Genomic DNA, 56,549 nt, shown 5'->3' with positions numbered 1-56,549 from the left:
GACTCGGTGCATCCCAACGACCGGGGGCACCGGGTCGTCGCCGAGCGGCTGGCACCGGTCATCGCGGCGCGGATCGGGGCGTGACCCGGCCCGGGGCGGGCCTCACATCGGTCCGGGGCCCGCTCCTCCCCCTTTGAGGCGTTCCAGGTCGGACGAGCGGACCTGGATGGCGAACAGGGCGATCAGGGCGGCGATGGCGGTGAAGATCGCCGCCATGATGAAGGCGGCTGAGACGCCGGCGGCGAGGACTTCGTCGGACCAGGGCTTGGGCAGTTGCCCGGTGCGTTCGAACCGGAGACGTTCGGCCGGGGTGGCCTGCTGGAGGAAGGCCGGGATCTGTTTCTCCGCCTCGTTGGTGCTGGCCGTGCCGAACATCGTGACCAGGATGGACAGGCCGAGGGAGCCGCCGACCTGCTGGGTGGCGTTGAGGAGCCCGGAGGCCGCGCCGGTCTCCGGGGTGGGCACGTTGGACAGCGCCATGAGGGTCAGCGACACGAACTCCATGCCCATGCCCAGGCTGAAGACGAGCATCGGACCGAGGACGCTGCCCGCGTAGGTGGAGTGGACGTCGGTCAGGGTGAGCCAGGAGAGACCGGCGGCGGCCAGGATCGCGCCCACCACCATGAACGGTTTGGGTCCGTAGACGGGCAGGAACCGCGAGGCCAGTCCGGCGCCGACGGCGATGACGGCGGTGACCGGAAGGAAGGCCAGTCCGGCCTGCAGCGGACTGAACCCCAGCACGTCCTGCACGAAGAGCGTCAGGAAGAAGAACATGCCGAAGATCGCCGCGGCCAGGCAGAGCATGATGCCGTACGTGCCCGCGCGGTTGCGGTCGGCGAACATGTGCAGGGGCGTGATGGGCTGTCTGGAGCGCCGCTCGATCAGGACGAAGGTCGCCAGGACGAGCACCGCCCCGCCGAACGAGGCCAGCGTGAGCGCGTCCCGCCAGCCTTCCTGGGCGGCTCTGATGAACCCGTAGACGAGCAGCACCATGCCCGCGGTGGAGGTGAGCGCGCCGGCGAGGTCGAAGCGCCCTGGATGGCGTTCGGACTCCTTGATCCAGCGTGGGGTGGCGAGCGCGATGAGCAGGCCGATGGGCACGTTGACGAACAGCACCCACCGCCAGTTCAGGTACTCCACCAGGATCCCGCCGGCGAGCAGGCCGATCGCGCCGCCGCCGGCCGAGACCGCGGCGAAGACGCCGAAGGCGCGGTTGCGTTCCGGCCCCTCGCGGAAGGTCGTGCTGATCAGGGCGAGGGCCGTCGGGGAGGCGATGGCGCCGCCGACGCCCTGCAGGGAGCGCGCGCCGAGGAGTTGACCGGAGTTCTGGGCGAGCCCGCCGAGCAGGGAGGCCAGTACGAAGAGCAGCACGCCGAAGATGAACATGCGCCGACGGCCCAGGATGTCGCCCGTCCGGCCGCCGAGCAGCAGCAGGCCGCCGAAGGTGAGGGTGTAGGCGTTGACCACCCAGGACAGGCTGGTGGTGGAGAAGTTCAGAGCGCTCTGGATGTGCGGCAGGGCGATGTTCACGATGGTGATGTCCAGGACCACCATCAGCTGACACGAGGCGATGACCAGCAGCGCTATCGCGCTTCCGCCACCACCGGATTCCCTGGTGGTGGTCCCCTGTGGTGAGGCCGGCTGCGGGCTGCTGCCTGCGGTGTCCACCTGTTCGACGCTACGCCCGCCACCTGGACCTCACCACTGGATCACGGTCGTCCGTCGCCGGTTCCTGCTCCGGCGGGGAGAACGAGCAGGTGTGGCTGCTCCACCCGACGTCGAACGGGGGCTCGCCCACGGGGAGTTCGACCACGCCGGTGGTGGCGCCCTGGTCACCCGGTACAGCCACCCACCCGGAACGCGATCTCGGGCGCCCCGCCAAGCGACCGCTCCGGAGGCGGGAGCGAATCCCGGCGGGCGCGACCGGAACTCCGAGGAGTCCGGCCGGGTGTGAACCGGGCAGGTCATCGAGGTGTACCTGCCCGGCCCCCGGCGGGCCCTCGTGCCCTGTCCCGGGATTCACCACCGGCATCCCGGAGCCGGCGCCCGCACGACAGCGCCCTCAGCGCCCGCCGCGGATCAGGCCGGTCAGATAGCGCCAGAGCGACGACCGCTGCCGGGCGGACGGGTCCGGGATGACCTCCGCGGCCGCCCCGGGCGCGGGGCCGCCCGCCGGCGGGCCCGCGGGCGCCTCCGCGAGTTCGTACCGCACCGGCAGCGAGCGCAGACCGCGCATGAACGGCGAGGAGCGCCAGGGCAGTTGGTCGGCGGGCAGGGCCAGGTCGAGGTAGTCGAACCGCTCGAACAGACGCCCCACTCCGGCCGCCGCGACGGTGGAGGCGAGCTCACGCGCCGGGCACTGGCGCGGACCGGCGCCCCAGGACAGGTGGGCCCGGGTGCTGATGGTGGTGCCGGAGGCGACGTGGTCGGCGAAGAGCGGGTCGGCGTGCGCGGCGCCCGGGGAGACCCACACGGGGTCGCCGGCCCGGATCGTGTAGTTGCCGAGCTGAGTGTCCTGGGCGGCGAACCTCGGGACGAAGTTGACCAGCGGCGGCTTGCGCATGACCACCCGGTTCATGGACTCCCTGACCATCCCCGCTGACAGGCTGGCACGTACGCTGCCCTCGCCCGAGATGACCTCCACGACGGTGTTGGAGATGAGGATGCCGACGTGGTCGGAGGTCATGCCCAGCAGCATGAACAGCTCGCGGGCCAGGTGGTCGAGCGACAGGTCGGGGTGCGCCGCCAGCAGGTACGAGGGGAAGTCGTCGCCGGGCTTCTCCAGTTTCAGCGCGGCCAGTTCCGCCAGGGTCGCGAGCAGGCGTTCCAGCGCGGCCTCGGCGTCCGGGCCGGCGTCCAGCACGCGCCACATGTCCATGAGCGCGTCGTCGCCCTGCGAGCCGGGGAAACCGAGCAGATGGCTGGCCACCATCAGCGGCAGCGGCCGGGAGAACTGCGCGGACAGGTCCGCCACACCCGTCCTGCCACCCTGGCCGACCAGGGTGATCAGCTCGTCGGCGTAGGCGGTGACGGCGGCCTTCAGGCGCTTGGCCTGGGGGTGTCGCGGGTCCTGGAACGGCTTGAGGGCGACGTCCCACGCCGTCCGCAGCGGCCGGTACCCGGGGCCGCCCTGGATCAGGATGTGGTTGACCTCCAGGGACGGTCCGAGCGGCCAGTCGGCGGGCACCCTCCCCTCGGCGCGGGCCCGCCAGTTCTCCAGCCCCTTGGGCCAGCCGTCGTCGTCCTGGAGCACCTGGAGGGACTCGCGGTAGCCGAGGACCAGCCAGGCGGGCACTCCGAGCAGGTCGACCGGCGCGACCGGGCCGTGCTGCTGCCGCAGCCGCTCGTACACGAGCGCGGGACGCGTCTCGTAGTCCCGGGTCAGCAGCGGTTCAGGGCTCAGCATCTCCAGCCGTGTGTCGTCCAGGTCCACGGATCCGCCGTCACCCCAATGGGTTTCCATCGTCTTGCCACCCTCCGGCACGCACCGTACCGGCACACCATCAGCCGGTAGCCGGAAACGGTGGGGACCCTACCCCAGACCGAACCGCCGGGTAACGACCGGGGGGTGGATCACGTACGGGACTCCGTCCGTGCCGGGTGTCAGGCCGCCGTGTAACCGAGCTGGCGCCGCATGTAGGGCGTCATGAGGGTCTTCGCCTTGGCCAGGGTGGTGGTGCGACTGCCGAGGACCGCGGACTCGCCGCCCGGTACGGGCACCACCGTCAGGCCGTCGGCCGGGCCGAACGGCACGATGAGCGGGGTGCGCTGGGTCGGCCGGTAGAGGCGCGGCTCCTTGCGGTGCCTGCCGGAACTCTGGAGGTAGGCACGGATGTTGTGGGCCGCGATGTCCGCCTGGGCGAGGGCGGCGGGGGTGATCTTGAGTTCGGTGACGTCGTTCACGTCGCCGACGGCGAACACGTCGGTCTTCCCCTCGACCCGGAGCGTGCGGTCGACCTTCACGTGCCCGGTCCGGTTCAGCCAGTCGCCGAGCCCGGCCAGGCGGAGCCAGAGCGTGTTCGGCGTGGTGCCGGTCGCCCAGAAGGACAGGTCGGCCTCGATGACGGTGCCGCGGGCGTCGCGGTAGGTGCCGAACTCGGTGCCGGGCGACATGAACGAGTCGAGCCGTACGTCGACGTCATGGGCCTCCAGCCAGGCGAGGGCCTTGCGCCCCGGCCGCTCGCTGCCCGTGGAGTCGAGCAGCGCGGATCCGGAGTGGGCGAGCGTGACACGGGCGTCGGGCCGGGCGAGGCGGATCTCGGCGCTGAGTTCGACGCCGCCGGGGCCGCCACCGACGACGAGGACGTGTCCGGCGGTGGCGATGTTGCGCTGGTGTTCGGCGAAGGACTTGGCCGCTTCCTCGGTGGTGGTACCGGAGAAGCGGGCCGGCTCGGGGTAGTCGGCGCCGGTGGCGATGACGGCCACGTCGTACGGCAGCCGCTCACCCGTGGCGAGGACGATCCGCCGTTCGGCGGTGTCGATGCGGACGACCTTGCCGGCGATCACCCGGCCGTGGTGCAGCAGCCGGTCGTACGGGATGAAGGAGGTGTGCGTCCACTCGGGGCGCACCCCGGCGCGCAGGGAGGCGACGCGGTGGAAGAAGACCTCCTTGCGGTCCACCAGCGTGACCCGGGCCGTGCCGTCCAGCCGCTTCGCCAGCCGGACGCCGGCGTAACCGCCGCCGATCACCACTACGTCACGGTCGTACACACCGAGTCTCCTGTGCCTGGTGGGGGGGTGCGAGTGCCGCCGTGGACGGGCCCCGCTCGGTTCGACCCCCGGCGGCCACTCGACTGACGCGAGACTAGCGTTTGAAACTTAAAGAGATCCTGAGGTTCCGTGCATGTTCCGTGAAGGGATCGGCACCCTGACCGGTCGTCACTTCCCCCAGATCTTGCGGTACGCCTCCCGGTAGCCGGCCGGGTCCCAGGCGGTGGCGCCCTCGCTGTTGCCGGCCGTGGCGATATGGACGGGCGCGACGTAACCGCTGGCGGGGCGTCCGGAGAAGGCACGGTTGAACTCGTCGACGATCTGCCAGCCCTGGAGGGACAGCGGCTCGGGCACCGTGGCGGCCTGGTACTGCCTGCTGTTGATGCGCTGGAAGGCGGACGGGTCGCCGTCGCCCGCGCCGATGTTGAAGGGCGGCCCGGACCCCTGCTCGCCGGCCGCGCGGAAGGCCGGGGCGGCGTCGGCGAAGTACAGGTCGTTGATGGCGACGGAGTGCGTCCACCGGTCCTGGAACCGGGAGAGCAGGGAGGAGACCTCCCGCGGGGTGCGGCTGCTGGCGTCCGGGATCGGGATGTTCTGCACCGAGAGCACGTCGACGCCCTCGCAGTCCGTCAGCTCCTTCCTGATCAGGTCGGACTTGTTCCGGGCGAAGGGGATCGACGCGTCGGTGATGACCACGGCCCCGGCGTGGCCCCGCGAGTCGGAGATGATCCACTGCGCGCTGATCCGCGCCACGTCCTGGACCCGGGTGGTGACGTTGGTGAAGAGGTCGGGCCGCCGGCTGGGGCCGGGGTCGGGGACCGCGTGCCAGCCGATGAGCGGGATGCCCTGGGCGTTGGCGCGGGCGGCCTGTGACGCCGTCGAGTCGGGGTCGAACCCGCCGATGACGATGCCCGAGGGCCTGAGGGCCACAGCCTCGCTCATGGCCGCCTGGATGCCGGCCGGGGTGCCGCCGCCGTCGATCACGCGGACTGTCCAGCCGATGGTCCGGGCGGCTTCGCGCACCCCTTTCGCGGCGCCCGCGACGCCGGGATTGGTCATGGTCTGGGCGACGTAGACGAGGGTCTTGCCCGAAACCGCCTCCGGGCCGCCGGTGGGGCCGCCCCAGGGGATGTCGCCGCGCTCGGCCCCGGCGACGGCCTTCCGGGCCCGGTCCTGGACGGCGGGGCACCCGCTCGGGCCCGTCGTCGACTCGTCCGCGCCGCCCGAGGAGCCGCGTTCGCAGCCGGCGAGGGCGGTCGCCGTGGCCAGCAGGGCGCAGGAGGCGAGCCGCGCGACGCGGATGCGTGGGGCGGCCTTACGGATGCGGTGCACGGAAGCTCCTGTTGGGGGGATCGACGCGGCGGGTCCTGTCGAAGCGGTTCAGGGGGGCGTGCCCGTCGTGCCGTCCTCCGGCGCCGGGGAGGACGGGGGCGGGGGCGGTGCTGCGGGCGAGTCGCGGGCGGCGCCGCCGCGCATCCTGCGGCGGGCGGCGTATCCGGCGAGGCCCACGGCGATGAGCAGGGTTCCGCCGTTGAACAGCGGAACCGTCCAGAAGTCGGCGCCCAGTTGGGCGATGCCGGTGAGGCCCACGGCGAGCACGGCGACGGCGACGAGGGTGCCGAGGGCGTTCGGCCGGCCGGGCTTGATCGCCGTGGAACCGAGCAGGGCGCCGACGAAGGCGGGCAGCAGGTAGTCGAGTCCGACGCTCGGGTTGCCGATCTGCTGCTGGGCGGCGAGCAGCACTCCGGCGAATCCGACGATCAGGCCCGAGGCGGCGAACGCGTAGACGGTGTAGGTGCGGGTGGGGATGCCGACCAGGTCCGCCGCGCGCGGGTTCGATCCGACGACGTACAGGTACCGGCCGATCGGCAGCCGCTCCAGCACCAGCCAGAGGATGCCCGCGAGGGCGAGCACGTAGAAGGCGGGGACCGGCAGGCCGAGGAACGAGGAGTCGTAGAGGTCGGTGAAGGCGGGCGGCAGGCCCTGCGGGCCGGGGACGATCCGGCCGCCGTCGGTGACCCAGCCGGTCACGGCGTACATCATGCTGCCGGTGCCGAGGGTGGCGATGAAGGAGTCGATCCGGCCGAACTCCACGATGACGCCGTTGAGGACACCCACGGCCAGGCCTCCGGCGATCACGGTGAGGCAGGCGAGCGGCCAGGGCCAGCCCTCGTTGACGACGAGCTGCATCACCATCACGTGGGCGAGGCCCAGGGCGTAGCCGATGGAGAGGTCGAAGGCTCCGGTCACGATCGGCACCGTGGCGGCCAGTGCGAGGACGGCCGGGATCGACTGGTTGGACAGGATCGAGTCGACGGTGGCCAGCGTGGGGAAGGTGTCCGGCAGGGCGAGGGAGAAGACCAGGTAGAGCAGTGCGGTGAGGACGAGCAGGCCGTAGGCGCCGATGTGGTGACCGCCGGGACGGCGAAGACGTCCGGAGCGGCGCCGGGGCGGGGCGGGAGGGGGCGGCGGCGTCATGGGTTCCCGGCGGCGGACGGGGGCATGGCCGAGGCCGCCCGGGTGAGCCCGGCGACGGTGAGGGCGCCGCCGCTCAGCTCGGCCGTCACCGAGCCGCGCACGAAGACCAGGGTGCGCCGGCACACGCCCGCGACCTCCTCGAAGTCGGTGGACAGCAGCAGGACCGCGAGGCCGGCGGAGAGCGCCTCGTCGAGCAGGCGGTGGATGGCGGCCTTGGCGCCGACGTCCACGCTCGCGGTCGGCTCCTCGAGGATCAGCAGCCGCAGCCCCGTCCGCAGCCAGCGGCCGATCATGACTTTCTGCTGGTTGCCGCCGGAGAGCGTGGTGATGGGGGCCTCGCTGTCGCGGGGGCGTACCGAGAACCGGTCGATCAGGGCGGCGGCCTGGGCGCGTTCGCGTCGGGGGCCGATCCAGCGCGGTGCCCGCCGGTCTCCCGCGCGGGGATTGGCCAGGAAGTTCTCCCGTACGGTCAGCTCGGCGAGGCAGCCCTCCCGCAGCCGGTCGCCCGGCACGAAGCCGACCCCGCGGGCGACGGCCTCGGCGACCGTGCGGGGACGGTAGGGCCGCCCGTCGAGCAGCGCCAGCCCGCCCAGGAGGGGCTGGACCCCGGCGAGGGCGCGGCCCAGGTCCATGTGCCCGGCGTCCGAGAGGCCCACCAGCCCGAGGACCTCCCCGGCGGCGAGTCCCAGGGTGACCGGTCCGGTCCGGGCGGTCCGCGCGCCGTCGAGGGTGAGGACGGGCGCGGTGCCGGCCCGGGCTCCGGCGGGACGGTGGACGGCCGGTTCCTCCTCCTCGCCGACGATGTCGTGGACCAGGCGGGCGGGGCTGTGGCCCGCGAGCCGGCCGTGGCTGACGAGCCGGCCGTCGCGCAGTACGGCGAAGGTGTCGGCGACCTGGTACACCTCGTCCAGGCGGTGGCTGACGTAGAGGATGGCGTGCCCCCGGTCGCGCAGATCGTGCAGCACGCGGAAGAGCCGGGCGCTGTCCGCGGCCGGGAGCCGGGCGGTCGGTTCGTCGAGGACGATGAGCCTCGCGCGGGCCGCGAGCGCCCTGGCGATCGCCACCAGCGAGCGGTCGGCCGGCGCGAGTCCGGAGACGGGTGCGTCGGGGTCGAGGTGCGCGGCGACGATCCGCAGCGCGTCGACGCAGCGCTCACGGGTGCGCCGCCAGGAGATCAGCCCGGTGCGGCGCGCGTACCCGGTGGTCAGGGCGATGTTCTCGGTGACCGTCATCCACTCCACGAGACCGAGGTCCTGGTGGATGAACGACATGCTCCGGGACGCGGCGGGGCTGCCGAGGGGCTGTCCGTCCACCGTGATCCGGCCCGTGTCGGCGTGGTGGACACCGGCGAGCACCTTGATGAGCGTGGACTTCCCGGCGCCGTTGGGCCCGAGGAGGGCGAGCACGCTGCCGGCGTGGACGTCGAGGTCGACCCCGGCCAGCGCGACGGTCCCGCCGAACCGCTTGCTGAGCCCGCGGATTCGGACCAGGGGTTCGGGCCCGAAGGGCGAAGGCGCCTTCGCTGGCGTGTCGGGAGCGTCGCGCACCCGATCAAATTACAGCATTTCGGGCATTTCTCGGCCCCCTTGACGCACACGGGGCGGCGGTCGCCTCACGCCGCTTCGAGCCCGCATTCGGCCCAGATGACCTTGCCCTCCGGAAGGTAGCGCGTGCCCCAGCTCTGCGAGAGCTGTGCGACGAGGAACAGGCCGCGTCCGCCCTCGTCGGTGCTGGTCGCCCGGCGCAGGTGAGGGGCGGTGTTGCTGGTGTCGGAGACCTCGCAGACGAGGGTGTTCCCGAACAGCAGCCGCACCCGGATGGGTCCGGCGCCGTGCCGGATGGCGTTGGTGACCAGCTCGCTGAGGATGAGCTCCACCGCGAACGCGGTCTCGTCGAGCCTCCGGTCGGCCAGCCACCGCAGCGCGGACGCCCGGACGTCACCGACGACCGCCGGGTCGGCGGGCAGCTCCCAGGCGGCGATCCGGCCGGGGTCCAGGGCGTGGACGCGGGCGACGAGCAGGGCGATGTCGTCGTTCGGGTGCACGGGCGCCACGGTGTCCAGGATCGCCTGGCAGGTCTCCTCGGGTGCGCGCTCCGGGTGGGCCAGGGCCCTGCGCAACTGCTCCAGCACCACGTCGACGTCGCGGTGCCGGTCCTCGATGAGACCGTCCGTGTAGAGGACCAGCTGGCTGTTCTCGGGGAGGTCGATCTCGGCGGCGTCGAAGGGCAGGCCTCCGAGGCCGAGCGGGGGCCCGGCCGGCAGGTCGGGATAGGACACGGTGCCGTCGGGGTGGACGAGCGCGGGCGGCGGGTGGCCGGCGCGGGCCATGAGGCACCGTTGCACGGTCGGGTCGTAGATGGCGTACAGGCAGGTCGCGCCGATCACGCCGGCGCCCTTGCCGTCGGGATCCTCGCGGTCCAGACGGCCCACGAGGTTGTCCAGGTGCGTGAGGACCTCGTCCGGGGGGAAGTCGAGCTCGGCGAAGCTGCGGGCGGCGGTGCGCAGCCGGCCCATGGTGGCCGCGGAGAGCATGCCGTGGCCGACGACGTCGCCGACGAGGAGCCCGACCCGGGCACCGGGGAGCGGGATGACGTCGTACCAGTCCCCGCCCACGTCGGACTCGGCGGGCAGGTAGCGGTGGGCGACCTCGACGGCGTCCTGGTCGGGCAGTCCGTGCGGGAGGAGTCTGCGCTGGAGTGCCAGGACCATGGCGCGTTCGTGGGTGTACTGCCGGGCGTTGTCGATGGACAGCGCGGCGCGGGCGACGAGTTCCTGGGCGAGCGAACGGTCGTCGTCACCGAAGGCGCTCCCGGCGCGGTAGAAGCTGACGACACCCAGGACGACACCCCGCGCGAGCAGCGGCACCGCGATGAGCGAGTGGACGTGGGCCAGCAGGCGCCCGGTGTGCTCCGGGTCCTGGGCGAGCCAGCCCGCGGCGACCCCCAGGTCCGGTTCCAGTACCGCTTCACCGCTGGTCAGACTGCGCAGCTGGGGGGCTGTCGGGCCGAAGTCGGCGCGCTCGCCGGGCGGGGTGAAGGGCAGGTCCTCGCGGATGCCGTGGACCACCGTGCGCCGCAGGTCGGCGAGGGGGTCGGCGGATTCCTCGCCGCGCAGGACGGCGTCGGCCAGGTCGATGGTGACGCAGTCGGCGAGGCGCGGGACGGCCGTCTCGGCCAGTTCCTCGGCGGTGCGGCGCACGTCCAGGGTGGTGCCGATGCGGGCGCTGGCCTCGGACAGCAGCTCCAGGCGCCGTCGGGCCGCCAGGGCGTAGGCCCCGACGTGCGGCTCCCCCACCATGACGAGCCCCCTGGCCGGGAACGCTGACCCGGGGTGGTCGCCCGGCAGGCCCCCGCCGCCGTCGGCCGTGACGGCACCGCCGGCCTCCGCCACCGCGCCGTTGCCGTCGGCCGCGACCGCGGGGCCGGGCTCCACCGGGACCCGGTCGACGTCCGTCGTGACCGTGCGGCCGGGATCCGCCGGGACTCGGTCAGCGGCAGGTGCTGTCAGCGGACCGGGGGCGGTGGGGAGAGGCCCCTTCGGCAGGGTGAGCGACGGGCGTGCGGACTCTGGGGCGGCCGCGAGGGCGGCGAGGTCCGGCAGCTCGTCCGCCTGGCGCGGGAGCACGAGGTGGCCCCCCGCCGGGGCCGTGCCGGGCAGCACCGCCTCGACGGCGAAGCCCCGCACCCCCGAGGCACTCGTCATGGGACGGCTCACCAGCGTCACCCGCCGGCCGTCGGGCAGCGTCACGTCGACGGCGGCCCGCTGCGCGCACGAGATCAGCTCGGCGGCCTTCTCCACCAGGATCGCCTGGTCACGGGGGTGGAACGTGTCGGCCAGCGCATCGACGGCGAGGCCGTGACGCAGGTCGCCCCCCGCCCCGGAGGCCAGGTACGTCCGCAGCAGGGCCCGCTCGTGCGCGGAGCTCTGCCCCAGCAGCCGCCGCTCGATGGTCTCGGCCGCCCGGCGAATCGCCGGGGCCAGCGCGGGGCGCTCGAAACTGCGCGGATAGCCGAAGCACAGGACACCCTCGATGCGCCCGCTGAGCGGGTCGCGGACGGGCAGCGCGACGCAGGCGTTGGCCTGGGAGCGCTCCGCGAAGTGCTCGGCGCCGTAGACGCGGATGAGCTGCCGTTCCGCCAGGGCCAGTCCGATGCCGTTGGTGCCGGCGACCTGCTCGGCGAAGACGAACCCGGGGACCACCTGGATCGGCGGGAGACTCCTGGCCATCGAGGGGTCACCAAAGCGTCGCAGCAGCACCGTGCCGTTCGCGTCGGCCACCGAGATGTTGACCTGGCTGCCGGAGAACGTGGCTTGGAGCCGGTCGAGCACCGGGACGGCCGCGCGGACGATCCGGCCGCCCGGGTCGAAGTCCTCGGTGTAGGGGAGGTCGGACCGGTCCGGTGACAGACCCAGGGTGCGGGAGCGCTGCCAGGAGTTCAGGATGGACGCCCGCACGCCCGTGTCGACCGGCTCCCCCTGGAGAAACCGCTCGCGGAGACCCGCGGGCCCCGTGCTGTCCGTCGCACGCCCCGCCGGCCTGAGTTCCTCGCCGGACCGAACCACGCTTCGCCTCGCTTGCGCCCGGGATCATCCGCTGCGCGGAAGAGAATCTGGCATTGATGAGGATACGGGCATTAGGGGCATGCGTCACGGTGCGCCAGAGCCGTCCGGGCAGGGCGAGGGGTACGAGCGGCCCTCACCCCAGGAAGCTCAGCCGTACCTTCCGCTGCGGGTTGTCCTTGTTGGTGTCCACCAGACACACCGACTGCCACGTCCCGAGCTCCAGCCGCCCCTCCAGCACGGGCAGGGTCGCGTGGGGCGGGACGAGGGCCGGCAGGACGTGGTCGCGGCCGTGTCCGGGGCTGCCGTGCCGGTGCTGCCAGCGGTCGTCGGCCGGCAGCAGGGTGTGCAGCGCGGCCAGGAGGTCGTCGTCGCTGCCGGCGCCGGTCTCCAGGACGGCGATCCCGGCCGTCGCATGCGGGACGAAGACGTTGAGCAGGCCGTCGCGGCCGGCGGCCGCCTCGCGCAGGAAGGACTGGCAGTCGCCGGTGATGTCGACGACCTTCTCCGTGGCACCGGTGACGACGTTCAGAACTCGGGTGGTGAAGACATCTGACATGCCCTCCATCCTGACGTACGTACCGCAGGCCGTGCCGCATCCCCGGCTCGGGAAGATCCCTGACCCCGGCGGGGTTGGTAGAAGCGTGAACAACACACGCGAGGTCGAGGCCGTCGTCATCGGCGCCGGTCAGGCCGGTCTGGCCGGTGCTCATCACCTGCGGCGGTCCGGTTTCGAGCCGGAGCGCGACTTCGTGGTGCTGGACCACTCCCCCGGGCCCGGCGGCGCCTGGCAGTTCCGCTGGCCGTCGCTGACGTACGGCAAGGTGCACGGGATGCACGCGCTGCCGGGGATGGAGCTGACGGACGCGGACCCGGCGCGGCCGTCCGCCGAGGTGATCAGCGATTACTTCGACCGGTACGAGCGGGCCTTCGACCTGCGGGTGCGGCGCCCCGTCGACGTGCGGGCCGTACGTGAGGGTTCCGGTGGGCGGCTGCTGGTGGAGACCTCGGACGGGGCGTGGTCGACACGGGCGCTGATCAACGCGACCGGCACGTGGGACCGCCCGTTCTGGCCGCGCTACCCCGGTCAGGACACCTTCCGGGGACGGCAGTTGCACACCGCCCAGTACGCCGGTCCCGAGGAGTTCGCAGGGCAGCGGGTCGTCGTGGTGGGCGGGGGCGCTTCGGGCACGCAGCACCTGCTGGAGCTCGCCCCGTACGCCGCGGCCACCACCTGGGTGACCCGGCGCCCGCCCGTCTTCCGCGAGGGGCCCTTCGACGAGAACGCGGGCCGGGCGGCCGTCGCGCTCGTCGAGGAGCGGGTCCGGCAGGGGCTGGCGCCCCGCAGCGTCGTCTCGGTCACGGGACTCCCGCTCAACGACGCGATCCGGCAGGGCATCGAGGACGGGGTGCTGGACCGGCAGCCGATGTTCGACCGGATCACCCCGGACGGGGTGGCCTGGGACGACGGCCGGCACCTCGACGCCGACGTCATCCTGTGGGCCACCGGCTTCCGGGCCGCCCTCGACCACCTCGCCCCGCTGCGGCTGCGCGGCCCGGGCGGCGGCATCCGTATGGAGGGGACGCACGCGGCCGCCGACCCGCGCGTCCACCTCGTCGGCTACGGCCCCTCGGCCAGCACCATCGGAGCCAACCGCGCCGGCCGCGCGGCCGTACGGGACATCAGGCGGCTGCTGGAGCGGGAGCCGGCCGCGGCATGACCCTCGGCCGGGCCGTCCGGACCCGGCACTACGCGTCGCCTGCAGGGCGGGCCGGTACTGCTGCCGTCCTCTCCCTGCCCTCGTTCGGCGTTCCGGAGGGTCAGGCCATAGCCGGCCGCCTCACCCGGCCACCCGTGCGCCGGCGCTCTGCTGCCGGGCGTTGAACTCGGCCACGTTGCGCTGGTGTTGGGCGAAGTCCGCGGTGAAGCGCGTGTCGCCCGGGCGGACCGTGACGAAGTACAGCCAGTCGCCCGGCGGCGGGTTGACGGCGGCACGCATGGCGGCCTCGCCCGGGTTGTCGATCGGTGTGGGCGGCAGACCCATGCGTTGGTACGTGTTGTACGGACTGTCGATCCGGATGTCGTTCGTCGTGGTGCGGAGGGTGGAGCGGCCGAGGGCGTAGTTGACCGTGGAGTCCATCTGGAGCGGCATCCCGCGTTCGAGGCGGTTGAAGACCACCCGGGCGACCTTGCCCATGTCGGCCTCGGTGGCCGCCTCCGCCTGGACGATGCTCGCGACGGTGACGGCCTGGTAGACGTTCATGGCGTTGCGCTGCGCCCCCGCCGCGAGGGGGGCGCCGTTGAACTTCTGGTTCGCGGTGTCGACCATCAGCGTCAGGATCTCCTCCGGCCTGGCCTTCTCGCGGAGCGGATAGGTCGCCGGGAAGAGGTAGCCCTCCGGATTGCCCCCGGCGTCGCCCGGCAGTTTCAGGTCGGCCTTCGCGAGGGACTTCCTCGTACTGCCGGCGGGCAGGGCGAGCGCCTTGTCGACGGCCTCGTACACCTGGCTCGCACGCCGGCCTTCCGGGATGACCAGGGTCATCGGCTCACGGTGCGCCCGGTGCCCCAGGATCAGCAGCGGCACCGCCACAGCGGTGCCGACGACGACGGCTCCGGTCACGACGAGGGCGACACGGCCCCGGCGCGTCAGCCGGATCCTGCTCCGTGGCGGTGTGTTCTTCTGCATGGGGGCACAGTAACCCGCATATCGTCACCATCCGGGCATATGTTCATCCTGTCGGTTCCAGTTGCGCGTCCCGGCGTACGAGCGCCGCGTAGCGGCCGTCCCGCTCCAGCAGTTCCTCGTGCGTACCGAGTTCGACCGCGCGCCCCGAATCCAGGACCACGATCTGGTCGGCGCCCCGGACGGTGGACAGCCGGTGCGCGATGGTGAGGGTGGTGCGGTCCGCCGACAGGGCGTCGATGGCCTCCTGGACGGCGACTTCGGTCCGGGTGTCCAGGGCACTGGTGGCCTCGTCGAGGATGAGGACCGGCGGGTCGCGCAGGATGGTCCGCGCGATGGCCAGGCGCTGCTTCTCGCCGCCGGAGAAGCGGTGGCCGCGCTCGCCGACGACGGTGTCGTAGCCGTCGGGCAGGGACGCGATGTGGTCGTGGATCTGCGCCGCCTTCGCCGCCTGGAACAGTTCCTCGTCGGTGGCGTCGGGCTTGGCGAAGCGCAGGTTGTCGGCGACCGAGGCGTGGAAGAGGTACGTCTCCTGCGAGACGACGCCGACCGCGCGCGCGAGGGTGTCGAAGTCGAGGTCGCGGACGTCGACCCCGTCGAGGGTGACGCGGCCGCCGGTGACGTCGTAGAGCCGCGGCACCAGATAGCCGAGCGTGGACTTGCCGGCGCCGGTCGGGCCGACGATCGCGAGGCTGCCGCCGGCCGGGACGGTGAGGCCGATGCCGTCGAGGGCGTGACCGCCCTTGCCGTCGTAGCCGAAGGAGACGTTCTCGAAGCGGACTTCGCCCTTGACCCGGTCCAGGCGCACCGGGTCCGGGCGCTCGGTGATGTCGACCGGCAGGTCGAGGTACTCGAAGATGCGCTGGAAGAGGGCGAGCGAGGTCTGGATCTGCACACCGGTCGACAGCAGGCTCACGGCCGGGCGGAACAGGCCCTGCTGGAGCGAGACGAAGGCGACGATGGTGCCGATGGAGACCGCGGGGCCGCCCGTCTGGAGGGCGATGCCGGCGGTCCAGTAGATGACGGCGGGCAGGGCGGCCATGACGATGGTGATGACGGCCATGCGCCACCGGCCGGCCATGTTCGACCGCACCTCGAGGTCGACGAGTTCCTCGGACTCCTCGGCGAAGGACTTGGTCAGCGAGTCGGAGCGGCCCATCGTGCGGCCGAGCAGGATGCCACTGACGGAGAGCGACTCGGTGACCGTGGCGGCCATGGCGGCCATCTGCTTCTGCCGCCGGGTGGTGATCTTCCGGCGTTCGTTGCCGACGCGGCGGCTGATCCACACGAACACGGGCAGCAACAGCAGCGAGACGACGGTCAGGCGCCAGTCGAGGGCGACCATCGCGACGATCGTGGCGACCACGCTGGTGAGGTTGGAGACCAGGGAGGTCGCGGTGGAGGTGACGGTGGCCTGCATACCGCCGATGTCGTTGGCGATGCGGGACTGCACCTCGCCCGTGCGGGTGCGCGTGAAGAACGCGAGGGACATCCTCTGGAGCCGGCCGTAGACGGCGGTGCGCAGGTCGTGCATGACGCGCTGGCCCACCGTGGTGGAGATCAGGGTCTGCAGCACACCGAAGACGCTGGTGAGGACGGCGCTGAGGATCATGCCGAGGGCCAGCAGGCTGAGCAGCCCGGTACGCCCCTCGGGGATCGCGACGTCGAGGATCTCCTTCAGCAGGAAGGGCGTGGCGACCGAGACCAGCGACGAGGCGCCGACCAGCAGGCCGACGATCGCGAGGCGGCCCCGGTAGGGGCGGAAGAGCCGGAGGATACGGCGGACCTGCCGGGGCTGTTCCTTCGAGCCGTCGGGTGGGGTCCAGGGGGCTTCGTGGTCGGGATGCATGGGCTCCTTCGAGAGCGGAATACGACGTCGGGGCGCTGGGCGGATCGGATCGTAGCTCATTGTTACCTGTACTCACAATGAACGGCATCCTGATATTGTTCCCGCATGACCACGCCCGACCCCGACGGTCTGCTCGCCGAGCAGTTGCTGCGGCTCACACGCCGGGTGCACCGCATCCAGAAGCGCCATCTGGAGCACCGCGACCTCGGCATCACACCGGCCCAGTCCCGGCTGCTGCGCACCCTCGCGCACTGGGGCTCGCCACCGCGCATGGCCGATCTGGCCGAACGCCTGGAGGTGGTGCCGAGGGCGGTGACGACGCTGGTCGACGGACTGGAGGCGAGCGGCAAGGTGCGCCGGGTCCCGGACCCGGCGAACCGGCGGGTGACCCGCATCGAGCTCACCGACGACGGCCGGGACGCGCTGCGCGAACTGCGCGCGGCACGCAGGTCGGCAGCGGAGGAGATCCTCGAACCGCTGACCGAGGATCAGCGCGAGGCGCTCGGAGGGCTGCTGGACGCCCTCGTCGACGGCGCGCCGGCTCGCCCTTGCTGAAAGCGTGATCGAAGGGAGGGGCCGATCAAAGGTGCCCCTCGCACACCACGGGCCGCGGCCGCCGCTCGTCGTGCTTAAGCGGTGGCCGCGGCCCGTTCGAACTCGGTCAGCCGGCCTCGGGAGCGGGCTCCTTGGGCTTCTGGGTGGGGATGCCGGGCGCCGGGTCGGCCACCGTCGGCGGCGCGACGACGTTCTCGCCTCCACCGCTCCCGGGATCGCCCTTCTCGTCGTCCGACTCGTGCGCGTACTCCCCGTCGAGCGTCTTCTTCGCCCGCTCGATGTCCAGCGCACCCTCCCAGCGGGACACCGCGAAGACCGCGACGCAGTTGCCGAGCAGGTTCGTGACGACGCGCATCGAGTCCATGATGCGGTCCACGCCGAGCAGCAGGGCGACGGCTCCCGCCGGGATGGCGCCCAGAGAGGAGGCGGTCGCGGACAGGGCGAGGAACGCCGAACCGGGGATGCCCGCCATGCCCTTGCTGGTCAGCATCAGCACCAGGACCACGGTGATCTGCTGCCCGAGGCTGAGGTCCACGCCCACGGCCTGGGCGATGAACAGCGTGCCGATGGACAGGTAGAGCGAGGCGCCGTCGAGGTTGAAGGAGTAGCCCGTGGGCAGCACCAGACCCACGGCGTCGTCGCGGGCACCGGCCCGGCGCAGCTTCTGCATCACTCGCGGCATGACGGCCTCGGTGGACGCGGTGCCGAGGGCGAGCAGCATCTCCTCGCGGATGTAGCGCAGGAACTTCCACAGGCTGAGCCCGGTGACCACCCGCAGGGCGAGGGAGAGCAGCGCGATGAACAGCGCCGCCGCCGCATAGCAGAGCACGATGAGCTTGGCGTAGGTCTCCATCACGCCGAGGCCGTAGTTGCCGACCAGGTGGGCCATCGCGCCGAAGACCGCGAGCGGGGCCAGCCGCATGATGAAGCCGACGACCGTGAAGATCACATCCTGGGCCTGGTCGATGGCGGGCAGGATCTTCGGCACCCTGGTGTGCCCGAGGTGCAGCAGGGCGGCACCCACCAGGCAGGCGAGGATGAGGACTTGGAGCAGCTCGTTCTCGGCGAAGGCTCCGACGAAGCTCTGCGGCAGGGCGTTGAGGACGAACTCGGTCGTCGAGGGCAGCTGGCCGCCGCCCGTCGTCTTGTCGACCGCCGCGGCGTCCAGCGAGGAGGGGTCGACGTTCATGCCCTTGCCGGGGCCGACGAGGTTGGCGGTGACAAGGCCGATGACCAGGGCGGCCGTGGAGGCGACCTCGAACCAGACGAGGGCCTTGACCCCGATCCGGCCGAAGGCCTTCAGGTCACCGGCCTTGGCGATGCCGACGACGACCACGCAGAAGACCAGGGGCGAGATCACCGTCTTGATGAGCCGGGTGAAACCGTCGCCGAGCGGCTGGAAAGCCGTGGCCGTGTCCGGCCACAGCTTCCCGACGACGATTCCGAGCACGAGCGCGCAGAGGACCTGCGCGAAGAGTGAGGTACGCAGGGTGCGTGCGACGCGCCGCGGCAGGGACGGTACGGACGGTGGCACGGGGCCTCCTAAGGGGACGGGGCGCGCAAAAGCCGGAGGGGACTTTTGCGATACGGAAAGCGGCTTCCGTAGCCGTACACGATGGAGGCTGTCTTGATCGCGCACAAGACCGCAACGTTTCAGCCAGGTAAAAGCGCCCTAAGTGACGTATGTCACACACGCCACACAGGTCACTCAGCAGCGGTGACGGTCCTCCGTGAGCACCCCCTGCACGACCGTGAGCGTCCGGTCGTAGCAGCCGCGCGATCCGTACAGCCGGTAGCGCTCGCTGGTCGTACCGACCGCATGCCGTTGGTCACGCGGCACGTTTGCGGTGTAGGTGGCGTCGCCCGTATAGGTGTCGTCGAGCCGTGACCACGCGGTCCGCCGCGCGCCGACCGACGCGACGGTCGTGGCGCGGTCGCCGAGCGTGAGCACCGTACGCAGCCGGTCACCGGCACCGAGGGTGGTCGTGCCGTCCATCGCGTAGGTCCGGTGCGTACGGGTGGTACGGCGGTCGGTCGTCACCGACTCGTCGTCGGACCAGGTGGCCTCCAGGGCGTCGGTCGTCTCACCGTCGGTCCAGCGATGCGCCGAGGTGTTGATGAGCGAACGGCTGACGGTGGTCGTGACGCGGCCGTGCGAGGTGTCGAGGTATCCGGCGACGGTCAGCCGGTGGGCGCCCTCGGTGTCCACCCGGTGCTGCGAACCGGGCGTGTAGGCCGAGGAGTCGGTCAGCTCGCCCGCGCGGTGCACGGTGAGCTTCCCGGTGACCCGGGCACGGTGCTCGTCCTGCCATACGAGCACGTTCACGGGTGTGCTCCAGCCGGTCTGTCCCTCGGGGACACCGACGACCGAGACCTCGACGCGGTGCGGGCGGCCGTCGTTGAGGATCCCGGCGAAGGGGGTGAGATCGTAGGTGATCGGCTTGATGTCGAAGGCGCGCGGGCCCGGGGTCACGTACCAGAGGAACGGGTTGGACCAGCCGCCCGTCCACACCGTCGGGAACGGCGTGGCGATGCCCGCGAGGCGGCCGTCCACGCTGATCTGCACTTCGCGGTAGGGGCCCTGGCCCGCCTTGCAGGAGTAGGGAGCCGGATCGGGCACCGACAGGTACCAGTACTCCTCGCAGCCGCCGCCGGAGCCCGTGGCGTACACCTCGGCGAGGATGCGTTCGCTGTTGCGCGGGGTGGTGAGCGTCGAGTCGCCGTCGGGGGTGAGGACCCGGTCGGGACTCGTGCCGTCCGGGTGGCCCCGGTAGAAGGTCAGAGTGACTTTCACGTCCAGGACGCCGGTGTAGGTGTCGTCGACGACGTTCCCGATGAGCATCTCGACGTCCTGGTCGCTGCGGAAGGTGTCGCTGTAGCGCGTGACGTCCTTCTCCACGGACCACTCGATGCCGTCGGGCGAGGGCTGCGGCGTCGAGGTGCGGAAGATCTCGACCCCTCCGACGTGCAGATAGCCGAGCCGGTCGTACTGCCGCCCCTTGACCTTGCCGTCGAGCCGCAGCACCACCTTGCTCCAGCGGTCGCCGCAGCGGCTGGGCGGGGTGTACGTGCCCCGGTACGGGGTGAAGTCGCGGAACTGCGCCCGGGCGACGGTGACTTCGCAGGACGTGCCGCCGGGCTTCGGGACGGGCGGGGCGGCCGTGACCGGGTCGTGCCAGTCGGTGCCGAACTCGGCGGGGACGTCGGCCGCTCGGGCGGGACCGGCTCCGAGGAGGGTGCTCGCCAGGAGGGACGCCCCGGCAAGCATGGACATGACTATCCGTCTCTTCATGGGCGGTGTTCTACGGGGAGTCCGCCGCCTCCGCAATGCGCACCGGCCCCTCCGCGCAGCCCTGTTCCCGCCCTTGTCGGCCGGTTCCGGTCGGTGCGCGGAAAACCGGTTGCCGCCGACCACTCGGCGGCGCGAACCTGTCACGGTTTGTTGCCTTCGGCCCGAACCCCCATCCCCCTGACACGAGCCACTGGACGTCATGCAGATTCAAGACCTTCCATACCCCGACCCGGGCGTGCCGGACGCGCGTTCGGGTCCACGATTCCTGTGGTGGCTCTTCCGCAATCAGCTGGGCGGACAGCTCAAGTCGCTGGCCTGGGGGCTGCTGCACTTCGCCTCCGTCGCCACGCTGCCGTTCTGCGTCGGCGTCGCCGTGCAGGCCGTGGTCGACCGCTCCGGCTCCCGACTCGCCCTGGCGGGCGGGCTGCTGGCGCTGGCCTGCGCCGGTAACGCCGTCGGCGACACCTTCCTGCACCGCACGGCCATCACCAACTGGATCACGGCGGCCGCCCGCGTCCAGCAGTTGCTCGCCCGCAAGGCAGCCCACCTGGGCTCGGCGCTGACCCGGCGGGTCGCGGCCGGTGAGGTGGTCGCCGTTTCGACGGGTGACGTCGAGAAGATCGGCTGGTTCGTGGAGGCCTTGTCGCGGTTCACCGCGGCCCTGGTCACCATCGTGCTGGTCTGCGTCGGCCTGCTCGTCTACCAGCCGGCGCTCGGCGTGGTCGTCGCCGTGGGCCTGCCCGTGCTGGCGATCGCCGTGCTGCCCCTGCTGCCCCGTGCCACGCGGCGCGCGGACGTCCAGCGCGAGAAGGCGGGACGTGCCACCGAGCTCGCCTCGGACACCGTCGCCGGACTGCGCGTGCTGCGCGGCATCGGCGGGGAGGAACTGTTCCTGGAGCGCTACCGCCACGCCTCCCAGGAGGTCCGCCACGCGGCCGTGCGCAGCGCCCGGATGTGGTCCCTGATCTCCGCCATCCAGGTGCTGCTGCCCGGTCTGCTGCTCATCGCCGTCGTCTGGTACGGCGTGCATCTGGCGCGCCAGGGCCGGATCACCGTCGGTGAACTGGTCACCGTCTACAGCTCGGTGATGGTCCTGACGTATCCGCTGCGGCACTTCGAGGAGATCGCCATGGCGTACTCCTTCTCCCGGCCGTCGGCCAGGCGGGCCGCGCGCGTGCTGTCACTGCAGCGGGCGACGGACACCGCCGGGTCGCGCGTGGCCGGCGCCCCGTCCGGAGACCTGTACGACCCGGACACCGGACTGCTCGCGAACGCCGGCCTGCTGACCGCGGTGGTCTGCGGAGATCCGGACGCGGCCGGCCGGCTGGCGGAACGGCTGGGCGGACACCCCGCGCAGGAGGGGACCTCGGTGCTGCTGGACGGGGTGCCGCTCGACGAACTCCCGCTGGACAGCGCCCGTACGTCCGTCCTCGTCCAGGACAAGGACCCGGTGCTGCTCTCCGGCACCCTGCGCGAACTGCTCGACGTGCCCTCCTCGGGCGAGGTCGAGCCGCGCGCGGCGCTGGCCGCCGCCCAGTGCGAGGACGTGCTGGCCGCGCTGGTGCAGGGTTCGCTGGACGCCGCCGACCCCATGGACGCCCGGATCACCGAACGCGGCCGGTCCCTGTCCGGCGGTCAGCGCCAGCGCCTCGCGCTCGCCCGGTCGCTGCTCACCGACCCCGAGGTGCTCGTCCTGGACGAGCCGACCTCGGCCGTCGACTCGCACACCGAGGCACGGATCGCGCAGGGCGTGCGGGAGCTGCGCACGGGGCGCACGACCGTGGTGTTCACGTCCTCCCCGCTGCTGCTGGACCGCGCCGACCGGGTCGTCTTCCTGCACGAGGGCACGGTCGCGGCGGCCGGCACCCACCGCGAGCTGGTGCACACCGAGTCCCGCTACCGGGCGGTCGTCACCCGCGAGACCGACGACGAGGCCGCACTGCCCGAGCGGGCCGGCGGGGTCGTTCTCGACGACGTACTGGAACTGGAAGAGATCGAGGAGACAGCATGATCGGCGTGGCGCCACCGGCGTACGACCCGGCGGCCCCGACGACGGCGAACACCCTGCCGGTCGGCGCCCCTTCGACCGTCCGCGCCTACGTGACCGAATTGCTGCGCAGACACCGCAGGGCGTTCCTGCTGCTCATCGCCGTCAACACGGTCGCCGTCCTCGCCTCGATGGCCGGGCCGTGGCTGCTGGGCGGGCTGGTGGAGCGGGTGTCCGACGGGGCGCGGGACCTGCGGCTGGAGCTGACCGCGGGGCTCTTCGCGGCCGCGCTGGCCGTCCAGGCCGTGTTCGTGCGCCAGGTGCGGCTGCGGGGCGCGATGCTGGGCGAGCGGATGCTGGCCGATCTGCGCGAGGACTTCCTCGTACGGTCGGTCGGGCTGCCGCCCGGCGTGCTGGAGCGGGCCGGGACCGGTGACCTGCTGTCCCGCATCACGACGGACGTCGACCGGCTGGCCAACGCGATGCGTGAGGCCGTGCCGCAGCTGTCGATCGGTGTGGTGTGGGTGGCGCTGCTCATGGGCGGACTGGTCGTCACGGCCCCACCACTGGCGCTCGCCGTGCTCGTCGCCCTGCCGCTGCTGGTGGCCGGCTGCCGCTGGTACTTCCGGCGGGCGCCGGCCGCCTACCGCTCGGAGGCGGCCGGGTACGCCGCCGTGGCCGCGGCGCTCGCCGAGACGGTGGACGCCGGGCGCACCGTCGAGGCCCACCGCCTCGGCGCCCGCCGCGTGGCGCTGTCCGAGCGCCGGATCAAGGAGTGGACGGCGTGGGAGCGCTACACGCTGTGGCTGCGGTCCGTGCTCTTCCCGGTCGTCAACATCACCCATGTGACCGTGCTCGCGTCGGTCCTGCTCATCGGCGGGGTGTTCGCCCTCCAGGGCTGGATCGACGTCGGCCGGCTCACCACGGGGGCGCTGATCGCCCAGATGCTCGTCGACCCGGTGGGCATGATCCTGCGCTGGTACGACGAGCTCCAGGTGGCCCAGGTGTCACTGGCCCGGCTGGTCGGTGTCCGGGACATCGAGCCCGAGGCAGGCGACTCCTCCGTGGCCCCCGACGGGCGCCGGGTACACGCCGACCAGGTGCGCTTCGGCTACCTGGAGGGCGTCGACGTCCTGCGCGAGGTGTCCCTGGAGGTCGCCCCCGGCACCCGGCTGGCCCTGGTCGGCCCCTCGGGTGCGGGCAAGTCGACACTGGGCCGGCTGCTCGCCGGGATCTACGCGCCCCGGGAGGGCCGGATCACCCTGGGCAGCGCCGAGCTGTCCCGGATGCCGGCGGAGCGGGTCCGCGCCCACGTCGCCCTCGTCAACCAGGAGCACCACGTCTTCGTGGGCTCCCTGCGCGACAACCTCCGGCTCGCCCGGACGGGCGCGGTCGACGCCGAGCTGTGGGCCGCGCTGGGCGCGGTCGACGCGGACGGCTGGGCCCGCGCCCTCGACGACGGTCTGGACACGGAGGTCGGCTCGGGCGGCCTGGCGCTCACGCCCGCGCAGGCCCAGCAGATCGCGCTGGCCCGCCTGGTGCTGGCGGACCCGCACACCCTGGTCCTGGACGAGGCGACGTCGCTGCTCGATCCCCGCGCCGCCCGGCACCTCGAACGCTCCCTGGCCAAGGTCCTCGACGGCCGCACCGTCGTCGCCATCGCCCACCGCCTGCACACCGCCCATGACGCGGACGTCATCGCGGTCGTCGAGAACGGCCGGATCAGCGAACTGGGCAGCCACGAGGAACTGGTGACGGCGGACGGGGCGTATGCGGCGTTGTGGCGGTCGTGGCACGGGTGAGGGCCCGGGGCGGGGCCTCCCCGGGCCCTTGGCGTTGCGCGGTGCCGAGGCTCGGTGGAAGGCTGGGATCAGGCACCGGCTCGGGGAACGCCCGGGAACCGCGGCAGCGGTTCGGTGAGGGCGGCGCCAGTGCTCCGTGCGGCGGCGGCCCGGCGCGGGTCCGGTGAGAACGGGCCCGTCCCCATCCCCTGGAGGTACCCGTGAACAGCTCCGACGGCTGGGGAGACGAGGTCTACCAGCCGGACCAGGACGAGCAGAGGGAGGACACGGGGCTGCTCGACGCCGAGGACACGCTGGAGCGCGACGGCGTCGACGATCCCCTGGACCGGGGCTGGTCCCCTCCGGAGCGGCCCTGGGCCGTCGAGCACCTCGGTGTGACGGCGGCCGAGCGGCAGCGGGGCGAGACGCTCGACGAGCGGCTCGCCGAGGAGCTGCCGGAGTCCGCCGGCCAGGACGGTGACGGCCTGGGGGACTGCGAGGACACCGACGGGGAACTCCTCGACAACGAGGTCGGCGCCGACCGCTCCGGGCGGCTCGTCGCACCCGACGAGGGCGCGCACGAGGACGAGGAGAGCGCGCTGGTCGCCACGGACGTGGGCATCGACGGCGCGGCCGCGTCGGCCGAGGAGGCCGCCGTCCACGTCGTCGACGAGGACACCCTCTCCGGCTGATCACGACACCGACCCGAGTCGTCCGAGCCCGAGGAGCGGTCATGCAGCAGGACAAGCACCCCGACTACCACCCCGTCGTCTTCCGCGACCGTTCCGCCGGTTACGCGTTCCTGACCCGGTCGACCGCGACCAGCGAGCAGACCATCGAGTGGGACGACGGCGAGACCTACCCGGTCGTGGACGTGGAGATCTCCTCGGAGAGCCACCCCTTCTACACGGGCAAGGCCCGCACGGTGGACTCGGAGGGCCGGGTCGCCCGCTTCGAGCGGCGGTACGGCGGCTCCTGAGCCCCCGCTCAGATGACGTTGAGCGCCGCCGCGCAGCCCACCCCGCCGAGCAGCATGAACACCGGCATCAGCACCCTGACCTCGACCCAGCTGCCCGCCCGGAACCGTATCGGCTTCGGCGGCCCGACCGGGTACCAGCGCTTGCGGCCGACCGGGATGGGCCACAGGATCGGGCAGCCCGAGACGGTCAGCGCGTCCCCGATGTCGTGCACGATCGCGCCCAGCACGACGGGCAGCCCCAGCCACAGGTACTCCTGGCCCGGTGCCGTGAACAGCCAGTCCGCGCCGTTGCCCGGCTTGTCCAGGATCCCCGCGAGGATCCACGAGGTGGTCGCGGCCAGCAGCCACACCAGTACTTCGCTGCTGGAGCCGCGCGTCGCCCGCCACAGCAGACCCTCGATGGCCAGGACCAGGTGGACGAAGAGGACCGCCAGCACTCCCCACCGGTCACTGCTGATCGCGACGGCCGAGGTGCCCGCACCGATCAGGACCGCCCACAGCCAGGTGTGCGTGAGGGTGCGGTGCCCGCCGGAGCGGCGCGGGTCGCCCTGCTTCTTGGTGGCCTTGTAGACGGCGTACGACAGCTTGTCGACGATCTCGCACAGCCAGCGCGACAGCGGTCCGAAGGACCGGGAGATGGTGGCCGCCTTGTGGTCGAGGTCCGGGGCGAGCGCGGCGCCGGCGCATATCAGGGCGCCGACGAGGAGGACCGGCCAGGGCATCGGGTACCCCGCGGCGGCCGCTGCCGCACCGACGCCGAGCCAGGCGGCGGCGCCCGACAGTGAGTGTGCAGGTCCCATCATCGCGCTTGTCCGCCTCATTCCTCAGGTGCCGCTGTCCAGTTGACCGGGTGCGCTGACGTGTCGTCGGCGCCCAGCGTATCGCTCGTGATCTTGGGGGCCGCAGCCGATTCCCGCATCGGGCACCGGGCCAGGCAAGATGGGGGGCGTGACCCTCATCGATCAGCTGCCGCGGACCGCCGACCCCGACGCCCTCTACGAAGCCTTCGAGTCGTGGGCCGGTGAGCGGGGTCTCACGCTCTATCCCCACCAGGAGGAGGCGCTGATCGAGGTGGTCTCCGGCGCGAACGTGATCGTGTCGACGCCCACCGGGTCCGGCAAGAGCATGATCGCGGCTGGTGCGCACTTCGCGGCCCTCGCCCGGGACGAGGTCACCTTCTACACGGCGCCGATCAAGGCCCTGGTCTCGGAGAAGTTCTTCGAGCTGTGCAAGATCTTCGGCACCGAGAACGTCGGCATGCTGACCGGCGACGCCTCCGTCAACGCCGACGCCCCCGTGATCTGCTGCACCGCCGAGGTGCTCGCGTCGATCGCGCTGCGCGACGGCAAGGACGCGGACGTCGGCCAGGTCGTGATGGACGAGTTCCACTTCTACGCGGAGGGCGACCGCGGCTGGGCCTGGCAGATCCCGATCCTGGAGCTGCCGCAGGCGCAGTTCGTGCTGATGTCGGCGACCCTCGGTGACGTCTCCTTCTTCGAGAAGGACCTCACCCGCCGCACGGGCCGCCCGACGGCGGTGGTCCGCTCGGCGACCCGCCCCGTGCCGCTGTCCTACGAGTACCGGTACACGCCGCTCACCGAGACGCTCACCGATCTGCTGTCCGCCCGGCAGGCACCGGTCTACATCGTGCACTTCACGCAGGCGCAGGCCGTGGAGCGGGCGCAGGCGCTGATGAGCATCAACATGTGCTCGAAGGAGGAGAAGGAGCGGATCGCCGAGCTGATCGGCAACTTCCGCTTCACCACCAAGTTCGGCCGCAACCTCTCCCGCTACGTCCGGCACGGCATCGGCGTCCACCACGCCGGCATGCTGCCCAAGTACCGCCGCCTGGTGGAGAAGCTCGCCCAGGCAGGTCTGCTGAAGGTCATCTGCGGTACGGACACGCTCGGCGTGGGCGTCAACGTCCCCATCCGCACGGTGCTGTTCACGGCCCTCACCAAGTACGACGGCACCCGTGTACGCACCCTGCGGGCCCGGGAGTTCCACCAGATCGCGGGCCGCGCCGGGCGGGCCGGGTACGACACGGAGGGCTTCGTCGTCGCGCAGGCGCCCGAGCACGTCGTCGAGAACGAGAAGGCGCTCGCCAAGGCGGGCGACGACCCGAAGAAGCGCCGCAAGGTCGTCCGCAAGAAGGCCCCGGAGGGCTTCGTCGCGTGGTCGGAGCAGACCTTCGAGAAGCTCATCGGCTCCGAACCCGAGCCGCTGAGCTCCCGGTTCCGGGTGACGCACACCATGCTGCTGTCGGTGATCGCCCGCCCCGGCAACGCCTTCGAGGCGATGCGGCGGCTGCTGGAGGACAATCACGAGCCGCGCAAGCAGCAACTGCGGCACATTCGCCGGGCCATCGCCATCTACCGTTCGCTGCTGGACGGCGGCATCGTCGAGAAGCTCGACGAGCCGGACCCGACCGGCCGTGTCGTCCGCCTCACGGTCGACCTCCAGCAGGATTTCGCGCTCAACCAGCCGCTGTCCACCTTCGCGCTGGCCGCGTTCGAGCTGCTGGACCCCGAGTCGCCGTCGTACGCGCTCGACATGGTGTCCGTCGTGGAGTCGACGCTGGACGACCCGCGGCAGATCCTCGCCGCCCAGCAGAACAAGGCGCGCGGCGAGGCCGTCGCCGCGATGAAGGCGGACGGCGTCGAGTACGAGGAGCGCATGGAGCGCCTCCAGGACATCACGTACCCGAAGCCCCTGGAGGAGCTGCTCTTCCACGCGTACGACACGTACCGCAAGAGCCACCCCTGGGTCGGCGACCATCCGCTGTCGCCGAAGTCGGTCATCCGCGACATGTACGAACGGGCGCTGTCCTTCACGGAGTTGGTGTCCCACTACGAGCTGGCGCGCACCGAGGGCATCGTGCTGCGCTACCTCGCCGGCGCCTACAAGGCCCTCGACCACACCGTCCCGGACGACCTCAAGTCCGAGGACCTGGAAGACCTGATCGCGTGGCTGGGCGAGATGGTGCGCCAGGTCGACTCCAGCCTGCTGGACGAGTGGGAGCAGCTGGCCAACCCGGAGGAGATGACCGCCGAGGAGGCCCAGGAGAAGGCCGACGAGGTCAAGCCGGTCACCGCCAACGCGCGTGCCTTCCGCGTCCTGGTCCGCAACGCCATGTTCCGGCGGGTCGAACTCGCCGCTCTCGACCAGGTCGAGGAACTGGGCGAGATGGACGCGGAGTCCGGCTGGGACGCCGACGCGTGGGGCGAGGCGATGGACAAGTACTGGGACGAGTACGAGGACCTCGGCACCGGCCCGGACGCCCGCGGCCCCAAGCTGCTGATCATCGAGGAGGAGCCGGAGAACGCCCTGTGGCGGGTCCGGCAGATCTTCCACGACCCGAACGGCGACCACGACTGGGGCATCAGCGCGGAGGTCGACCTCACCGCCTCCGACGCGGAGGGCCGCGCGGTCGTCCGTGTCACCGACGTCGGCCAGCTGTGAACGGCCGGGCAGTACCGAGCACAGGAGAATCCCACCCATGACGACGAACCCGGCCGAGAGACTGGTCGACCTGCTCGACCTGGAACAGATCGAGGTCAACATCTTCCGTGGCCGGAGCCCGCAGGAGTCCCTCCAGCGGGTCTTCGGCGGGCAGGTGGCGGGCCAGGCTCTGGTGGCCGCCGGCCGCACCACGGAGGGCGACCGTCCCGTGCACTCGCTGCACGCCTACTTCCTGCGCCCGGGCATCCCGGGCGTGCCGATCGTCTACCAGGTCGAGCGGGTGCGCGACGGACGGTCGTTCACGACCCGGCGGGTCACGGCCGTGCAGCAGGGCCGCACGATCTTCAACCTGACCGCCTCCTTCCACAAGCCGGAGGAGGGCAGCTTCGAGCACCAGCTGCCGCCGGCCCGCGAGGTTCTGGACCCCGAGTCGCTGCAGACGGTCACGGACGAGATCCGGGAGCATCTGGGCGCGCTGCCCGAGCAGTTGGAGCGGATGGCCCGCCGCCAGCCCTTCGACATCCGCTACGTGGACCGGCTGCGCTGGAGCGCGGACGAGGTCGAGGACGCGGAGCCGCGCAGCGCCGTGTGGATGCGCGCGGTCGGGCCGCTCGGCGACGACCCGCTCGTCCACACCTGCGCCCTCACCTACGCCAGTGACATGACCCTGCTGGACGCCGTCCGCATCCCGGTCGAGCCGCTGTGGGGCCCGCGGGGCTTCGACATGGCGTCCCTGGACCACGCCATGTGGTTCCACCGTCCGTTCCGTGCGGACGACTGGCTGCTGTACGACCAGGAGTCGCCGATCGCCGTCGGCGGGCGCGGTCTGGCCCGCGGCCGGATCTACGACCGTGAGGGCCGGCTGGTCGTGTCGGTCGTGCAGGAAGGGCTCTTCCGGAAGCTGGGCTGACCGGGCCCGTGCCGGTCGGGGCCCACGCTCGGCGGGCTCCGATCGCGCCCGTGCCCCGATGCGGCGACCATGGCAGGGCAGGCACCGCCGGCGTCACACGCCCGCCGATCCGGGAGGTGGCCACGCTGCACACCGTGCTCCCCGTCGTCTTCGCGGTCTGCGCGGCCTTCAGCAACGCCGTCGCGACCGTGTTGCAGCGCAAGGCGGCGCTGACCGTGCCGCGCTCCCAGGGGTTGCGGGCCGGGCTGATGCTCGACCTGCTGCGCCGGCCGGTCTGGCTGGCCGGCATCCTCGCGGTGATCGGCGCCGCCGTCTGTCAGGCGCTGGCGCTGGCGACCGGGCCGCTGACGATCGTGCAGCCCCTGTTCGTGCTGGAGCTGCCGCTCACCCTCGTGGTCGCGTCGCTGCTGATGCGCCGGCATCTGCCGGGTACGGGCTGGCTGGCCGTGACCGTGGTGGTGGCCGGGCTGGCGGTCGCGCTGGCCGCCGCCTCCCCCACCGGCAACCGCACGCATGTGGAGCTGGACCGCTGGGTCCCCGCGCTCGCCGTCTGCGCGGGGGCGGTCCTGGGCCTCGCCGTCGCCGCTCTGCGGCGCCCGGAGGGCCGCGCCCGGGCGGCGTGCCTGGGGGCCGCGACAGCGATCAGTTACGCGGTGACGGCGGCGCTGATGAAGACGGCCACGCACATCCTCGACGAACAGGGCCTCGTGGGCTTCTTCACCGCCTGGCAGACGTACGGGTTCGCGTTGACCGGCGTGTGCGCGTTGTTCCTGCTGGAGAACGCGATGCAGGCCGGTCCGCTGGTCGCCTCGCAGCCCGCGCTCACCCTCGGTGACGCGACGGTGAGCCTCGTCCTCGGCATCACCCTGTACGAGGAGACGGTCCGCTCCGGGTGGTGGCTGCTGCCCCAGTTGTTCGGTGTCGCGCTGATCGCCGCGGGTGTGTTCGCCCTGGCGCGGATTCCGCTCACGCAGTCGCTCGTGGCGCCGGACGAGGAACGTCAGACGGCGGGAGCGCCCTGAGCGAAGGAGGCCACGATGGGGCGTCTCAACGGACAGGTGGCGGTCGTCACCGGTGGAGCCGGGGGCATCGGAGCCGCGGTGGCACGCGCGCTCGCCGCCGAGGACGCCGCCGTGGTGGTCACCGACATCCGGGACCCGGAGGGGACGGAGGTGGCGGCCGGGCTCGGCGGCCGGGCCCGCTTCACGCACCTGGACGTCACCAGCGAGGACGACTGGCAGCGGGCCCTGGCCGGCACCGAGCGGGACCTGGGACCGGTCTCGGTCCTCGCGAACATCGCGGGGATCATCGACTGGGGCCCGATGGAGGAACAGAGCCCCGCGTCCTTCCGGCAGGTGCTCGACGTCAACCTCACCGGCGCCTGGCTGGGCATGCGCGCGTCGGGTCCGTCGCTGCGCCGGGCCGGCGGCGGCGTCATCGTGAACATGTCCTCCTCGGCCGGGCTCAGCGCCTACGCCGGTATCGGCTCGTACGCGGCCGGCAAGTGGGGGCTGCGCGGGCTGACCAAGGTGGCCGCGCTGGAACTGGCGCCCGACCGGATCCGGGTCTGCTCCGTGCACCCCGGCGCGATCCGCACTCGGATGACGGCCGGTTTCGGCGACGCGTACACCGCGGGACAGCCCATCCCGCGGTTCGGCGAGCCCGAGGAGGTCGCCCGCATGGTGCTCTTCATCGTCACCGACGCGACCTTCTCGACGGGGAGCGAGTTCGTCTTGGACGGCGGCCTGCTCGCCGGCCCGCCGGCCGTGCTGGACCCCGACGGCTGAGCGGGCCGCCGCGGGCGGATCAGGCGTCCGGCTGGCACCGCGGGCACCACACCGTGCCCCGGCCTCCCATCCGGGACCGGCGCAGGCCGGTGTGGCAGCGTGGGCACTTCGGGTCGGGGTCGTCGCGGTGGCCGGTGAGCCAGGAGTCACGCGGCGGCACGCACCCGGCGGGGACGGCGGCTCTCAGCGTGCCACGCATCCGGCCGTACAGGCGGCGGACGTCGGCCTCGGTGAGATCACGCGCACTCCGGTCGGGGCGCAGACGGGCACGCCACAGGATCTCGTCGGCGAGGAGGTTGCCGAGACCGGCGAGCACCGACTGGTCGGTGAGGGCGGTCTTGAGGCTCCCGCGACGTGCGGAGAGCACGGTCTCGAACTCCGCGCGGTCGACCGTCAGCGCGTCGGGGCCCTGCCGCCGCAGCAGCCGGTCGAGATCGGAGTCGTCGTGGGCGAGCCAGAGTCCCTGGAGTTTGCGCTGGTCACGGAAGCGCAGCTGACGGCGGCCGCTCAGGGTGAACAGCACGCGGTCGTGCGCCTCGACGGCATCGTCGGGACGGCCGCAGACCAGCCGGCCGGTCATCCCGAAGTGCAGGACGAGGGTGGGGCCTCCGGTCCGGGCGAGGAGCCACTTGCCGTGCCGTTCCGGCGCCCCGAACCGCCGCCCCTCCAGCGCGTTGCGCAGGCCCCGCGCAGTCACGTCGTGCAGCACCCCGGCGTCCCGTACGTCGACGCGCCGGACCACGCGGCCCGTGGCGCAGGACGCGAGCACCTGCCGGAAACCCTCGACGTCGGGCAGCTCGGGCATGATCGTCTCCCGCCTCCGGACGTGGACGCGGCCGGGAACTCACCGCCGCGCGGGGGCGCCCCAGGCCGGGGAGCGCATGATCAGGGCGACGACGTAGTGGACACAGGGCGCCCCGCCCTGGTTCACCTTGCCGTGTACCGCGTCCGCGGCGAAATAGGCCGAGTCGCCCGCACCGAGGTCCGTGACCGTCTCGCCGACGGTCAGCCGGACGCCGCTGCAGATCTCACCCGCGCGACGAGACGAAGAGCTGGGTCGCGTGCCTGGCAGTCTCGTACGGGACGACCGCTGCCTCCGCCACGCCCGTCACCACGGGCGCGGTGGGCTCGGCGGATCGGAGCTCCAGCCGGGCCGCTGCGATGGTGTGGGCCAGGTCCGCGCGGAACCAGGCCACTTCGTCCGGCTCACTCGCCGTCATGAGCGTCTCGGCCAGCTCGGCTGCGGGTGAACCGGGTGCGTCGTGCGACGGGAGGCGAGGGCGACAGCGGTCCATATGGGCACGCTCGTACGGGTCCTGGACCACTTCCGCCACGTCGGTGGGATCGAGAAGGCAGGCCACGGCTGCCGCGCGGGCCCACGGGTCGTCCCCCGCCTGTCGCAGCAGGAACCCGATGTGGCGTCCCCGCCAGTTGCGAGGCCGGCGGTCGAGGCCCTGCTTCAGCGCTGCGCGCAACGGTGCCGGCGTGATGCGGCCGGTCAGCAGCCGGGTGTTGCTCTCCTCGGCCGCGAACCGCTTCAGCTCCTCGGCCAGATACAGCCAGACGACCGTCCGGTAGCGGTTCAGGTAGAACGTCACCGGGACGAGAAGGCCGAAACGCGCGAGACTCGTGAACCTCGCGGGCGACACCTTCATGAGCGCGGCGCCCTCGTTGGTACCGGCGGTGGCGACGCGCTCGCGCAGTCCGCTCGGGAAGCCGTCCTCGGCGCGCAGCCGCTCGATCTCCGCGCGGGCGACCCGGCGGCCACCGCCTCCGTCGCCGGGAACGGTCCGGACGAGGCCGAGATGCACCGCCAGGTCGAACTCGCTGCGCTTCAAGTCGAGTTCGCGGGCGGCCCGGCCCGGCGCGCAGGCGAGGCGGTCGGTCTTCGTCATGCGGTCGGTCGTCGTGATGGTGTCTGACATGGTCGGTCTCCCCCGTGGAGTCAGCGGCTCACGCCGTGTGCGGCCGCCGCGTTCGGTCGCTGCGTTCGGTCGCTGCGTGCGGTCGCCGTGAAAAAACCGTAGCCGCTGCGGCGCACCTCGCGGCGAGCCTGTGGATAACTCCACCGGGATGACGAAAGCGCAGGTCAGATACCTGTGGTCGGTTTTCGTTCGGGCTGACGCGCATCCACGTCGAGGTGCTCGCCCACCCGGTTGACCAGAAGCGTCATCTCGTACGCGATCTGGCCGATGTCGGCTTCGGCGCCGCTGAGGACGCACAGACAACTGCCCGTGCCGGCCGCGGTGACGAAGAGCACCGCGTCGTCGAACTCGATCATCGTCTGGCGTACGCTGCCCGCACCGAAATGCCGCCCCGAGCCCTTGGCCAGGCTGTGCAGGCCGGACGACACGGCCGCGAGGTGCTCGGCGTCCTCGCGGCGCAGCCCCGTGCTCGCCCCTGTCACCAGGCCGTCGTTGGACAGGACCAGTGCGTGCCGCACTTCGTGGACGCGCTCGGTCAGGTCGTCCAGCAGCCAGTCCAGTCCCTGGTTCTGCGCCATGTTCCGAATCTCCCCGTTTTCTCCCCGTGCGATTCTCCTCCTGGCCGGAGGATCTCCACGCCAGCCTTCCCCACGACCGCGGCCGGGGCAAGGAGGATGGGAGCCATGGCAGAGAAGATGACCGACGCGCAGTGGCGGGAGTTCGTCACGCACGGCACCCGCACCGGAAAGCTCTCGACGGTCCGGGCCGACGGGAGCCCGCACGTGGCCCCGATCTGGTTCCTGCTGGACGGGGACGAGGTGGTGTTCAACACCGGCGAACGCAGCGTGAAGGGACGCAATCTCGCCCGTGACGGCCGGGTCGCCCTGTGCGTGGACGACGACCGGCCGCCGTACTCCTTCGTGGTGCTGCGAGGCCGTGCCCGCCTCGTGGAGGACCTCGACGAGGTGCGGCACTGGGCCACCAGGATCGCCGCCCGGTACATGGGCGAGGAGCGCGCCGAAGAGTTCGGCGCCCGCAACGGTGTCCCGGGTGAACTCCTCGTCCGCGTCACGATCGACAAGGTCCTCGCGGAGCTGGACGTCGCGGACTGACCAGGCGTTTCGGGGGTCAGCCCACCGAGTCGAGGAGCCGGGCGGTGTGCATCCGCCCGGCGTACTCGACCAGCCGGATCAGCACCTCCTTCCCCGAGTCGCGGTCACGGGCGTCGCACAGCACCACGGGTGTGCCCCGGTCCAGGTCGAGGGCGCGTGAGACGTCCGGGGCGCCGTGCTGCCGGGCGCCCGCGAAACAGTTGACGGCCACCACGAACGGGATGCGCCGGTGCTCGAAGTAGTCGACCGCGGGGAAGCAGTCCTCCAGCCGACGGGTGTCCGCGAGGACCACTGCACCGAGCGCCCCTTGCGCCAGTTCGTCCCACAGGAACCAGAACCGGTCCTGGCCCGGCGTGCCGAAGAGGTACAGGGAGAGGCCGGACCTGATGGTGATGCGTCCGAAGTCCATGGCGACGGTCGTGGTGGTCTTCTGGTCCACGCCGTCGGTGTCGTCCACCGACCGGCCGGCTTCGCTGAGCAGTTCCTCGGTGCGCAGTGGCCGGATCTCGCTGACGGCGCCGACCAGGGTGGTCTTGCCCACGCCGAATCCGCCGGCGACCAGGATCTTCAAGGCCAGCGCGGCGGTCTCGCCGTCGGAGGCGTCGGAGTGCTCGGAGACCATTGTTCACTTCTCTCGGGAGTACCGGCCACGGGTGGCGTGAGCAGGTGGGTGGGTCGGTGGGTGGTGTGCGTTCATCCACAGCGCTGTCGGCCCTTCGTCTACAGCGCTCTCAGTCCTTCGATCACCTCGCGCAGGATGCGTTCGTCGGGCAGCCTCGCCGGTGGGACGGGGCGGCTGACGGTGACGAAGCCGAGCTCCAGGAGGTCGCCGAGGAGGACCCTGACCACGCCCACGGGCAGGTCCGCGCCCGCGGCGAGTTCGGCGACCGACTGCGTCTCCGGCCGGCACAGGTCGAGGAGGTTGCGGTGTTCCGGGCCGAGCGGGGCGTCGTCCACACCGGGTGCGCCCGGGTCCAGGGTGACCAGGGCGATCAGGTCGAACCGCACGCCGGTGGGCCCGGGCCGGGTGCGACCGCCCGTCATGGCGTAGGGGCGGACGAGAGGGCCGGCCTCGTTGTCGTACCACTGGCTGCCCGGCTCGTGCGGGGCTCCCGTCATGTCCTCGGTCATCTGCGGCGACCGCTCTCTCTGCTCATCCGGCGGCGGGGGGTCGCGCGCCGGCGCGGGGTGCCGTGCCGAGGTGTTCGCCGACGCGCTTGACCAGGCGGGCCATCTCGTAGGCCACGAGGCCGATGTCGGCGGTCACGGCGGTGAGGAGGGCGAGGCAGGAACCGTCGCCCGCGGCGGCCACGAACAGGAAGCCCTCGTCCATCTCCACCATGGTCTGGCGGACTCCGCCGGCGCCGAAGTGCCGTCCCGCCCCCTTGGCGAGGCTGTGGAAGCCGGAGGCGACCGCGGCCAGGTGTTCGGCGTCCTCGCGGTGGAGGCCGGACGAGGCGCCCACGGCCAGTCCGTCGTTGGACAGCACCACGGCGTGCCGGATCTCGCTCACGCGGAGCACCAGGTCGTCCAGCAGCCAGTCGAGTTCGCCGGAGCGCCGGGCGGAGTGTGTGCTCGGGTCCTGGATCATGCGGGGTCTCCTTCGCTGCTGTCGCTGCCCGTCACGGGGCCGGGAGTGGTGCCGTGGCCGGGTCGCCTGCCGCCGCCGCGTGCCCAGCCGTCGCGGTACGCCGCCATGCGGTCGCGTACGAGCTCGGGGGTGCGTTCGTCGTCCGGGGGCGCGGGCGGTGACGGTTCCCCGGCGCGTTCGGCGCGCAGTTGGGGGGCGAGGCTGGCCTGCCGTACGCGACGCGGGAGGTCGTCGGAGCCCTCGGGCTGCTCCTGGGGCCGGTGCAGGCGCAAGGTGGCGACTCCTGCGGGTGGGGTGGGGCTCGGGCTGTCGGCGGCGACCGGTGCCGGGGCCACCAGGGCACGCCGGTCGGCGGGTGTGGTGACGGCGTCGGGGACGGTGCCCGGGTGCGCGTCGGGCACGCGTGCATGGGCGCGTTCCTCGGACGCCCGCAGGGGGGCCTCCGCGCCGGGTGAAGGTTTCACCGCCCCGGTGGGCAGCAGGGCGGTGGGCAGCAGGACGACCGCGGTGGTGCCGCCGTAGGGCGAGGTCCTCAGGTGGACCTTGACGTCGTGCCGGGCGGCGAGCCTGCTGACCACGAACAGGCCGAGCCGGTCACTGTCGAACAGGTCGAGCGCCTCGGACTGCGCGATGCGGCGGTTGGCCTCGGCGAGGGTCTCCTTGCCCATGCCGAGGCCGCGGTCCTCGACCTCGACGGCGTAGCCGTTGCCGACGGGTTCGCCGGTGACGCGCACGCGCGTGTGGGGCGGCGAGAACTGGGCGGCGTTCTCGATGATCTCGGCCAGGAGGTGCGTGAGGTCGGCGACGGCCGCGCCGGCGACGGCCGCATCGGGGAGTTGCCGTACCTCCACGCGCGCGTAGTCCTCGACTTCGGAGACGGCCGCGCGGACCACGTCGGTCAGGGGGACGGGCGTGCGCCAGGCCCGGCCGGGGGCCGCTCCGGAGAGGATGATCAGGCTCTCGGCGTGGCGCCGCATGCGGGTGGTGAGGTGGTCGAGGCGGAAGAGGTCGCTGAGCTCGTTCGGGTCGTCGGAGCGGCGTTCCATGCTGTCGAGGAGGCTGAGCTGGCGGTGGACGAGGATCTGGCTGCGCCGGGCCAGGTTGACGAAGACGCCGGAAATGCCGCCGGCCAGCTCGGCGCGTTCCACGGCGGCGCGCAGCGCGGCGCGGTGCACCGTAGCGAGGGCCTCGGCGACCTGCCCGGTCTCGTCCTCCGCGGGTGGTCCGGGCGGGGCCTCGGCGCGGATGTCGATCTCCTCGCCCGCGCGCAGTCTCCGCATGGCCTCGGGGAGTTTGCGCCGGGCGATCTCCAGGGCGCCGTTGCGCAGGCTCACCAGCTCCACGACGAGGCCGCGGCCGATGCGTACGGAGATGACGAGCGAGGCGGCGACGGCGGCGAGGCCGAGCAGGACGGCCGCCCCGGCCGGGGTGAGGAGTCCTCGGGTGAACGGGTCGGCCCGCCGCGCGACGCCGCGCCCCGCGTCGTCCTCGATGGCGCGCATGCCGTCCCGGACGCGCGCGTGGGTCGTGTTCCAGATGCTCTCGGGTGCCGCCTCGATCGCCTCGGTACCCGGTTGGCTGGTGAGGATCCGGTCCTCGATGTCGCGCAGCCCGGTGTGGGCGCTGCTGTCGGAGAGGGCGTCCCATGCGGAGCGTTCGGTACCGCGCAGGTCGGCGACGGCCGTCCCGGTGAGGGTGCGGCGCAGCTCGACGGCGCCGGTGAAGAGCCGAAGGCGCTGCCCGCTCAGTGTGCCGGACACGCGGGCGCTCGCCAGGACCGCGTCCTCCTGGGCCAACGCCTCCCCCGCTCGGGAGAATTCGAGCAGCACGCGAGCGTCGGAGCCGAGGTCGGCGTCCTGGATGCCGGTGAGGGCACCGCCGACTCCGAAAGCCGCCGCGATGGTCCGGGTGTAGCGGCTGTACGTGTCGTCCCAGCCCGCGTGCCCGTCCCGCACCGCGGTCCGCAGCGGGCGCAGTCGCCCGGCATCCGCGACGAACGCCTCCAGCCGGCGGGCCACTCCGGCGGGCAGCTCCTCGCTGTCGGCGACGGTGTTGTCCGTGCCGAGCCGCAGTGCGGCGACGGACCGGTCGGTGCGCCGGGCGAGTTCGTCCAGCTCGTCGGTCCGTACAGCGGACCGGTCGGTCGCGCGGCGTACGGCGGCCGCGCGTTCGGCCTGGAGGGCGGCGACCGCGGTGGACACGGGAGCGCGGACCGCGGCGTCCACCCGCTGTACCTGCCGCAGCCGGGCGACGTCCTGGGCGGTGGTGACGGTGGCGTAGGCCCACAGCGCCAGGAGGGAGACGACCGGGACCATCAGCAGGCAGACGATCTTGGCGCGCACGGTTCGGGGGCGTATGTGCCAGCGCTCCGCGCGCGTGGCCGCCCCGTCCGGTGCGGTGTCCGAGGGCGACGCGGGGCCCTCGTCGGCCGGTGGTCCGGCGTGTGCGCGGCGACCGCGCGCGGGTGGGGCCGGCGCCTCCGCGCCGGTTGTGGGGGTCCTACGGGGTGTACGCATGGACTCCTCGCTCGGGAGTGGTTCGGGGACGTGCCAACCCCGGCTTCAGGACAGTCCGTCCGGGCGGCGGGCCTGCCGTGCGGGCTGCGTGGCTCCTAGGGGGCGGTGCGCTCGACCAGCCGCTGGGCCGAGGCGGACGCCTCGAGCTCCCCCGCCGTCGGCGACAGCGCGACGAAGGCCGAGGTGAGGAAGAGATAGGACCCGAGGCCGACGGCGAGGGGGAAGATGAACTGCATCGCCGTGGCCCCGGGCAGGGCCGCCCCGGAGGGCGTCACACGCACGCTCACCGCGAACATCCCGGTGTAGTGCATGCTGCTGACGGCCGCGCCCATGATGAGGGAGGCGATGGTGACCGCGACGGGCGACTTGATGTTGAGCGCCGCCCACAGGGCCGCCGTCGCGGCGACGACGGCGATCAGGACGGAGAGCCCGACGAGGACCGGGTCGTAGGTCACGTCCCCGTGCAGACGGACGGCCGCCATGCCCAGGTAGTGCATGCTGGCGACGCCGACACCGGTGGTGAGCCCGCCCAGGAACAGGGCCCGGCCGCGGTCCCTGCCGTAGCCGACGGCGAAGACGCCGGCGCAGACCACGACCATGGCGACGAGCAGGCTCAGGAGAGTGAGGGGTACGTCGTAGCGGATGTCGGTGCCGCCCACGCTGAAACCGAGCATGGCCACGAAGTGCATGGTCCAGATGCCGGTGCCGATCGCCGAGGCGGCGGTGACGAGCCAGTTGCGGCGCGAGCGCCCGGTGGCGGCGAGCGCGCGGACGGTGCAGCGCAGGCCGAGGGCGGCGCCTATGCAGGCCATCACGTACGAGAGCGCGGGGGTCAGCCACCCCAGGGCGGCGTGGTCCAGGTGTCCCATGGCCCCGGGACGCTAGACCCGCCACGGGCGCATGAAGGGCACACATTTCGAAAGGTGTTGGAATATGACGCACAGACGTACCGGAACGATCGGGTCACGCTCGAACGTGTGCGTCGATACGTCATCCGTGCCGGTGAGGCGTCATCCGGACCGGTGCGGAATCATGCCGTACATGAGCGACGACCAGACGCGTGTCCAGGAGTTCTTCACAGCCCGCGCCGCCGACTGGGACAGCCGGTTCCCGGACGACGGCCCGGCCTACGCGGCCGCGGTCGCGGAGCTCGGGCTGCGTACCGGCGACCGTGTGCTCGACGCGGGGTGCGGCACCGGACGTGCCCTGCCGCCGCTGCGTGCCGCCGTGGGCCCCTCGGGTGTGGTGCTGGGGGCCGATCTGACGCCGGCCATGCTGCGGGAGGCCGTCCGGGCCGGGCGGGACCGCGACGGGGCCCTGCTGCTCACGGACGTCGCCGCGCTGCCGCTGTGCTCGGGGTCGCTGGACGCCGTGTTCGGGGCGGGCCTCATCTCCCACCTGCCGAGTCCGGCCGGGAACCTGCGGGAACTGGCCCGCGTGGTGCGTCCGGGTGGGGTGCTGGCCTTGTTCCACCCGATCGGCAGGGCGGCCCTGGCCGCGCGACACGGCCGCGCGCTCACCCCGGACGACCTGCGCGCCGAACCCAACCTCCGCCCACTGCTGGCCCGTTCCGGGTGGCGCATGACGTCGTACGTCGACGAGGACACCCGCTTCCTCGCGCTCGCCGTCCGCGAGGACTGAGCCTGTCGAAGGGCTGCCCTGCCGAAGGAGGCTGCTCGCCACAAGGAGCGGTCGGCCCCTGCCTAGACGTGCCGCACGGGACAGCCGCGGACGCCCGGCACCGGGCGTGTGCCCAGGTCGGCGAGCCGGTAGCCGTTCGGATAGCCCTGGATCTCCCGGTTCTGGCGGGCGAAGTGCGGGGCCCGCCGGGGCGGCAGCAGACGGACGGCGCGGCCCCGCAGCCGTACCGCGCGCCGCACCCACGCGCGCGTGGCGGCGCTCGGCGGGTCATAGCGGAAAGCCCGCAGGAGCGAGTCGTCGAGCAGCGCCAGGACCGCGGTCCGCAGCACGGGGGCGAGCGGGCGCGGGTACCAGGAGGCCATCAGGTCGAGCGTGGCGTCGGAGACCCGCCGGGCGTCCTCGTCCCAGGCGAAGTGGGTCGCCTCGTAGGCGTCGAGGCAGGCCTCGAACTCCTCGTAGGTCTCGGGGAGGTCCTTGATGCCCATGTGCCGGCCCAGCGTGCGGTAGTGGACGGCGCTGGCGACGGTCTCGTGGCGCGACATCCGGCGCCAGCCGTAGGCGTCGATCCACCGTTTGGGCATCACGACGAACGTGCAGAGCACGTAGCGCATGTCGTCGTCGTCGATGTCGTAACCGCGGTGCATCTGGTTGATGCGCCGGATCGCGGTCGTCGCCTCCTCACTGCCGAACCCGTGCTCGACGATGGCGTCCAGGAGCAGCGCGGTGTCGTCGTAGCGCTTCTGCGTCCGGTCCGTGAGCTCCGCGGTTTCGGCCAGAAGCCGGCCGATGGCCGGAACGGCGTACGTCCGGTAGAGGGCCAGCTCCAGGGCGCGGGTGAAGTCCCAGGGAAACTCGTAGGCCAGGCTCAGCCTGTAGATCTCCGTGGCGTCCCGGTGCGGATCCATACGCCGGATTTGTTCAAGCCGCGCGAAGCGCTTCACCGGGCACTCCCCCTTCTGTCACCGGACCTCCAACTTTACGTTGGTGACAGTGAGACGACCGGCAAGGCGGAACAATCGCCCTGGGGGAAGGTGGTTCAGCATGTGGAGCAGGGTCCGGAAGGCCGGAGTCACGGTCGCTCAGGCCTGGCGCACGGAGGCCAAGACCGACGAGGACAAACGTCCGCACAATCTTTTCGAGGCTGCCGCCACGTATGTGGCGGCGGGTGCGGAGGACGACCTGGAACGAGCCGACGAGGCGGCCGGCTGGGTGTCGCCGGAGGCGCTGTCGTTCGGGGTGAACGAACTGGCCTGCCGGGCCGTCATCGCGCTCGCGCGGGAACGCGGCGAGTCACCGCGGACCGTGGCGCGTGAGCTGCTGGGACTGCCGGCGGCGTGACGCACGCGGCCCGGGCGGCCGATTCGCCCCGTCCGCCGGAAAACTGCAGCTCCGAGTGTGCTTGCGAGGCCGTGACAAGCGGCTTCCGCGCGCACTAGGGTGCGCCGTTGGACGAACCGATGGGGAGGCTGGGATGGCCGGGACGGACGAGGACGCCGTCGCCGCCGCGGACGACGCGCTCTATGTGCTCACGGCGGTGCTGCTGACGCCGGCGAAGTTCCCGAGCGTGCTCGGCGACGACTACCCGCAGGCGTGCGCGGCGCTCGGTCTCGCACCGCTCGCCGACGGGTACGGGCTGGTGCTCGGCCAGGACGGCGAGGGCGCCCGCTGGACCGTGGTCATCGACGACGTCTCCCTGGTGGCCGTCGCGATCGCCTCCTGGGACTGCGGCATGGAGTACGAGCTGTCGCCCGACGAGCGCACGGTCGTCGCGGCCCTGCCCGGCTGGCCCCTCGCGGTCGCCGTCGCCGCACCCGGGGTGCCCGCGCCGCACGATCCCGGCCCGGAGGCCGACGACCGGCCTCCGCTGGCCCCGCCGGACACCACCGCCTGGGGCCCTGCCCAGCGGCGGCTGGGTGCGGACGAGATCGCGCTGCAATGGGCGATGTGGCGGGACCAGGTCGACGACTCGGCCTTTCCCGCGCCCGGGTCACCGGACGCGTCGGGGTCACCCGACGGGTCGGGCGGCACGGACGAGGCGGCCGACCGCCCGGAGGGGCGCGGGGAGAAAGGACAGCCGCGCCACACCGGCATCAGGCGCGTCCTCGCGGAGGCCCACACCTACGTCGACTCACCGCCTCCACTGGGGCGGGTCCGCTCGTCGTTCGCGCCGGGTGACGCACGGACTCTGCGGGCCGACGGTCCCGGCTGGTCGCTCGTGGCCAGGACCGACGACATCGCCTTCGTACTGCTCGACGAGGAGCCCGGCGAGGTCCTGCCGGTGGGCCGGGGGCCGGAACTGCCGGGGCTCCTCGAGGCCCTCGACAAAATAGCCGTACGGCCGAACTGACGACCGCGGCCGGATCGGCGGCCACGGTCGGGTCAGCGGCCTATTTCCTTGCGGGTCGCGCGGCGCAGCCTGCGCCGCTGCGACGGGTCCAGCATGAGATACGCGGCGGCCGGGACTCCCAGGATGATCAGGAGCGATGCCCACCAGGGCAGCCAGATCAGCAGGATGAGCCCGACCGCCACACCACCTGCGGCGATCTTGGCGTTCTTGGACATGTCTGTCGCCTCCTTCGCGGCCACTGCCGCTCTCTGTCTCGAGAACGGGCCCGCGCTTGCGGCGGTTCCGGACCGCGACCCTGAGACATCCCTGAGGTGCACCCCTACGCACCCCTGACCCCTTCATGGTGACTCAGCTCACAGTGAAGGCATACCCGGGAATTCCGGAAAGTGCTGTACCCTCGGCGACTCTGACTCACTAGTCAAACTTGAGGAATCAGCCATAACCGAGCACCCGACTCCCCCGGCACCCTCCTCCGCACTCTCCGAAACGGCCCACTGCGGCGCCACCTCCCTCCCCGGCGACCCGGCCCGCACCGGCAGGGTCGCCTTCTGGCAGCTCGATGGTGCGGCGCCACCGGCCGGGCCCTCGGCGTCCGCCGCCGACCTGACCGTCGTCGCCCCCGGCGACGACGGGGTCGGTCCGCGGAACGTGCCCGCCGTCCCGCCGCCGGTGAGCACGGCCCTGCCGGTCCTCATCCGCGCGCGTTCCGGCACGTCGGGGCCCCGTGCCACCGAGTTCGCGGACGCCGCGGACGTCTGGGCCGGTGCCGGGGGCGAGGCCTTCGACCCCCGCGCCCGGCTGGACGCACCGCTCGCCCTGCGCCGGGCGGCCCGGGCCTGGCCCCCGCTCACTCCACTGCTGTCGGCCTCCGTGCCGGACGCGGTCGAACTGGCCGACGAGGAGGTCACCGAGCTGCTCGGCGCAGGCGCCGGGGCGCTGACGGCGGCCGGAGTGGACGTGCACCCGCCGGAGGGACTGACCCGCGAGCTGACCACGCGCGCGGAGGTGGGTCCCTCGACGAGGAGCCGGAGTCCGGCGCGGGCTCCGTCGCTCTGCCGTCGTCCTTGTCCGCCGACGCGCTGCCGGCCTTCAACTGGTCGTTCGCGCCGGGCGACCGGTCGCTGACGACATGGGTCGGCCAGACCATCACGCTGATCTTCCCTGTCACGTCAGCATGCTGAGTTGTTGAGGTCCGGAATCCGGGCCGCACACGGCGGCGGGGACACCACCCAAATCGCCGCGTCGCACAACCGGACCACGAGCCTTTCCCGTGGATTCACTGCCTTTCCCGTGCCTGGAAAGTAGCACCGACATTCAAGGGAAACGACGGAATGCATGGCACGAAGTGCGGTCAGCCGTAAGGACATAGACGCAACAAGTAAGTCAAGACTTACCTTTAGGGGACTTTGGCCGTATGGTGCGGCCGAATCGAAGGAGTTTCTTGTTGTCAAGCATAAATGATTCTGCCGTGCGTGCGGTTGAATCGGAGCAACGTTACGTGTCCTCCTTGTATGAGCTGCTTACCGAGCGGCTTTCGGAGGCGCGAGCGAACCGGGCGAGTGTGCTGAAGGCCCAGGCGGACAGCGCCGGCGAGGCATACGAGAGAGAGATCGCCGCCGAGCGTCTGACCAAGGAGATCGGCCGGCTGGAGGGCGCCGAGAAGGGGCTGGTCTTCGGGCGCATCGACTGGACGGACGGCACGGCCCTGCGCATCGGGCGGATCGGACTGCAGACGGAGGAGGATGACCTGCCGCTGCTCGTGGACTGGCGCGCGAACGCGGCGCGGCCCTTCTACGAGGCGACACCGGTCCACCCGATGGATCTGCGGCGGCGCCGGCACCTGCGCCTCGAGGGGCGCACGGTCGTCTCGGTGAGCGACGAACTGCTGGACGGGTCCGCTCCGACCGACGAGGACGTCGTGGGGGACGGCCCGTTGACCGAGGCTCTGTCGGCACGGCGTACGGGCCGAATGCAAGCGGCCGTCGCGACGCTGCAGGCCGAGCAGGACGAGATCGTCCGCTCCGCCCACCGCGGGGTCACCGTGGTGCAGGGCGGTCCCGGCACCGGCAAGACGGTGGTCGCCCTGCACCGGGCGGCCTACGTCCTGTACGCGTTCCCGCGCGCCGCGGAGGAAGGCGTCCTCGTGGTGGGCCCCAACGCCCGTTTCCTCGACTACATCTCCCAGGTCCTTCCCTCGCTCGGGGAGAACGACGTCGATCTGGCGACCTGTCAGGAACTGGCCGGAGTGTCCCCGGACGCGGTGGACCCGTTCGACACGGCGCGCCTCAAGGGCGGCCTGGACCTCGCCGACGCCCTGGCCGGCCTGCTGCGAGACCACCAGGCCCCCGCCGGTGACTTCACCGTCCGGGTCGGGCAGGAACTGGTCCACCTGTCCGAGAAGGAGGTCGCCACTGCACGCGCCGCCGCCCTGGCGGCCACATCCGGCCACAACCCCGCGCGCCAGGCGTTCAAGGAACTCCTGGTAGACGCCGTCACCGACGCGATGCAACGGGACATGGGCGACCTCCTGGAGCAGATCGACGCCGATGCCGAGCAGATGACGGGCCTGAACTTCGACCGGTTCACCGGAGTCGCCCAGCGCCGTGCCGAGGGCGCCGCCTACCCGGGTCCGGTCCACGAGCTGGATTTGGACGCCATCGGGGCCGATCTTCTCGACGACGCCGGTGTCGACCGGGCGGTCGAGGCGCTGTGGCCGAGGCTGGCACCCGGCGACCTCGTGAAGGCACTGCTGACGGATGCCGACGCCCTGGCCGAGCGCCTGCCGACCCTGACCCCGCAGGAGCGGTCCCTTCTCCTGCGTGCCCCGGACGCCCCGTGGACCGATGCGGACGTGCCGTTGCTGGACGAGGCGGCGAGCCTGGTCGACGGCCCGCCCGAGCGCACGTACGGGCACGTCGTCGTCGACGAGGCGCAGGAACTGACCGCTATGCAGTGGCGGATGATCGTCCGCCGCTGCCCGGCGAGGGCGATGACGCTGGTGGGCGACTTCGCCCAGTCGGGCCCGGCCACGACGGCACGCGACTGGAAGGAAGCCCTGAGCCCGCATGTCGGGACGCGGTTCAGGCTGCACGACCTGACGGTCAGTTACCGCACCACGCAGGAGATCCTGGAGAGCGTCCGGGACCTGCTCGCGCGGATCGCTCCGGACCAGCGGCCCACACGGTCACTGCGCAGCGGTGAGAGCCCGCGCACCGTGACCACACATGGGGACGGGTTGGTCACCGCCGTCGTGGAGGAACTGCGCGCCCAGAGCACCGCGCAGCCGGACGAACTCCTGGGAGTGATCTGCGCGGACACCCGGGTAAGCCAGTTGACGGCTCACGGCATCGCCGACCACGCACGCATCGTGCCCGCGTCCGAAGCACGTGGCCTCGAGTTCGACGGGGTCGTCGTCCTGAACCCCGAGGAGATCATCACGGCCCGCCCCGGCGGGGAGAGGGACCTGTACGTGGCCCTGACCCGGGCCACCAAGCGCCTGTGCACCATCACCACCCAGCCCGCATGATGGCGCGGCGCCCGCGGGGCCGGTCAGTCGACGCCTTCGACGATGCGGAAGTCGCGCTCGACGGCGTCGGAAAGGACGTCCAGCGCCTCCTGGTATGCCGCGCTCTCGCGTGCCGCGACCGCCTGTTCAAAGGTGTCGAACTCGATCAGGACGGTGCGCTCGGCGATTCCGGCGTCGTGGGCGACGACCCGACCGCCGACGGCGAGCCTCCGCCCGCCCCCGGCCTGGACGGCCGGACCGGCCAGCTTGTTGTAGGCGGCCAGCTTCTCGGGGTCGGAAATGGTGCGGTAGACACTGACCCAGTAGCCCTTGGCCATGGAAACCTCCTGTGTTCGGACAAGCCTGCCAGGCGGTCTGGCTGATTGTGGTGTGCTGTTGAGATCAACCGGTGCGTGCGGTTTCCGGGTTGCCGTGCAGTGCCCGGACCAGTGTGAGCGGTTCGATGCGTGGCATGGACCCCTCCTGCTTCGGTTTCCGAATCACTATGGCGCTTCGGAAACCGAAGCGCAAGGAGTAGGCAGGGAAGCCGGAACGCCTCGGCCGGGTTCACCGGTACGAGGTCCCATTCAGGGCGCCGCCCGGTCATGGCTGCACTCGATCCGCTCGGGCGGCGCTGGACGCTGCGCATCCTGTGGAACTGCGCCAATCCCCGGCAGGCTTCGGGGAGTTGCAGCGCCGTTGTGAAAGCCCGTCATCGAGCGTGCTCAGCACCCAGCTCGGCGAGGACCTAGGTGCCGGTGCCGTCGGCGGGCCGCTCGCGGTTGCGGTGCGCCGGTTGCGGGTCGACCATCGCCGCCCAGCGCTCCGACCACTGGGCGAGGGGGCCGAGTGCGAGGCAGGCATCCCGCCCCAGTGGAGTGAGCTCGTACCGGCTGTCGGGTAGTTGGTGAACCACGTGGGCATCCAGCAGCTCGGTCAGGCGCTGCCGCATCACGCTGGAGGACATGTCGTCGCACTGCTGCTGCAGGGGGCGGAACCCGAGAGGGCCCCCGCGCAGCTCCCAAAGGATGCGCAGGCTCCACCGCCGTCCGAACAGGTCGAGTGCGGCCATGAGGGGGCGACCGGTGGTCGAACCACGAACTGGCTTGCCGGGTTTCGGGGTTGGCATGGCGTGGAGTCCAGCCTCCAAGGTTGATGCTTCGGATTCCGAAACGCTACCATCGGCGATCGCTTCGGAAAACGAAACGAAGGGGGCCGTCGCGGCAACCACCCGCCCGCGTCGCCCCGCACCGTGCACTGCGGAATCCACGATCACCGTCGACCACTCGGAGATGGAGAGCAGATGGCCACGACACAGTTTCCCTCGGCTGCGGGACGGGCCGCGGTCGCCGCCGCCCTGGCCGAGGACGCCTCGGGGAACGACATCACCACCGCGTGGAGTGTTCCCGAAGACCTGGCGGCCACGGCCGAAGTCCGCACCCGGCAGAGCGGCATTGCCGCCGGCCTCCCCGTGGTCGCCGAGGTCTTCGCGCAGGTCGATCCCGAGGTCGAGATCGAGGCGAGCGTCACCGACGGCGCCCGGCTGACCGAGGGCGACGTCCTGATGCGCCTGTCCGGCCCGGCGCGCAGCCTGATCACCGGGGAGCGCACGGCGCTGAACTTCCTGCAGCGCCTGTGCGGCATCGCGACACTGACCGACCGCTACGTCCAGGCCGTGGCCGCGACCAAGACCCGCATTCTGGACACCCGCAAGACGGCACCGGGCCTGCGTGCCCTCGACAAGTACGCGGTGGCCGTCGGCGGTGGCCGCAACCACCGGCTCGACCTCGCGGCGATGGTCCTGCTCAAGGAGAACCACATCGCCGCGGCGGGCGGGGTGACCGCAGCGATCGAGGCGGTCCGCCGCGGGATGGCGCGTACCGGGCAGACGGTGGAGGTCGATGTCGAGGTGCAGACCGTGGCAGAAGCTGCTGAGGCGCTCGATGCCGGGGCTCGCTGGATCATGCTCGACAACATGCCGTTGGCCGACATCGAGCAGGTGGTGAAGATCCGGGCCGGACGGGCCGACGCTCCCCGGATCCAGCTGGAGGCCTCGGGCACCGTCCGCCTGGACAGTGTCCGCGCCATCGCCGGAACGGGCGTCGACCTCATCTCGGTCGGAGCGTTGACACACAGCGCGCCCGCACTCGACCTGACGATGCTGCTGACCACCGGCCCGGTGCCGTGCCCGAGGTAGCGATCGTCGACGCGTGTCAGCGACAGCGCAGGGGTGGCAGCCCGACCGCCGTTCTGGACGACGCGCCGCTGACCGACGAGGAACGATGCCGTGTTCCCACGGAGTTGGGAACGTCGCACGCCGTCTTTCTCCGCGCGACCGGAGCCGAGCGCGCCCATCCGTCGTACACCCTCCGGTTCTTCACCGCCGCAGGCGAACTGCCCGCCTGCGGCCACGGCACCGTCGCCGCCCTCGCGCTGCTCGCCGAACGTGAAGGCGGCGACGACTACCGCGCCGTCCTGCGGACGGCCCACCGCAGCTTCGACGGCCGGGCCACCCGAAACGGTGACAGCCTGACAGCATCGTTCGATCCAGGCCCGGTCGGCCTGAGCGACGCCCGAGGGCCCGAAGTGGAGGCGATCGCACACGGCCTCGGACTGCCCGAGGACGCAGTCGCCGGGGACACCTGCGTGGCGTCGAACGGGCGGCCGAGGCTTCTGCTGCCCGTCCGGTCCCGCGCCGTACTGGCCGAGCTCACCCCGGACTTCACCCTGCTGCGCACAGCCTGCGACCGCCACGGTCTGCTGGGCTGCTACGCCTACTCGCTCCCCGACCGGCACGGCCGGGCGGCAGCCCGGATGTTCGCGCCGTCGATCGGAGTCCCCGAGGACATCGCCAACGCCAACAGCACGGCCTGCCTGGCCGCGCACGCGGCCGGATCCGGTACGGACCGTCTCATCGTCGACATGGGCGACCACCTCGGCTGCCCGTCGACCATCACAGCAACCGTTCACCACGACGGCGTGGAGCGCCGAATCCGGGTCGGCGGCCAAGCGACGATCGCGCGAACGGTCGTGCGCTGAGGCCTGCGGTACTCAGGGCAGGTCAGGCCGCGTGCCGAGCAGAGCCGCCCACGGGCTGTGGGCCGGTGCGGCCCGGACGAAGGGTTCGTGCGGTGCGTCGGGCGGGAGCGGACGCCGGGCCATTCCCGCCTCAGCGCCGACGGTGTACTGGGGGCAGCCCTTCAACACGCTGAACCTATAGGGAAGTGCTCGCCCTGCACCTGCACCTGCACCTGCAGACCGACCATGGCAGGGATCGCACGCTTCCGCTGTGTAGGGGCCGTCGGCCGGTCACTCACCTCTGACCGGCCGACGGCCCGGCACGCGCGCGTGCGCTCAGCCGCGCGCGCCCAGCAGGTGGTCCATCGCCAGCTGGTCCAGGCGCTCGAAGGCCATGCCACGGGCGGCGGCCGCCTCGACATCGAAGGCCTCGAAGGCCGACCGGTCGGCGAGCAGGGACTGGAGGCCGTCCGCGGCGGTCGGCAGGGCGAGCTCGTCCAGGCGGGACGCGCGCAGCGCCTCCTGGACCTCCGGGTCGGCGCGGAAGGCGGCGGCGCGCTCCTTGAGGATGAGGTAGTTGCGCATGCAGCCGGCCGCCGACGCCCACACCCCGTCGAGGTCCTCGGTCCTCGGCGGCTTGAAGTCGAAGTGCCGCGGACCGGTGTAACCGGCCGACTCCAGCAGGTCGACGAGCCAGAACGCGGCGCGCAGGTCACCGGCGCCGAAACGCAGGTCCTGGTCGTACTTGATGCCGGACTGGCCGTTGAGGTCGATGTGGAAGAGCTTGCCCGCCCACAGCGCCTGCGCGATGCCGTGCGGGAAGTTCAGCCCGGCCATCTGCTCGTGCCCCACCTCGGGGTTGACGCCGTACAGCTCCGGCCGCTCCAGGCGCTCGATGAACGCCAGGGCGTGGCCGACGGTCGGCAGCAGGATGTCGCCGCGCGGCTCGTTCGGCTTGGGTTCGATGGCGAAGCGCAGGTCGTAGCCCTGCGAGGTGACGTATTCACCGAGCAGGTCGAAGGCCTCCTTCATCCGCTCCAGAGCCGCGCGGACGTCCTTGGCGGCGCCGGACTCGGCGCCCTCGCGACCGCCCCAGGCCACGTACACCTGGGCGCCGAGCTCGACGGCGAGGTCGATGTTGCGGATGGTCTTGCGCAGCGCGTAGCGGCGCACGTCGCGGTCGTTGGCGGTGAACGCGCCGTCCTTGAAGACCGGGTGCGTGAAGAGGTTGGTGGTGGCCATCGGGACCTTCATGCCCGTGACGTCCAGCGCCTGCCGGAAGCGCTTGATGTGCGCCTCGCGCTCGGTGTCGCTCGAGCCGAACGGGATCAGGTCGTCGTCGTGGAAGGTGACGCCGTGGGCGCCCAGCTCGGCCAGGCGCTGCACCGTCTCGACCGGGTCGAGGGCGCGTCGCGTGGCGTCGCCGAAGGGGTCCCGTCCCTGCCAGCCGACGGTCCACAGGCCGAAGGTGAACCTGTCCTCGGGGGTGGGCTGGAAGCTCATGCCGCGGCTCCTTGCTCGCTGGGCTATTTCGTCATGCCGATTTACAAATTAGTATGCGGGCACCTCTCTGGGAAGAGACAAGATGTCTCGGGACGAGAGAAGCGGGACGCGAGAAGAGGGAGAAGCCCGATGTCAGCATCCGAGGGTCCGCTCGTCGTCGGCGTGGACTCGTCCACCCAGTCCACCAAGGCACTGGTCGTCGACGCGGCCACCGGCCGGGTCGTCGCGAGCGGCCAGGCGCCGCACACGGTCTCCTCGGGTGCGGGGCGCGAGAGCGATCCGCGCCAGTGGTGGGACGCGTTGTGCGAGGCCCTGCGCCAGTGCGGTGACGCGGCGCACGAGGCCGCGGCCGTGTCGGTCGGCGGGCAGCAGCACGGCCTGGTCACCCTGGACGGGCGGGGTGACCCGGTGCGTCCGGCGCTGCTGTGGAACGACGTGCGTTCCGCGCCGCAGGCCCGCCGGCTGACCGAGGAACTGGGCGGCGCGAAGTTCTGGGCCGACCGCGCCGGAAGTGTCCCGGCCGCCTCCTTCACGGTCACCAAGTGGGCCTGGCTCGCCGAGCACGAGCCCGAGGCGGCCCGCGCCACCCAGGCCGTGCGCCTCCCCCACGACTACCTCACCGAGCGGCTCACCGGGCAGGGCACGACCGACCGCGGTGACGCCTCCGGGACGGGCTGGTGGGCGTCCGGTGCGGAGTCGTACGACGCGGAGATCCTGGCGCACGTGGGGCTCGACCCCGCCCTGCTGCCCCGCGTGGTCCGGCCCGGCGAGGTGGCCGGCACGGTACGGGACAGTCATGATCTGCCGTTCTCCAAGGGCACGTTGGTCGCGCCCGGGACCGGCGACAACGCGGCCGCGGCGCTCGGCCTGGGATTGCGTCCCGGCGTGCCGGTGATGAGTCTCGGCACCTCGGGCACCGTGTACGCGGTGTCGCGGCACCGGCCGGCCGATCCGAGCGGCACGGTGGCGGGCTTCGCCGACGCCCGCGGCGACTGGCTGCCCCTGGCTTGCACCCTGAACTGCACGCTCGCCGTCGACCGGGTCGCGACGCTGCTGGGCCTGGACCGCGAGGCCGTCGAGCCCGGCACGGCCGTGACGCTGCTGCCCTACCTGGACGGCGAACGCACCCCGAACCTGCCGAACGCCTCCGGTGTGCTGCACGGCCTGCGCCACGACACGACCGCCGGTCAGCTGCTCCAGGCCGCCTACGACGGTGCCGTGCACTCCCTGCTGGGCGCGCTCGACCTGGTTCTGGACGAGGAGGCCGACCCCTCGTCGCCCCTGCTGCTGATCGGCGGCGGTGCCCGGGGCACGGCCTGGCAGCAGACCGTTCGGCGGCTGTCGGGGCGCCCCGTGCAGGTCCCGGAGGCCAGGGAGCTGGTGGCTCTCGGCGCCGCCGCGCAGGCGGCCGGGCTGCTGACCGGGGAGGACGCGGCGGCGGTCGCGCGGCGCTGGGACACGGCGGCCGGGCCGGTCCTCGAACCCGTCGAGCGGGACGAGGAGACGCTGGCCAGGATCGCCGGGGTACTCTCCGACGCGGCTCCGCTGCTGGAGCGGCCCACGGACACCCACTGAGGACTGGCTCAGGCATGACCGCACCACCGCACGAGGCTCACCCGGCCGGACCGGGACGCGCACTGCCCGACACCCAGCAGGGCATGCGCCGCCGCAACCTCGCCCGGGTGATGCACGCCGTCCGCGCCGAGGGGCCGCTGTCCCGGGCCGCCGTCGCCTCGCGGATCGGTCTGACCCGGGCCGCGGTGTCGACGCTGGTCGACGAACTCATCCGCTCGGGGCTGATCGAGGAACTGGGTCCGGAGCGGCCGGGGCGAGTGGGCCGCCCCGGGTCGGCGCTCGCCGTCAGCGGGCGCGGACCTGCCGGGATCGGCGCGGAGGTGGGCGTCGACCACCTGGCGGTCTGCGCGGTCGACCTGCGCGGGCAGGTGCGGTCCCGGGCCGTCCGGCAGGGCCCGAACCGGGGTCGCTCCCCCCGCCCGGTCGTCGCGGAACTCACCGAGCTGATAGGCCGGGTGGTCGCCGAGGCGGAGGGCGAGGGCCTGTGGCCGGCCGGGCTCGCCGTGGCCGTGCCGGGTCTGGTGGCGCGCGACGCCCGGACCGTCGTCCGCGCCCCGAACCTCGACTGGCGGGACACGGACCTCGGTGCCCTGCTGCCGGCGGGCCTCCCGCTGACCGTGGACAACGAGGCCAACTTCGGCGCGCTCGCCGAACTCTGGCTGGGCGACGGCACGCCGCGCGACTTCCTGCACGTCTCGGCGGAGATCGGTATCGGTGCGGCGGTCGTGGTGGACGGCGGACTGCTGCGCGGCACGCGCGGTTTCGCGGGCGAGCTGGGACACGTGCCGGTCCGGCCGGACGGCCCGCGGTGCCCGTGCGGCGGGCGCGGGTGCCTGGAGCAGTACGCCGGCGAGGAAGCGGTGCTGCGGGCGGCCGGGCTGGAACCGGGCGAGGACCGGGTCGGGCTGCTCGCGGGGCGTGCCGCGGAGGGTGACGAGGACGTGATCCGTGCGCTGCGCGACGCCGGCACCGCGCTCGGTGTCGCCCTGACCGGGGCGGTCAACCTGCTCGACCCGGAGGGCGTGGTGCTGGGCGGGGAGCTGTCCGGGCTGGCTCCCTGGCTGCTGCCCTCGCTGCGGGACGAGCTGGCGCGGCGCACGGCGGGCCCGGCCTGCCCCGTGTCCGTGTCACGGCTGGGCCCGGAGGGGCCGCTGCTCGGGGCCGCGCACTCGGTCGTGCGGGCGGTGCTGGACGATCCCGCCGCCGTCGCCGGACGACCCTGAGACCGGTCGCCAACTCCATCCAGGCAAGGCCGGTTCGGGCCTCTGTCGTTCCGGCCCCGCTCCTCACGTCCCGGTTACAAATCACTCAACCTCTGGTTGCGGCCCGGTGAGCAGGCGACGATGGGGCCATGAGTCTGGCCCAGCGCGCCCTGGAGCGCCTGCAGGCCTGGCCCGACCTGATGGCGGGCCCGGCGAGTTGCGGTACCGGACGGGCGCTCCGTTCTGCCCGTGACGAGATCGTCCACTTCCATTCCACGCGGGACGTGGACCTCCACCTCACCCACCGGGCCATCCAGCGCATCCACTACGACCTCGCCGGTTCGAGCGCGATCCACCTGGTTCCCGGCTCGTGCTGGGTGACGGTCCACCTCGACTGCTCGGCGGACGTCGACCTGCTGCTGGGCCTGGTCAGCATCGCCCTCAAGGCCCACCAGTCCCGGCCCGCTTCCGACGAGCCGCGGCTCGCCCGGTGCAACTTCCACCGCGTCACGGTGCTTCCGCGTGACGCGGCGGCGGGCGGCTGAGCCTTGGCGGCCCGACCGGAGGCGGTCAACGCCGAGGCCTGGTGCACGTACGGAGACCACCATCTGCGGCGCGGCACCGTGGTGCCCGAAGCGGCCAGGATCGACTGGGGCTTCGAGGGCGCGGGGCCGGGGACCGAGGTCCTCGGGGAGCTGACGGGCCGACGCGTGCTGGACCTCGGGTGCGGTGCGGCCCGGCACGCCGCGCATCTGGTCCGTGACCACGGCGCGCTGGTGGACGCGGTCGACGCCTCGGCCGGACAGCACGAACGGGCGCGCGCCCGCTACGGGTCCCTGCCCGGGCTGCGCCTGGTCCTGGCCGACGCCGTGGAGCATCTGCGCACAGCGGAGCCGTACGACGTCATCTACGCGGTCAACGCCGTCCCGTACATCGACCCGCACCGGCTGCTGCCCGCGCTCGCCGGGGCGCTCAAGCCGGGCGGCAGGTTCTGTTTCACCGTGCTGCACACGAACTCGCAGGGGGCGGGGCCGTCGGAGGAGGCCGGCGCCCGGCCGGAGATCCTGCGGCTGGCCGGCGGCGGTGACGTGAGCGTCCGGATGTGGGTCCTCACCACGGATCTCTGGACGGCTCTGCTCGCCGAGCACGGGCTGCGGGTGGAACACGTCGACGTCCTCGACACACCGGAGCCCGGCAACCGCGCGTCCTACCGGCTCTTCCGAGCGACCCGGCCGGTCCGCGTCTCCTCCCGGCCGCGTACCGCGAAGCCGCCGGTCGCCCATGCGGCGCTCGGGGTCGGTGCCATCCTGCACGGTCCCCGCGGGCTGCTCCTCGGCCGGCACCGGCACGGCACCTGGGAGCTGCCCGGCGGGACGGTGGAGCCCGGGGAGTCCTTGCAGGAGGCGGTCGTGCGCGAACTCGGCGAGGAGACGGGGCTCGAGGCCCGCCCGGAGGACGTCCGGCTGCTCGGGACGCTCCTCGACGACGCGGGCGGTGTCGTACGGGTGACCGTGGCCACCCGGGTCACCGCCTGGCGTGGCAAGCCGTCGGACCAGCCCGGGGAGAGCGTGGGCCGCTGGCGCTGGTTCGGTCTGGACCGGCTGCCGGAGGAGCTGTTCGTGTGCAGCGCGCAGGCGCTCACGGCCTGGCGGCCAAGGCTGCCCGTCGACCACGCGCCCGCTCGTTTCACGCCGTACGCCACCGGAACGGACGACAGCTGAAGCACCCGGAGGGGTACGTTTTCTCACCCGTTCCCGCGTAGTCGGCGCAGAGGTACTCCGTCCGCCCCCACTGTCTGCTGCACTTCCTCTGACAGTCGGTAAACCTGACGAGACATCAGGGGGCATGGTGACAGGTCGTCACAAGCGACGGGGAGCAGGCAGATCGGTCCTGGCGTTCCTCACGGCGTTCGGCGCGCTGGCCGGTGCCGCCCTGGTGGGGGCGGCACCGGCCGGCGCCGCCCAGAAGGCCGTCAAGGTCGCTCCGGGCGTGACGTACGAGCAGTTCGACATTCCCGCGGCCAAAGGGGTGGCGCACGCGCATGTGCTGAGCGTCGACCTGGACCATCCGCGTGTCCGGGTCGATCTGCTGTACCCCGGGGCGGTGGCATCCCGCGCGGCGGTCTCGCGGATGGCCGACGGCCAGGGGGCCGTAGCCGGTGTCAACGGGGACTTCTTCAACATCAGTGAGACCCAGCACCCGGGCGTCGAGGCGACCGGCGCGAGTGTGGGCCCGGCGATCGCGGCCGGGCGGACGCTCAAGGCGGCCGTACCCGACGGCCAGCGCTTCGGGCCGGCGCTGCCGCCCGGCACGACCACCGAGGACGTGTTCGGCGTCGGCACCGACGGGCGGGCGCGGCTGGACCGGCTGGCCCTCGACGGCTCGATCAGTACGGCCGAGGCACGGCTGCCGCTCGGCGGGCTCAACCAGTACGCGCTGCCGGTGGGTTCGGTCGGCGCGTTCACCACCGAGTGGGGCGATGTCTCGCGGGTCCGCGCCACCTGCGGCACGGACGCCGACCGGGCCGCTCCGTGCAGCACGGACACGTACGAGGTGACGGTCCGCAGCGGCCGGGTCGTCTCCGCCGCGGACACCCCCGGCAGCGGTCGCATCGCCAAGGGGACGACCGTACTGGTCGGCCGGGAGGCGGGCGCGCAGCAGTTGCGGAAGCTCGCCACCGGCGACGCGGTCAAGGTCGAGCGCCGTCTCGTGGCGGCCGGGAACGGCATGCCGTACCGGCTCGCCCTCGGCGGCTACCCGGTCCTCACGGGCGGGCGGCCGCTGCCGGGCCTGGACGACACCGCCTCGGCCGTCCGTACCGCCGTGGGCATCGCCGACGGCGGGCGACGCGTGCTGCTGCTGGCACTGGACGGCGCGCCCGACTACCGCAGCGGCCTGACGATCGCCGAAGTGGCCGCCGCCATGCGCCGGCTGGGCTCGCAGGACGCCTTCAGCCTGGACGGCGGCGGGTCGTCCACGCTGGTGGCCCGGAAGGCGGGCGCGAGCAGCGTCTCCGTACGCAACCACCCGAGCGGCGGCGCCGAACGCCCCGTCCCGAACGGCATCGGCGTGTTCTCGGGGTCCTGACCTCAGGGCCGCAGACTGCTGACGATGTCCGCCGTCGCCGTGAGGCCGCTCTGGATGGAAGGGGCGATGCTCGTGCTGGCCAGGTAGAAGCCGAGCATCAGGCAGACCAGGGCATGGGAGACCTTCAGCCCGCCGCTGCGCAGGAAGATCAGCGTCAGGATCAAGAGCAGCAGCACCACAGAGATGGAAATGGCCATCGTCAACTCCTCCGCCACGCCGCCATGTCCGGTTCACGACGTTCGGCCGTAAGTGTGGCGTAGCGGAGGGTTCGTCCGGGCGGCTGACCTGTCCGCCGAACGTGTGATGTCCTACCGGTCCCGCACGACCTCGCCGGGCGGGGTGGGGGGCGTGTGGCCGGGGGGGGGGGTGGGGGGTTTGGGGTCGTGCTGGGCCGGGGTGCCGGTTTCTAAGGGGGGCGCGAGGGTGTCGTAGACCTGTTCGGGGACCTGGGGGGGGTTGTGTGTGCACAGCACGTCGACCTCGCCCACGGCC

At 72.4% G+C, this 56,549-nt stretch carries 50 protein-coding genes and 2 pseudogenes (1 of these 52 running past the window's edge); 24 read left to right on the top strand and 28 right to left on the bottom strand.

Annotation, left to right across the window (positions count from 1 at the left end; translation table 11 throughout):
• Positions 1 to 84 carry the final stretch of a GDSL-type esterase/lipase family protein gene (locus ABZ016_RS27710; RefSeq protein WP_356919407.1) on the top strand. 1,905 nt of this gene lie to the left of the window's left edge, so only the last 84 of its 1,989 coding nucleotides appear in the window; its start codon lies beyond the left edge, outside the window; its stop codon occupies positions 82 to 84.
• An 18-nt stretch (positions 85 to 102) separates the two neighbouring features.
• Here ABZ016_RS27710 and ABZ016_RS27705 read toward each other — a convergent pair whose 3' ends face one another.
• From ABZ016_RS27705 to ABZ016_RS27670, 8 genes are all read right to left on the bottom strand, one after another.
• Positions 103 to 1,587, bottom strand: coding sequence for an MFS transporter (locus tag ABZ016_RS27705; protein WP_356919489.1), 1,485 nt, complete (start codon positions 1,585 to 1,587; stop codon positions 103 to 105).
• Positions 1,588 to 2,062: 475 nt separating this feature from the next.
• Positions 2,063 to 3,463 (bottom strand): cytochrome P450, encoded by a 1,401-nt coding sequence (locus tag ABZ016_RS27700; protein ID WP_356919406.1) that lies wholly within the window; start codon positions 3,461 to 3,463, stop codon positions 2,063 to 2,065.
• A gap of 140 nt (positions 3,464 to 3,603) precedes the next feature.
• Positions 3,604 to 4,710, bottom strand: coding sequence for an FAD-dependent oxidoreductase (locus tag ABZ016_RS27695; protein ID WP_356919405.1), 1,107 nt, complete (start codon positions 4,708 to 4,710; stop codon positions 3,604 to 3,606).
• 168 nt (positions 4,711 to 4,878) lie between these two features.
• The gene (locus ABZ016_RS27690; protein ID WP_356919404.1) at positions 4,879 to 6,042 is read right to left on the bottom strand and encodes a substrate-binding domain-containing protein; all 1,164 of its coding nucleotides are present in this window, start codon (positions 6,040 to 6,042) and stop codon (positions 4,879 to 4,881) included.
• 48 nt (positions 6,043 to 6,090) lie between these two features.
• Positions 6,091 to 7,188 (bottom strand): ABC transporter permease, encoded by a 1,098-nt coding sequence (locus ABZ016_RS27685; RefSeq protein WP_356919403.1) that lies wholly within the window; start codon positions 7,186 to 7,188, stop codon positions 6,091 to 6,093.
• A complete protein-coding gene (locus ABZ016_RS27680) occupies positions 7,185 to 8,735 on the bottom strand; it encodes a sugar ABC transporter ATP-binding protein (RefSeq protein ID WP_356919402.1) in 1,551 nt (516 codons plus the stop codon). Before ABZ016_RS27680 ends, ABZ016_RS27685 begins: the two co-directional genes overlap by 4 nt.
• A 65-nt stretch (positions 8,736 to 8,800) precedes the next feature.
• Positions 8,801 to 11,752, bottom strand: coding sequence for a SpoIIE family protein phosphatase (locus tag ABZ016_RS27675; RefSeq protein WP_356919401.1), 2,952 nt, complete (start codon positions 11,750 to 11,752; stop codon positions 8,801 to 8,803).
• A gap of 133 nt (positions 11,753 to 11,885) precedes the next feature.
• Positions 11,886 to 12,308: a secondary thiamine-phosphate synthase enzyme YjbQ gene (locus ABZ016_RS27670; protein WP_356919400.1), complete on the bottom strand. Its 423-nt coding sequence runs from the start codon at positions 12,306 to 12,308 to the stop codon at positions 11,886 to 11,888.
• A gap of 85 nt (positions 12,309 to 12,393) precedes the next feature.
• Here ABZ016_RS27670 and ABZ016_RS27665 point away from each other — a divergent pair, with 85 nt between their 5' ends.
• On the top strand, positions 12,394 to 13,470 hold the full coding sequence (locus ABZ016_RS27665) for an NAD(P)-binding domain-containing protein (RefSeq protein WP_356919488.1): 1,077 nt from the start codon (positions 12,394 to 12,396) through the stop codon (positions 13,468 to 13,470).
• A 120-nt stretch (positions 13,471 to 13,590) separates the two neighbouring features.
• On the opposite strand, the gene mltG is transcribed toward ABZ016_RS27665, so the two are convergent.
• Positions 13,591 to 14,436 carry an endolytic transglycosylase MltG gene (gene mltG, locus ABZ016_RS27660; RefSeq protein WP_356919399.1) on the bottom strand — a complete coding sequence of 282 codons (846 nt, stop codon included), beginning with the start codon at positions 14,434 to 14,436 and terminating at the stop codon, positions 13,591 to 13,593.
• 43 nt (positions 14,437 to 14,479) lie between these two features.
• Complete coding sequence (locus tag ABZ016_RS27655; RefSeq protein ID WP_356919398.1) at positions 14,480 to 16,282, bottom strand: ABC transporter ATP-binding protein; 1,803 nt, start codon at positions 16,280 to 16,282, stop codon at positions 14,480 to 14,482.
• Between the two features lie 105 nt (positions 16,283 to 16,387).
• Between ABZ016_RS27655 and ABZ016_RS27650 the strand changes: the two genes are divergently transcribed.
• A complete protein-coding gene (locus ABZ016_RS27650; protein WP_356919397.1) occupies positions 16,388 to 16,837 on the top strand; it encodes a MarR family transcriptional regulator in 450 nt (149 codons plus the stop codon).
• A gap of 106 nt (positions 16,838 to 16,943) precedes the next feature.
• Here ABZ016_RS27650 and ABZ016_RS27645 read toward each other — a convergent pair whose 3' ends face one another.
• Positions 16,944 to 18,371 (bottom strand): cation:dicarboxylase symporter family transporter, encoded by a 1,428-nt coding sequence (locus tag ABZ016_RS27645; RefSeq protein WP_356919396.1) that lies wholly within the window; start codon positions 18,369 to 18,371, stop codon positions 16,944 to 16,946.
• Between the two features lie 174 nt (positions 18,372 to 18,545).
• Positions 18,546 to 20,129, bottom strand: coding sequence for a peptide-N4-asparagine amidase (locus ABZ016_RS27640; protein WP_356919395.1), 1,584 nt, complete (start codon positions 20,127 to 20,129; stop codon positions 18,546 to 18,548).
• A 199-nt stretch (positions 20,130 to 20,328) separates the two neighbouring features.
• Here ABZ016_RS27640 and ABZ016_RS27635 point away from each other — a divergent pair, with 199 nt between their 5' ends.
• From ABZ016_RS27635 to ABZ016_RS27620, 4 genes are all read left to right on the top strand, one after another.
• A complete protein-coding gene (locus ABZ016_RS27635) occupies positions 20,329 to 22,140 on the top strand; it encodes an ABC transporter ATP-binding protein (protein WP_356919394.1) in 1,812 nt (603 codons plus the stop codon).
• Positions 22,137 to 23,918 (top strand): ABC transporter ATP-binding protein, encoded by a 1,782-nt coding sequence (locus ABZ016_RS27630; protein WP_356919393.1) that lies wholly within the window; start codon positions 22,137 to 22,139, stop codon positions 23,916 to 23,918. Before ABZ016_RS27635 ends, ABZ016_RS27630 begins: the two co-directional genes overlap by 4 nt.
• A gap of 200 nt (positions 23,919 to 24,118) precedes the next feature.
• On the top strand, positions 24,119 to 24,589 hold the full coding sequence (locus ABZ016_RS27625; protein WP_356919392.1) for a DUF5709 domain-containing protein: 471 nt from the start codon (positions 24,119 to 24,121) through the stop codon (positions 24,587 to 24,589).
• Between the two features lie 41 nt (positions 24,590 to 24,630).
• Complete coding sequence (locus ABZ016_RS27620) at positions 24,631 to 24,876, top strand: type B 50S ribosomal protein L31 (protein ID WP_003988613.1); 246 nt, start codon at positions 24,631 to 24,633, stop codon at positions 24,874 to 24,876.
• Between the two features lie 8 nt (positions 24,877 to 24,884).
• On the opposite strand, the gene ABZ016_RS27615 is transcribed toward ABZ016_RS27620, so the two are convergent.
• Positions 24,885 to 25,679 carry a metal-dependent hydrolase gene (locus ABZ016_RS27615; protein WP_356919391.1) on the bottom strand — a complete coding sequence of 265 codons (795 nt, stop codon included), beginning with the start codon at positions 25,677 to 25,679 and terminating at the stop codon, positions 24,885 to 24,887.
• 145 nt (positions 25,680 to 25,824) lie between these two features.
• Here ABZ016_RS27615 and ABZ016_RS27610 point away from each other — a divergent pair, with 145 nt between their 5' ends.
• The 4 genes from ABZ016_RS27610 (at position 25,825) to ABZ016_RS27595 (ending at position 31,035) form a co-directional block, all read left to right on the top strand.
• Entirely contained in the window at positions 25,825 to 28,338 is a 2,514-nt protein-coding gene (locus ABZ016_RS27610) for a DUF3516 domain-containing protein (RefSeq protein ID WP_356919390.1), read from the top strand.
• 37 nt (positions 28,339 to 28,375) lie between these two features.
• Complete coding sequence (locus tag ABZ016_RS27605; RefSeq protein ID WP_356919389.1) at positions 28,376 to 29,248, top strand: acyl-CoA thioesterase II; 873 nt, start codon at positions 28,376 to 28,378, stop codon at positions 29,246 to 29,248.
• 125 nt (positions 29,249 to 29,373) lie between these two features.
• A complete protein-coding gene (locus tag ABZ016_RS27600) occupies positions 29,374 to 30,270 on the top strand; it encodes a DMT family transporter (protein ID WP_356919487.1) in 897 nt (298 codons plus the stop codon).
• A 15-nt stretch (positions 30,271 to 30,285) separates the two neighbouring features.
• Complete coding sequence (locus ABZ016_RS27595; protein WP_356919388.1) at positions 30,286 to 31,035, top strand: SDR family oxidoreductase; 750 nt, start codon at positions 30,286 to 30,288, stop codon at positions 31,033 to 31,035.
• A 19-nt stretch (positions 31,036 to 31,054) separates the two neighbouring features.
• Here ABZ016_RS27595 and ABZ016_RS27590 read toward each other — a convergent pair whose 3' ends face one another.
• The 3 genes from ABZ016_RS27590 to ABZ016_RS27580 form a co-directional block, all read right to left on the bottom strand.
• Positions 31,055 to 31,840 carry a DNA-formamidopyrimidine glycosylase family protein gene (locus tag ABZ016_RS27590; RefSeq protein WP_356919387.1) on the bottom strand — a complete coding sequence of 262 codons (786 nt, stop codon included), beginning with the start codon at positions 31,838 to 31,840 and terminating at the stop codon, positions 31,055 to 31,057.
• Between the two features lie 223 nt (positions 31,841 to 32,063).
• Entirely contained in the window at positions 32,064 to 32,930 is an 867-nt protein-coding gene (locus ABZ016_RS27585) for a DUF6397 family protein (protein ID WP_356919486.1), read from the bottom strand.
• A gap of 194 nt (positions 32,931 to 33,124) precedes the next feature.
• Positions 33,125 to 33,538, bottom strand: a complete 414-nt coding sequence (locus ABZ016_RS27580) for a roadblock/LC7 domain-containing protein (protein WP_356919386.1) — start codon at positions 33,536 to 33,538, stop codon at positions 33,125 to 33,127.
• Positions 33,539 to 33,643: 105 nt separating this feature from the next.
• Between ABZ016_RS27580 and ABZ016_RS27575 the strand changes: the two genes are divergently transcribed.
• Positions 33,644 to 34,072, top strand: a complete 429-nt coding sequence (locus ABZ016_RS27575; RefSeq protein ID WP_356919385.1) for a PPOX class F420-dependent oxidoreductase — start codon at positions 33,644 to 33,646, stop codon at positions 34,070 to 34,072.
• A gap of 16 nt (positions 34,073 to 34,088) precedes the next feature.
• Here the strand turns inward: ABZ016_RS27575 and ABZ016_RS27570 are convergent, their stop codons facing one another.
• From ABZ016_RS27570 to ABZ016_RS27550, 5 genes are all read right to left on the bottom strand, one after another.
• Complete coding sequence (locus ABZ016_RS27570; RefSeq protein WP_356919384.1) at positions 34,089 to 34,694, bottom strand: ATP/GTP-binding protein; 606 nt, start codon at positions 34,692 to 34,694, stop codon at positions 34,089 to 34,091.
• Positions 34,695 to 34,792: 98 nt separating this feature from the next.
• Positions 34,793 to 35,203 (bottom strand): DUF742 domain-containing protein, encoded by a 411-nt coding sequence (locus ABZ016_RS27565; protein WP_356919383.1) that lies wholly within the window; start codon positions 35,201 to 35,203, stop codon positions 34,793 to 34,795.
• A 22-nt stretch (positions 35,204 to 35,225) separates the two neighbouring features.
• On the bottom strand, positions 35,226 to 35,663 hold the full coding sequence (locus ABZ016_RS27560; RefSeq protein WP_356919382.1) for a roadblock/LC7 domain-containing protein: 438 nt from the start codon (positions 35,661 to 35,663) through the stop codon (positions 35,226 to 35,228).
• Entirely contained in the window at positions 35,660 to 38,179 is a 2,520-nt protein-coding gene (locus ABZ016_RS27555; protein ID WP_356919381.1) for a nitrate- and nitrite sensing domain-containing protein, read from the bottom strand. Before ABZ016_RS27555 ends, ABZ016_RS27560 begins: the two co-directional genes overlap by 4 nt.
• A gap of 95 nt (positions 38,180 to 38,274) precedes the next feature.
• Entirely contained in the window at positions 38,275 to 39,048 is a 774-nt protein-coding gene (locus tag ABZ016_RS27550; RefSeq protein ID WP_356919380.1) for an MHYT domain-containing protein, read from the bottom strand.
• Between the two features lie 172 nt (positions 39,049 to 39,220).
• On the opposite strand from ABZ016_RS27550, the gene ABZ016_RS27545 reads away from it, so the two are divergent.
• Positions 39,221 to 39,820 (top strand): class I SAM-dependent methyltransferase, encoded by a 600-nt coding sequence (locus ABZ016_RS27545; RefSeq protein WP_356919379.1) that lies wholly within the window; start codon positions 39,221 to 39,223, stop codon positions 39,818 to 39,820.
• A gap of 62 nt (positions 39,821 to 39,882) precedes the next feature.
• Here ABZ016_RS27545 and ABZ016_RS27540 read toward each other — a convergent pair whose 3' ends face one another.
• Entirely contained in the window at positions 39,883 to 40,761 is an 879-nt protein-coding gene (locus ABZ016_RS27540; RefSeq protein ID WP_356919378.1) for an oxygenase MpaB family protein, read from the bottom strand.
• Positions 40,762 to 40,861: 100 nt separating this feature from the next.
• Here ABZ016_RS27540 and ABZ016_RS27535 point away from each other — a divergent pair, with 100 nt between their 5' ends.
• Together ABZ016_RS27535 and ABZ016_RS27530 are read left to right on the top strand one after the other, a co-directional pair.
• Entirely contained in the window at positions 40,862 to 41,158 is a 297-nt protein-coding gene (locus tag ABZ016_RS27535) for a hypothetical protein (protein WP_356919377.1), read from the top strand.
• Between the two features lie 133 nt (positions 41,159 to 41,291).
• Positions 41,292 to 42,167 carry a hypothetical protein gene (locus tag ABZ016_RS27530; protein WP_356919376.1) on the top strand — a complete coding sequence of 292 codons (876 nt, stop codon included), beginning with the start codon at positions 41,292 to 41,294 and terminating at the stop codon, positions 42,165 to 42,167.
• 32 nt (positions 42,168 to 42,199) lie between these two features.
• On the opposite strand, the gene ABZ016_RS27525 is transcribed toward ABZ016_RS27530, so the two are convergent.
• Positions 42,200 to 42,382: a hypothetical protein gene (locus ABZ016_RS27525; protein ID WP_261683932.1), complete on the bottom strand. Its 183-nt coding sequence runs from the start codon at positions 42,380 to 42,382 to the stop codon at positions 42,200 to 42,202.
• A 223-nt stretch (positions 42,383 to 42,605) separates the two neighbouring features.
• Between ABZ016_RS27525 and ABZ016_RS27520 the strand changes: the two are divergent.
• Positions 42,606 to 43,294: pseudogene (locus ABZ016_RS27520) on the top strand (SNF2 helicase-associated domain-containing protein); the annotation flags it as partial.
• A gap of 371 nt (positions 43,295 to 43,665) precedes the next feature.
• On the top strand, positions 43,666 to 45,693 hold the full coding sequence (locus ABZ016_RS27515) for an ATP-dependent DNA helicase (protein ID WP_356919375.1): 2,028 nt from the start codon (positions 43,666 to 43,668) through the stop codon (positions 45,691 to 45,693).
• A 23-nt stretch (positions 45,694 to 45,716) separates the two neighbouring features.
• Here the strand turns inward: ABZ016_RS27515 and ABZ016_RS27510 are convergent, their stop codons facing one another.
• Both ABZ016_RS27510 and ABZ016_RS27505 read right to left on the bottom strand, forming a co-directional pair.
• Positions 45,717 to 46,010 carry a DUF1330 domain-containing protein gene (locus tag ABZ016_RS27510; protein WP_356919374.1) on the bottom strand — a complete coding sequence of 98 codons (294 nt, stop codon included), beginning with the start codon at positions 46,008 to 46,010 and terminating at the stop codon, positions 45,717 to 45,719.
• A gap of 410 nt (positions 46,011 to 46,420) precedes the next feature.
• Positions 46,421 to 46,744 (bottom strand): helix-turn-helix domain-containing protein, encoded by a 324-nt coding sequence (locus tag ABZ016_RS27505; RefSeq protein ID WP_356919373.1) that lies wholly within the window; start codon positions 46,742 to 46,744, stop codon positions 46,421 to 46,423.
• A gap of 231 nt (positions 46,745 to 46,975) precedes the next feature.
• On the opposite strand from ABZ016_RS27505, the gene nadC reads away from it, so the two are divergent.
• On the top strand, positions 46,976 to 47,869 hold the full coding sequence (gene nadC, locus ABZ016_RS27500) for a carboxylating nicotinate-nucleotide diphosphorylase (RefSeq protein WP_356919372.1): 894 nt from the start codon (positions 46,976 to 46,978) through the stop codon (positions 47,867 to 47,869).
• Positions 47,857 to 48,711, top strand: a complete 855-nt coding sequence (locus ABZ016_RS27495) for a PhzF family phenazine biosynthesis isomerase (protein WP_356919371.1) — start codon at positions 47,857 to 47,859, stop codon at positions 48,709 to 48,711. The genes nadC and ABZ016_RS27495 overlap by 13 nt, the downstream gene beginning before the upstream one ends.
• A gap of 315 nt (positions 48,712 to 49,026) precedes the next feature.
• On the opposite strand, the gene xylA is transcribed toward ABZ016_RS27495, so the two are convergent.
• Positions 49,027 to 50,193, bottom strand: coding sequence for a xylose isomerase (xylA, locus tag ABZ016_RS27490; RefSeq protein ID WP_356919370.1), 1,167 nt, complete (start codon positions 50,191 to 50,193; stop codon positions 49,027 to 49,029).
• 129 nt (positions 50,194 to 50,322) lie between these two features.
• On the opposite strand from xylA, the gene xylB reads away from it, so the two are divergent.
• The 5 genes from xylB (at position 50,323) to ABZ016_RS27465 (ending at position 56,057) form a co-directional block, all read left to right on the top strand.
• Positions 50,323 to 51,768, top strand: coding sequence for a xylulokinase (xylB, locus tag ABZ016_RS27485; protein ID WP_356919369.1), 1,446 nt, complete (start codon positions 50,323 to 50,325; stop codon positions 51,766 to 51,768).
• A gap of 14 nt (positions 51,769 to 51,782) precedes the next feature.
• Complete coding sequence (locus ABZ016_RS27480) at positions 51,783 to 52,991, top strand: ROK family transcriptional regulator (RefSeq protein ID WP_356919368.1); 1,209 nt, start codon at positions 51,783 to 51,785, stop codon at positions 52,989 to 52,991.
• A gap of 128 nt (positions 52,992 to 53,119) precedes the next feature.
• Entirely contained in the window at positions 53,120 to 53,515 is a 396-nt protein-coding gene (locus ABZ016_RS27475; RefSeq protein ID WP_356919367.1) for a luciferase family protein, read from the top strand.
• 3 nt (positions 53,516 to 53,518) lie between these two features.
• Positions 53,519 to 54,691, top strand: coding sequence for a bifunctional class I SAM-dependent methyltransferase/NUDIX hydrolase (locus ABZ016_RS27470; RefSeq protein ID WP_356919366.1), 1,173 nt, complete (start codon positions 53,519 to 53,521; stop codon positions 54,689 to 54,691).
• Positions 54,692 to 54,818: 127 nt separating this feature from the next.
• A complete protein-coding gene (locus ABZ016_RS27465) occupies positions 54,819 to 56,057 on the top strand; it encodes a phosphodiester glycosidase family protein (RefSeq protein ID WP_356919485.1) in 1,239 nt (412 codons plus the stop codon).
• Positions 56,058 to 56,059: 2 nt separating this feature from the next.
• On the opposite strand, the gene ABZ016_RS27460 is transcribed toward ABZ016_RS27465, so the two are convergent.
• Together ABZ016_RS27460 and ABZ016_RS27455 are read right to left on the bottom strand one after the other, a co-directional pair.
• Positions 56,060 to 56,254 carry a hypothetical protein gene (locus tag ABZ016_RS27460; RefSeq protein ID WP_003988670.1) on the bottom strand — a complete coding sequence of 65 codons (195 nt, stop codon included), beginning with the start codon at positions 56,252 to 56,254 and terminating at the stop codon, positions 56,060 to 56,062.
• Positions 56,255 to 56,365: 111 nt separating this feature from the next.
• A pseudogene (locus ABZ016_RS27455) lies at positions 56,366 to 56,549 on the bottom strand (hypothetical protein); the annotation flags it as partial.

This window comes from Streptomyces sp. NPDC006372, from assembly GCF_040612515.1.
GTDB lineage: Bacteria > Actinomycetota > Actinomycetes > Streptomycetales > Streptomycetaceae > Streptomyces.
Note: the sequence above shows the minus strand (reverse complement) of the source record. Positions and strands in the feature narration are given on the sequence as shown.

Excerpts from the sequence above, each read along its gene's own strand:
- ABZ016_RS27620 (WP_003988613.1), top strand. The coding sequence starts at position 24,631 with ATGCAGCAGGACAAGCACCCCGACTACCACCCCGTCGTCTTCCGCGAC.
- ABZ016_RS27670 (WP_356919400.1), bottom strand. The coding sequence starts at position 12,308 with ATGTCAGATGTCTTCACCACCCGAGTTCTGAACGTCGTCACCGGTGCC.
- ABZ016_RS27575 (WP_356919385.1), top strand. The coding sequence starts at position 33,644 with ATGGCAGAGAAGATGACCGACGCGCAGTGGCGGGAGTTCGTCACGCAC.
- ABZ016_RS27655 (WP_356919398.1), bottom strand. The coding sequence starts at position 16,282 with ATGCATCCCGACCACGAAGCCCCCTGGACCCCACCCGACGGCTCGAAG.
- ABZ016_RS27650 (WP_356919397.1), top strand. The coding sequence starts at position 16,388 with ATGACCACGCCCGACCCCGACGGTCTGCTCGCCGAGCAGTTGCTGCGG.
- ABZ016_RS27585 (WP_356919486.1), bottom strand. The coding sequence starts at position 32,930 with ATGACGAAGACCGACCGCCTCGCCTGCGCGCCGGGCCGGGCCGCCCGC.
- ABZ016_RS27565 (WP_356919383.1), bottom strand. The coding sequence starts at position 35,203 with ATGACCGAGGACATGACGGGAGCCCCGCACGAGCCGGGCAGCCAGTGG.
- ABZ016_RS27545 (WP_356919379.1), top strand. The coding sequence starts at position 39,221 with ATGAGCGACGACCAGACGCGTGTCCAGGAGTTCTTCACAGCCCGCGCC.
- ABZ016_RS27570 (WP_356919384.1), bottom strand. The coding sequence starts at position 34,694 with ATGGTCTCCGAGCACTCCGACGCCTCCGACGGCGAGACCGCCGCGCTG.
- ABZ016_RS27685 (WP_356919403.1), bottom strand. The coding sequence starts at position 7,188 with ATGACGCCGCCGCCCCCTCCCGCCCCGCCCCGGCGCCGCTCCGGACGT.
- ABZ016_RS27550 (WP_356919380.1), bottom strand. The coding sequence starts at position 39,048 with ATGGGACACCTGGACCACGCCGCCCTGGGGTGGCTGACCCCCGCGCTC.
- ABZ016_RS27480 (WP_356919368.1), top strand. The coding sequence starts at position 51,783 with ATGACCGCACCACCGCACGAGGCTCACCCGGCCGGACCGGGACGCGCA.
- ABZ016_RS27590 (WP_356919387.1), bottom strand. The coding sequence starts at position 31,840 with ATGCCCGAGCTGCCCGACGTCGAGGGTTTCCGGCAGGTGCTCGCGTCC.
- ABZ016_RS27635 (WP_356919394.1), top strand. The coding sequence starts at position 20,329 with ATGCAGATTCAAGACCTTCCATACCCCGACCCGGGCGTGCCGGACGCG.
- ABZ016_RS27580 (WP_356919386.1), bottom strand. The coding sequence starts at position 33,538 with ATGGCGCAGAACCAGGGACTGGACTGGCTGCTGGACGACCTGACCGAG.
- ABZ016_RS27700 (WP_356919406.1), bottom strand. The coding sequence starts at position 3,463 with ATGGAAACCCATTGGGGTGACGGCGGATCCGTGGACCTGGACGACACA.
- ABZ016_RS27615 (WP_356919391.1), bottom strand. The coding sequence starts at position 25,679 with ATGATGGGACCTGCACACTCACTGTCGGGCGCCGCCGCCTGGCTCGGC.
- ABZ016_RS27475 (WP_356919367.1), top strand. The coding sequence starts at position 53,120 with ATGAGTCTGGCCCAGCGCGCCCTGGAGCGCCTGCAGGCCTGGCCCGAC.
- mltG (WP_356919399.1), bottom strand. The coding sequence starts at position 14,436 with ATGCAGAAGAACACACCGCCACGGAGCAGGATCCGGCTGACGCGCCGG.
- nadC (WP_356919372.1), top strand. The coding sequence starts at position 46,976 with ATGGCCACGACACAGTTTCCCTCGGCTGCGGGACGGGCCGCGGTCGCC.
- ABZ016_RS27560 (WP_356919382.1), bottom strand. The coding sequence starts at position 35,663 with ATGATCCAGGACCCGAGCACACACTCCGCCCGGCGCTCCGGCGAACTC.
- ABZ016_RS27555 (WP_356919381.1), bottom strand. The coding sequence starts at position 38,179 with ATGCGTACACCCCGTAGGACCCCCACAACCGGCGCGGAGGCGCCGGCC.
- ABZ016_RS27505 (WP_356919373.1), bottom strand. The coding sequence starts at position 46,744 with ATGGCCGCACTCGACCTGTTCGGACGGCGGTGGAGCCTGCGCATCCTT.
- ABZ016_RS27530 (WP_356919376.1), top strand. The coding sequence starts at position 41,292 with ATGGCCGGGACGGACGAGGACGCCGTCGCCGCCGCGGACGACGCGCTC.
- ABZ016_RS27525 (WP_261683932.1), bottom strand. The coding sequence starts at position 42,382 with ATGTCCAAGAACGCCAAGATCGCCGCAGGTGGTGTGGCGGTCGGGCTC.
- ABZ016_RS27595 (WP_356919388.1), top strand. The coding sequence starts at position 30,286 with ATGGGGCGTCTCAACGGACAGGTGGCGGTCGTCACCGGTGGAGCCGGG.
- ABZ016_RS27605 (WP_356919389.1), top strand. The coding sequence starts at position 28,376 with ATGACGACGAACCCGGCCGAGAGACTGGTCGACCTGCTCGACCTGGAA.
- ABZ016_RS27640 (WP_356919395.1), bottom strand. The coding sequence starts at position 20,129 with ATGAAGAGACGGATAGTCATGTCCATGCTTGCCGGGGCGTCCCTCCTG.
- ABZ016_RS27510 (WP_356919374.1), bottom strand. The coding sequence starts at position 46,010 with ATGGCCAAGGGCTACTGGGTCAGTGTCTACCGCACCATTTCCGACCCC.
- xylB (WP_356919369.1), top strand. The coding sequence starts at position 50,323 with ATGTCAGCATCCGAGGGTCCGCTCGTCGTCGGCGTGGACTCGTCCACC.
- ABZ016_RS27535 (WP_356919377.1), top strand. The coding sequence starts at position 40,862 with ATGTGGAGCAGGGTCCGGAAGGCCGGAGTCACGGTCGCTCAGGCCTGG.
- xylA (WP_356919370.1), bottom strand. The coding sequence starts at position 50,193 with ATGAGCTTCCAGCCCACCCCCGAGGACAGGTTCACCTTCGGCCTGTGG.
- ABZ016_RS27460 (WP_003988670.1), bottom strand. The coding sequence starts at position 56,254 with ATGGCCATTTCCATCTCTGTGGTGCTGCTGCTCTTGATCCTGACGCTG.
- ABZ016_RS27630 (WP_356919393.1), top strand. The coding sequence starts at position 22,137 with ATGATCGGCGTGGCGCCACCGGCGTACGACCCGGCGGCCCCGACGACG.